Genomic DNA, 57,671 nt, shown 5'->3' on the forward strand with positions numbered 1-57,671 from the left:
GATTATAGGTGCTACTCCAGATAAGAATGCAGGTAGTAATTGGAACAATAACGGACCTAAAAATAATGTTTGGTTTAAATTTACAGCACCTGCAACTGGTGAAATTAATATCACTGTTGATAGAGGTGACTCTAAAGGAACCCAGCGACGTACTCAATCAGCGCTTTGGGAGACAGATGGCACTACAGAAATACAAAGTGAAAGATATGCATACGATGATGAAGACGTAACCATGGGTGCCGTAAACCTAACTCCAGGTATTATTTATTACATCTCTGTAGATACGCAGTCCTCAGGTTATTCTGGTACATTTACGTTATGCCTACAGGATACCGTAGACTATGATTTTTATGAAGGTGCTATTGATGTTACCAACATTATTAACAGTTGCTCTGCGGATGCTGCTTACACAATTATAGGTGCTACTCCAGATAAGAATGCAGGTAGTAATTGGAACAATAACGGACCTAAAAATAATGTTTGGTTTAAATTTACAGCACCTGCAACTGGTGAAATTAATATCACTGTTGATAGAGGTGACTCTAAAGGAACCCAGCGACGTACTCAATTGGCGCTTTGGGAGACAGATGGCACTACAGAAATACAAAGTGAAAGATATGCATACGATGATGAAGACGTAACCATGGGTGCCGTAAACCTAACTCCAGGTATTATTTATTACATGTCTGTAGATACGCAGTCCTCAGGCTATTCTGGTACATTTACCTTATGTCTTCAGGATACCGTAGACTATGATTTTTATGAAGGAGCTATCGACGTTACCAACATTATTAACAGTTGCTCTACGGATGCAATCTATACTACTATAGGTGCTACTCCGGATAAGGATGAAGGTAGTAATTGGAACAATAACGGACCTAAATATAACCGTTGGTTTAAATTTACAGCACCTGCAACAGGTGAAATCAATATCACTATTGATAGAGGTGACTCTAAAGGAACTCTGCGACGTACTCAATTGGCACTTTGGCTAGCGGATGGCATTACAGAAATACAAAGCGGAAGATATGCAGACGATGACGATGACGTAATTATTGGTGCAGTAAACCTAACTCCAGGTGAAATTTATTACATTTCTGTAGATACACAGTCCTCAGGTTATTCTGGTACATTTACGTTATGCCTACAAGATACTGCAGACTATGATTTTTATGAAGGCGCTATCGATGTTACCAACATTATTAACGGTTGCTCCTCTGATGCAATATACACAACTATAGGTGCTACTCCAGATAAGAACGAAGGTAGTAATTGGAACAATAACGAACCTAAATATAACCGTTGGTTCAAATTTATCGCTCCTCCAACTGGTGAAATTAATATCACTGTTGATAGAGGTGACTCTAAAGGCACACAACGACTTACACAATTAGCACTCTGGCAAGCAGATGGCATTACAGAAGTACATAGTGAAAGATATGCATTCTATGATGAAGACGTAATCTTAGGTGCCCCAAACCTAACACCTGGGAACACTTATTACATATCTGTAGACACTTACAGCTCAGGATACAAAGGTACATTTACTTTATGTTTAGAAGATACTGTGGATTATGATTTTTATGAAGGAGCTATCGATGTTACCAGCATTATTAACAGTTGCTCTACTGATGCAATATATACAACTATAGGTGCTACTCCAGATAAGAATGAAGGTAGTAATTGGAACAATAATGGACCTAAATATAACCGTTGGTTCAAATTTACCGCACCTGCAACTGGTGAAATTAATATCACTGTTGATAGAGGTGACGCTAAAGGAACACAACAACTTACACAATTAGCGCTCTGGCAAGCAGATGGCTTTACAGAAGTACAAAGTGAAAGGTATGTATTTAATGATGAAGACGTAACCATTGGAGCCGTAAACCTAACACATGGAAACACTTATTACATATCTGTGGATAGTTACAGCTCAGCCTACAATGGCACATTTACTTTATGTCTACAGGACACGGTAGACTATGATTTTTACGAAGGAGCTATCGATGTTACTAGCATCATTAACAGTTGCTCCGCTGATGCAATCTATACAACTTCAGGAGCCACTCCAGACAAAAATAAAGGTAGTAATTGGAACAATAACGGACCTAAATATAACCGTTGGTTCAAATTTACCGCACCTACAACTGGTGAAATCAATATCACTGTTGCTAGAGGTGGCTCTAAAGGAACACAACGATATACTCAATTAGCGCTCTGGCAGTCGGATGGCATTACAGAACTACATAGTGAAAGCTATGTCGTCAATGACGAAGACGTAATCTTAGGCTCCCCAAACCTAACACCAGGGAACACTTATTACATATCTGTAGATACCTACAACTCAAACTATAGAGGTACATTTACATTATGTATTGAAGATATTGTGGACTATGACTTTTACGAAGGAGCTATCGATGTTACTAACATTATAAACGGCTGTTCAGCTGATGCAATCTATACAACTACAGGAGCCACTCCAGACAAAAATAAAGGTAGCAATTGGAGCAATAACGGACCTAAATATAACCGTTGGTTCAAATTTACCGCACCTACAACTGGCGAAATCAATATCACCGTTGATAGAGGTGATTCTAAAGGAACACAGCGACTTACACAATTAGCGCTCTGGCAGGCAGATGGCATTACAGAAGTACAAAGTGAAAGATACGCGTTCAGTGACGAAGACGTAACCATTGGCGGCGTAAACTTAACGCCTGGAAATACTTATTACATATCTGTAGACACTCACGACGCATACTATAGAGGTACATTTACTTTATGTTTAGAAGATACTGTAGATTATGACTTTTATGAAGGAGCTATCGATGTTACCAACATTATAAACAACTGTTCTGCTGATGCAATTTATACAACTATAGGAGCTACACCAGACAGAATTAAAGGTAGTAACTGGAGCAATAACGGACCTATATATAACCGTTGGTTCAAATTTACCGCACCTGCAACTAGTGAAATCAATATCACTGTTGATAGAGGTGAATCCAAAGGAACACAGCAACTTACACAATTAGCGCTTTGGGAAGAAGATGGGGTGACAGAAGTACAAAGTGAAAGATATGCGTTCGGTGATGAAGATGTCACCATTGGCGCCGTAAACCTAACACCTGGGAACACTTATTACATATCTGTAGATACTCACGCCTCAAGCTTTTTAGGCACATTTACTTTATGTCTAGAAGATACTGTAGATTATGACTTTTACGAAGGAGCTATCGATGTTACCAACATTATAAACGACTGTTCCGCTGATGCAATCTATACAACTGTAGGAGCTACACCAGACAGAATTGAAGGTAGTAATTGGAGCAATAACGGACCTATATCTAACCGGTGGTTCAAATTTACCGCACCCGCAATAGGTAACATCAGTATCACTGTTGATATAGGAGATTCTAAAGGAACACAACGATACTCGCAATTAGCGCTCTGGCAAGCAGATGGAGTGACAGAAATACAAAGCAAACGTTATACTGCTGCTGCTGATCATCTTACCGTTGAAGCCGTAAACCTAACACCTGGGACTACTTATTACATTTCTGTTGATGCACTCAACTATCGTCAAGGTACATTTACTTTATGTATAGAAAATACTGTGGGTTATGACTTTTATGAAGGTGCTATCGATGTTACAAACATGATTAACAGTTGTTCTCCTGATGCAATTTACACAACTACAAATGCTACACCAGACAGAAATAAAGGTGACAACTGGAGCAATAACAGTCCTTATAACAACCGTTGGTTCAAATTTACCGCACCAGCAACAGGCGAAATCAATATCACTATTGATACAGAAAACTCTAAAGGAACACAACGCGCTACACAATTAGCACTCTGGCAAGGAGATGGTGTAACAGAAGTACAAAGTGATCGTTATACTCATTATTACGACGATGTTACAATTGGAGCTCTAAACCTAATCCCTGGAGCTACTTATTACATTTCTGTTGACTCAGGTGCCACATACCTTAGTGGTACGTTTACTTTATGCTTAGAAGATATTTATGGGCTTTCTAACTATGGTCCTGGTGGAGTAAGACAAGATTTAAGGTTATGGTTACGTGCAGACGTAGGCACACAAACAAATACCGACGGAGTTGCCATTAATTCATGGATAGACCAAGGTAAAGCATCAGATGCATCAAGCACTACTGGACAAAACCCTATTTATAAAAACAATAGTAATGACAACCTCAACTACAACCCTATTTTAGATTTTTCTGGAAACAAATCAATGCTCGGTAAATATTCAACTGGATTTTTTAGTCAAGATATGTTTGTAGTTGTAATTCCAAATGTTTCTGCTAGTAATACCACTCCTAAAATGACTGTTTTATCTGGAGAAACTTCATCTGAAAGTATTAATGACATATCTGGAATTGGATTTGGAAATTATACTGGAGCAATTTCTAATGAGATTTTAACCTACGCTCAAGGTGACGACAGTTCTTATAGAGTTTCTGAGGTGAGTGCTTCTAAAACATATTCTAATATTGGAATTATCAATGCTAGAAACAATAGTTTTGGTAATGGTATGGAGCTTTTCTATAATGCGCTTCAAATAGACAATGCTTCATCTGGAAATGGATTTAATAACATTATTGGTGGACAATATTGGTTAGGGAAAAACAAATCTGACACCTCAGGTAATTTTAACGGTAGAATTGCTGAAATTATCACCTACTCATCACTTCAAAGTGACTCAGAGCGCGCCAAAATAGAATCTTATTTAGCCCTAAAATATGGAATCACTTTAGGGGTTAATGGCACTAGTCAAAACTATGTAGATTCTAATAACAATATTATATGGAATATCTCTACCAATTCAGGCTATAATTTTGATATCGCTGGTATTGGTAAAGACGACGCACTTGCGAGTTCTCTACTAAATCAAAAACAATCTAAGAGTGTTAATCTGAACACAGATGTTACTATTGGATTAGGAACTATTGAATCTACTAATTCTGCAAATTCATCCGTATTCTCAGCTAATAGAAGTTTTTTAATTTGGGGAAATGACAACGGCGTTTTAAATAACCCTGGAGCATCTGCGGATCGGGTTATTGATCTCGGATCTGGAATCCAAACCAACTTACGTCTCACAGGCAAAAAATGGAAAATAGTAGAAACAGGAGGCGATGTTAGTGATGTACTTTTATCTATACCTTCTGCTTCACTTAGTAGTTTTTCATTGAACCCTGACGAAGAATATATGTTAGTCGTTTCTACAACTGAAGCTTTTGAAAATACAGATATCATTGATGTAATCCCTTTAAAAATATCAGGTCAAAATCTTCAAACTTGGTATGATTTCGATGGCACAAATTATTTCACCTTTGCTAAAAGTAATTTAATAGAAAACTCATTTCAAATCCAAAATGCTAATGGAGATTATTTAGTCAGTAATACTAAAATTAATTTAAATTCTTCTTTCACTATTTCTTCATGGATTCGTAATGGTAATACATCTGGAAATCGAAGCTTTGTAGCTAAAGGAACAGCCTACGACTTAAAATTAAATTCTTCCAATAGAATACAAGTGTCTTGGAACGACGCCATCAGAGTTACATCAAACACTCGTATAACAGACGGTAAATGGCATCATATTGCCGTGACGTTTAATGAAGGAAATGCTACTCTATTGATCGATGGCGTAATCGACAGAACAGTAAACTCTTTACCAATCCCAGTGGCAACAAATCATAAATTTTCTATAGGAGCCGTTTATTATAATAAGAATTCTATTTCAGATTATTTTGTTGGAGACATAGATGAAGTCCTTGTTTGGAACCGTGCATTAACGGTAAGCCAAATACGTTACATTATGAATCAGGAAATTGAACAATTTTCAGACAATACTGCGAACGGAAAAATTTTACCGCATTCAATTTCTAAAAACGAAATTCAAGCTATTCCCTGGAGCGAATTGAACGCTTATTTCGATTTAAACTCTATTTCAGGAGCTTCCTTTATTGGAAAATCAGATAATAAAAACCACTTAAGAATTAAATATAAAAACACCAATAAAACTACTTTAGCAATTCAAACAGCACCTTTACCATACCAAAGTGCTTCAAATAACCTTTGGTCAAATAATTCAACTTGGTCAAATGGTATGCTGCAAACGCCTCCTAATAGCTTATCAATAGTAGACAATACACCTATAGATTGGAATATTGTTGAAACTAACCATGACATTGATACAGGAGGAAATAAAACCGTATTAGGCTTAGTTGTTAACAGCGGACAACTTAATGCAACTATGGATTCTAAAATAGAAATCTCACATTATTTAAAATTAAATGGAAAAATAGATTTAATTGGAAAATCACAACTAGTACAAACTTTAGGAAGTGATATTGATGCTACAAGCAGTGGTTTACTAGAAAGAGATCAACAAGGAACGAAAAATTTATACAACTATAATTATTGGTCCTCACCAGTTGGAACCTCAAATACCACTACAAACAACAACACTTACACAGTTGAAACTGTTTTAAGAGATGGTACAGATCCTAATGACCCAAAAGCTATTAATTGGACAGGAGGTTACGATGGAGCTTCGGGCACACCAATCAGTTTGGCTCGTAATTGGATTTACAAATTCCAAAATCTAAACGATAACTATGCTAATTGGGAACAAATTCGTGAAACAGGAGATTTAAAGCCTGCCAATGGATTTACACTAAAAGGCAGTGGAACTATTAGTGCCGATCAAAATTATACGTTTATTGGAAAACCATTTAACGGCTCTATTGAAATCCCAATTGCAGCCAACTACCTCAACTTATCTGGTAACCCTTATGCTTCTGCATTAGATGCAAACACTTTTATTTCAGACAATTTAAGCTCTACAGATGGCACACTTTATTTCTGGGAACATTCACCAACAAATTCATCCCATAATACATCAGATTATGAAGGCGGATATTCAACTCGAAATTTAATAGGAGGAATAGGTCCTGTTATACCTAATGGTATTGACGAATTAGGGACAAGCTCTAGAATTCCTAACCGGTTTATCCCTGTTGGTCAAGGATTTTTTATTAATGGAAGCACAACTGGTGGCACTATAAATTTCAACAATAACCAGAGAGCTTTTATTAAAGAAGATAATTCTCAATCTGGCGCACTTTTTAGACAAAATGATATCGTTAATAATCAAGAAGATGAATTTATGGATGATAATTATGCTAAAATCAGATTAGGTTTTAACACCTCTAACAATTTTCACAGACAACTATTATTAGGGTTTATGAACGAGCACGCTACAAATGGAATCGATGTTGGATATGACGCTTTACTTTTCGATGACTTCTCTAATGATATGTATTTTACAATTGATGATTCTAAATTTGTAATTCAAGGAGATGGCTATTTCGATACAAACAGCATCTATCCTATTGGAGTGATTTCGGAAGAAGAAGGCATCGCAAAATTCACATTAGATGATACGGAATATTTTGACGAAAATCAACCTATTTATATTTATGATGATTTAACAGGATTATATCACGATATAAAAGAAACACCGTTAGAAATCATGCTTCCTGCAGGAACAATTGAAAACCGTTTCTCATTAAGATTTAGTGCTGAATCTCTAAGTATAGAAGATGCTGAGACAAATAACTCATTAACTATTTTCTTTAACAACAGCAATGATACTATAACACTAACAAATATTAAGCCTGAGACCACAGTAAAGTCTGTTTCATTAATTAATATTTTAGGACAATCCTTACATACTTGGGAGTTAAACAGCCATGAAAACGAAATTTCAATTCCGGTAAAACATGTGTCACTAGGAGTGTATATCGTTAAGATAGAAACTACAAATGCCACATTCAGTCAAAAAGTTATTATAAAATAAATGATTGTAACAAAAAATAGCTCTTTAGGTTACTAAAGAGCTATTAGAAAATTGAGATTACATAATATATTTAAACAATTAAAAGGTCGGTTTTTATAAAAACTGACCTTTATTTTCTTCTATTAATAAGCTTTATCATGCACATTGGCAATTGCTCTACCAGAAGGATCGTTCATGTTTTTAAATGCTTCGTCCCACTCTAAAGCCGTTGCAGTACTACAAGCTACACTTGCTTCTTGAGGCACACTTAATGCTGCGGCATCACTCGGGAAATGACCTTCGAAAATACTTCTATAATAATATTCTTCTTTGTTTAAAGGGGTGTTAATTGGAAAGCGGAATGACGCATTTTGTATTTGGTCATCTGTAACTTCGCTTGCTACGAGTTCTTTTAAGGTATCGATCCAACTGTAACCTACTCCATCCGAAAATTGTTCTTTTTGTCTCCATGCTACGCTTTCTGGAATCATGTTTTCAAATGCTTTACGAACCACCCATTTTTCCATGCGCTCTCCGTTAATCATTTTATCTTTTGGGTTGATACGCATGGCGACATCCATAAATTCTTTATCTAAGAATGGCACACGACCTTCAATCCCCCAAGCCGCTAAACTTTTGTTGGCCCTTAAGCAATCGTACATGTGTAACTTATCTAATTTACGAACCGTTTCTTCATGAAACTCTTGTGCACTTGGTGCTTTGTGAAAGTATAAATACCCACCAAATAACTCATCAGCACCCTCACCAGATAATACCATTTTAATTCCCATAGATTTAATAACTCTTGCCATTAAATACATTGGTGTTGACGAACGAATTGTCGTAATATCATAAGTCTCGATGTTGTAAATAACATCTTTAATAGCATCTAATCCTTCTTGGATTGTGAATTTTATTTCATGATGAACTGTACCAATATGGTCTGCTACTTTTTTAGCCGCAGCCAAATCTGGAGAACCTTCTAGTCCAACTGAAAACGAGTGTAATTGCGGATACCATGCTTTTTCTTTATCATCTGCTTCGATACGTCTTTCAGAGTATTTTTTAGCAATAGCAGAGGTTACTGATGAATCTAAACCTCCAGATAATAACACACCATAAGGCACATCACTCATTAACTGTCTGTGCACGGCATCTTCTAAAGCTTGTTTTACTTCTGCAATACTTGTTTCGTTATCTTTTACAGCATCGTACTCTGCCCAATCGCGTTTGTACCATTTTACAAATTCACCATCTTTACTAGACATATAATGCCCTGGAGGAAATAATTCAATTTTAGTACAAATACCTTCTAGTGCTTTTAATTCTGAAGCGACATAAAAAGTTCCGTTTTTATCCCATCCTATATATAAAGGAATAATCCCCATATGATCTCTAGCAATGAAATACTCATCTTTTTCAACATCGTAAATGGCGAATCCGAAAATACCGTTCATGTCATCTACAAAGTCTACACCTTTTTCTTGGTATAAAGCTAGGATCACTTCACAATCACTTTGTGTCTGAAAATCGTACTTACCTTCAAATTGTTTTCTTAAATCTCTATGGTTATAGATTTCACCGTTGGCTGCAAGAATTAGTTTTTTATTTGGACTTAATAAGGGTTGTTTTCCTGAAGCTGGATCAACAATCGCTAAACGCTCATGTGCCATAATTACCTTATCATCACTATAGATTCCGCTCCAGTCTGGTCCACGATGACGAATGGTTTTTGCCATCTCTAATACTTGAGGTCTTAAATCTTCAACTTTTTGTTTTATATCGAACGCACATACAATTCCGCACATAACTTTTATTTTTTTGAATTTGGCTTTAACTATTATCAGCCGTATATTATTAATTACAGGACAAATATGAACTTAAACTTTCATATTAAAAACATAAACAACAATAATAGTTTCAATTTGAAATATAAAACAACAAATACACACTAATAATAAACTAACACAACCTTAAATAAACAGATTACCTACTAATTTGTAAATTTTAGTATTTCCTTACGACAGAGTGCATATAATAAACTTTATTTTTAACCAAACAAAAACTTAATTCTATTCATGAAAACACAAAAATTACTTACTACTATTAGCTTATCATTTGTAATGCTTCTATCATTAAATGTTAATGCTCAAGAATTTAACAAAATGGACAACAGCACAATGGATCGTGCTTACTATCCTTCCAACGCACCAAAAAGAACATTTGAAAAAACTGACGAAGCTAAGAAACTAGCAGAACCACAAATTAGAGTGACTTACTCTAGACCAGCTAAAAAGGGCAGAGAAGTTTTTGGCAAACTTTTAAAATTCGGAAAAGCATGGCGCGTTGGAGCTAATGAGTCTACAGAAATACTATTTGTAAATGATGTAACTTTTGGCGGAAAAGACATTAAAGCAGGACGTTACAGTATTATCATTATTCCTACTGAGAACGAATGGACTCTAAAGTTAAACACTGAGCTTGACGGTTGGGGAAATTACGGCTATGATGAAACTAAAGATATCGCAAGCGTATCAGTGCCGGTAACAAAAAGTGATAAAGAAATTGAAAACTTATCTATAGCACTTTACAAAGCTTCTGAAAATACTGTGAACTTAAAAATAGGATGGGATACTACAATTGCTGAATTTCCAATTACCTTAAAATAAGCTATAAAATTTAACATCGGTTCCAGACATTTAATATAATATTAAGACCAATAGGTTTTATTTTTATTGAATTCACATTCACAAAAAAAATTAAAAAATAAATTATGAAAACATCAAGACTATTAACAACCATTTCTTTTGCATTTATGATGCTTATTTCTTTTAATGCTGAAGCTCAAAAATTTTCTAGCTTAGACAAAAGTCCTTTAGACGCTGCTTCATTTGGAAGAGGTAACGATCAATTGATAAAAGTGTATTATGGTAGACCACAACTTAAAGGTAGAACCGTAAAAGAATTAACTCAAAAAGATAAAGTATGGAGAACAGGTGCTAACGAAGCAACTGAACTTATTCTTTTTAAGGATATGGAACTTGGAGGAAAAACGGTTAAAGCTGGTACATATTCATTATTTACAATGACTGGAGATAAAGAATGGACAGTTATTATAAGTTCTGATGTAAATAATTGGGGATCTTCTGGATACAAAGACGATAACACTGTAGCAAGTATTACTGTTCCTGTAACAGAAGGTAAAGAATCTTTAGAAGCTTTTTCTATTGCTTTTGATAAAGCAGATAAAGGTGTTGTAATGCATATCGGTTGGGGAACAACTAGAGTTGCTGTACCTTTTACTATATAGCTGTTAGCTGTTAGCTGTTAGCTGTTAGCTGTTAGCTGTTAGCTGTTAGCTAAAAAACAAAAAAGTTCCGAGAAGTGTAAATCTTCTCGGAACTTTTTATTTTATCTGAATTCTTAATTTTAAAAGCAGGAAACCCAAAACTAAAAGACCAAAGGCTAAAAACTAAACTAAGGAATATTCAAATATTTATGTGTTTGTAATGATACTTTCCATCTCGGATTAGCCATCACATAATCAACGATTTTCGGAATTACTTTATCGCGCTTACTCCATTCGGGTTGCAAATACAAAATACAATTATCATTTACCTTCTCAGCTTGTTCTTCTGCAAACTTAAAGTCATCATTATTATAAATAATACATTTAAGTTCATGCGCTTTTTCGTAAACCTCTTCAGTAGGTAATTTCATTTTCTTTGGAGATAGACAAATCCAATCCCATTGTCCTGTCAATTTATAAGCACCAGACGTTTCAATATGTGTTTGTACACCTTTCGCTTTTAATTGTGCCGTTAAAGGCCCCATATCCCAAGTTAAAGGCTCTCCACCTGTAACAATGATAGTGTCGCTATATTTTACAGCATTTTCTACAATTTTTTCTGTTTCTGTCGGAGGATGCAATTCAGCCAACCAGCTTTCTTTAACATCACACCAATGGCAGCCTACGTCGCAACCACCAATTCTCACAAAATATGCAGCTGTTCCTTTATGAAAACCTTCACCTTGAATGGTGTAAAACTCTTCCATCAAAGGCAACAATAACCCTTTATCTATTAACTCTTGTCGTTCTCTTCTTGTCATAAGTGTGCAAAGATAGTTATTTAGTTTTCAGTCTCAGTCTCAGTTTACAGTAATTTTAGTGATTAGAAATTCACCTATTAAAACCTTTTTTAACTCACCAAGAGCAAAGACCCAACGTTCAAAACTTAAAATATAAAACTGACTACTGAAACGGTAACTACAGACTGTGACTAAAGATTACGACTGAATACTGTCAGTGCTAACTGAGACTAAAAACTATTTCATACTTGATTAAAATTACATTATTTTTATAGAAATTTTCTGATCAATGAATAAGACTGAAGCTTTCGTAAAAGAGATTAACGAAGGAAACACTTGTAAAGGCGACTTTATTACTTTGGGTTCTGCCATGTTAGATGGCAAAACCATTACCAATACGTTTGTAAATGTTCCATTAAAAACCATGAATAGACATGGCCTTATTGCTGGAGCAACAGGTACTGGAAAAACAAAAACATTACAAGTCTTAGCTGAAAATTTATCCGAAAAAGGTGTTCCTGTTTTACTCATGGACATTAAAGGAGATTTAAGTGGTTTAGCAAAACCAAGTCCTGGACATGCAAAAATTGATGAACGTCATGCACAAATTGGATTGCCTTTTGTACCTAAAGCATTTCCTGTAGAAGTAATGACTTTATCTGAACAAGATGGAGTACGTTTAAGAGCTACAATAAGTGAATTTGGTCCTGTTTTAATTTCGAGAATATTAGATGTTACAGAAACCCAAGCAGGAATCATATCTGTAATTTTTAAATACTGTGATGATAACCATTTACCATTATTAGATCTTAAAGATTTTAAGAAAATCCTACAATACGCCACTAATGAAGGTAAGGAAGAATTTGAAGACGCCTACGGCCGTATTTCAACCGCTTCAACAGGGGCTATTCTAAGAAAGCTCGTAGAAATCGAACAACAAGGTGGTGATGTTTTCTTTGGTGAAACCTCATTTGATACGCAAGATTTATTACGTATTGATGAAAATGGTCGTGGTTATATTAATATCATTAGACTGACAGATATTCAAGATAAGCCTAAATTATTCTCAACATTTATGTTGAGTTTATTGGCGGAGATCTACTCTACATTTCCTGAACAAGGAGATAGTGGCCGACCAGAACTTATTATGTTTATTGACGAGGCACATTTAATTTTTAATGAAGCTTCTAGTGCACTATTAAATCAGATTGAAAGTATTGTAAAACTCATTCGTAGTAAAGGAGTTGGACTTTATTTTGTAACTCAAAATCCAACGGATGTACCAGAAGCCGTTTTGGGGCAATTAGGTTTAAAAGTACAACATGCATTAAGAGCCTTTACGGCAAAAGACAGAAAAGCAATAAAATTAACGGCTCAGAATTATCCTGATACAGATTATTATGACACGGCCGAAGTATTAACGTCCTTGGGAATTGGAGAAGCCTTAGTTTCGGCATTAGATGAAAAAGGAAAACCGACTCCATTAGCAGCAACCATGTTGCGTGCTCCAATGAGCAGAATGGATATCTTGACTGAATCTGAATTAGGAGGTTTATTAGCCGAATCAAAATTAGCTAAAAAATACAATCAAGAAATTGATAGAGAAAGTGCTTACGAAATGCTGAATAAAAAGATTGAGCAAGCCGAAGCTGAAGAAGCCAAACTAAAAGCTTTAGAAGAAAAAGAAGCTTTAAAACGCGCTGAAAGCAAAAGGCGAACCAGTACAAGTAGAAGTCGTAGCAACGGAATGAATCCTATATTAAAAGTATTGACTAGTGCAACGGTAATCCGTGGAGTTTTAGGAATAATAAGTAAAATGATTAAAAAATAGATACTAACTTTAGAATGAAAAACACCCTATTTACAGCACTAACTTGTGCTATTTTATTATCTAGTTGTGCTAACGAAAAAGCACCAAACCCTTTTAAAATTACTAAAAATCATATCGGTTTATTAACAGACTCTACTCAGGTAAAAGAATTAGACGCCATTTTCGTTAATGATTCTGTTGTTCGGTACATTGCTGGAGATGAATTTATAGGCTCTGTTAATACCATTGAAATATTCGAAAAAAGCGGTAAAAAACTCTTAGATCTATCTCCTAGAGAAGCTTTAGATTCGACTTCGGTAATTTCTAGTGTTAACATCATTGATTCACGTTACAACACCGATAAAAACATATCTAATTTAAGTACTTATAAAGATATAAGTGAAGCTTATAAGATTTCAAAAGTTGACAACCTTATTAATGTTATTGTCGTTTCTGTAAATGAAATTAATGCCTCGTTTACGATTGATAAAAAAGAATTACCGGCAAGCATGCGTTTTGACATGGGTATGACCATTGACCCGATTCAAATCCCTGGAAAAGCGAAGATTAAATATTTTATGGTACATTGGTAGATTAGTTGATAAATATGCAGAAAAAACAAAAATATACAATCCAAAATAGCCCATTTGTAGTTCCTACCGAAGATGGTAAGATTATAAAAGAGCATTTTGGAAAGGCTACAGATGGTAACTCAGAAATAAGCATTGCCCATATGGTTGCGCCAGCTGGTTGGTCAGAACCTTTTCAGACGCCAGAATTTGATGAATATACGTTTATCATTAAAGGCAAAAAACAATTTATTATAGACGATGAAATTATCGTGCTAGAAGCAGGACAATCTATTAAAGTAGATAAAAATACGCGTTTACAATATTCTAATCCATTCACTGAACCTTGTGAATATTTAGCAGTTTGCTTACCTGCATTTTCAATTGAATCCGTAAATAGAGAAGACCAATAAATATGAGTAGTTTTGTTATTAGATCCATTGGTAGCGCCCTTAATGCAACCAGTTTAATTTCCTCTAGATATGCCGCTAAAAAAGCTATAAATCTTTTTGCTTCTCCGAGAAAAGGACGTTACAACGACGAGCAAAAACGTATTATTGATTCGGCTTTTTATGAAGAAATAAGTTATAATAATCTAGATATTGCAACCTATCGTTGGGTCGGAAAAGGCAAAACCGTTTTACTCGCTCATGGTTGGGAGAGTAATGCATCACGTTGGGAATATATATTAAAAGATTTAAGATCTCAAGATTACAACATTATAGCCTTAGATGCTCCTGCACATGGACGATCTGATGGCAAACAGTTTAATGCGATTTTATATTCTGAATTTATAAATATAGTTGCAAAAAAATTTCAACCAGACGTTTTAATTGGTCACTCCGTTGGAGGTATGTCTTGTGTTTTTTATATGCATAAATACCAATTACCATCTATTAAAAAGATGGTTCTATTAGGGGCGCCTGCACATTTTACAGGTGTTTTTGACCGATACAAATCTATGATGGGTTTTAATACTAAAATTTCAAATGGATTAGATAATATAATTATTGAACGGTTTGGGCAGCCAGTCGCTTACTTTTCTGCTGCAAACTTTACAGAATCCATTACCGCAAAAGGTTTAATTATTCACGATAAAAAAGACCGCATTATTCCTTATGAGGATGCTCAATTAATTGCGAATCGCTATAAAAATGCTGAATTTATTTCCACTACTGGCTTTGGGCATGGCTTAAAGGATGTGTCTTTAACACCTCAGATTATTGAATTCATTAATGATTAATCTTTATCGTATTTTTGCACCATGTCAGAAGATTTAAAACGCCTAAACAAATACCTCAGCGAAGCTGGTTATTGCTCTCGTAGAGCAGCAGATCGATTAATTGAAGCAGGACGAGTAACCATTAACGATGTTGTACCAGAAATGGGAACAAAAGTCGCATCTGAAGATGTGGTTAAAGTCGATGGTGAAATCATTGGAGAACGCAAACAAGACTTTGTGTATTTAGCTTTTAACAAACCAGTAGGTATTGTTTGCACTACAGATACACGCGTTGAAAAAGACAATATCATTGATTACATTAATTATCCTAAACGTATTTTCCCTGTTGGAAGATTAGACAAACCAAGTGAAGGTTTAATTCTACTCACAGACGATGGAGATATTGTCAATAAGATATTAAGAGCGAGCAATAATCACGAAAAAGAATACATCGTCACCGTAGACCAACCAATTTCTCAAACGTTTATTGAGCGTATGGCTGGCGGCATTTATTTAGAAGATTTAGACAAGCACACCAATAAGTGTGAGGTTAAGAAAATTGATAAATTCACCTTCAGTATCATATTAACTCAAGGTTTAAATAGACAAATCCGACGCATGTGTGAGTATTGTAATTATGAAGTACAAGCATTAAAACGAATTCGGATAATGAATGTAAAACTTGATGTGTCTTCTGGTCAATATAGAGAATTAACAAAAGAAGAATTCCAAAGCTTAAACGAACTAATAGCTGATTCTACAAAAACTTACGAAGCAAACAAAGCGAACACCACAAGACATAACAGACGTTAATTATGGCTTTAGCACCTTTTCATCTCGCGATTCCTGTTCATAATTTAGAACTATGTAGAAATTTCTACACTAATGTATTACAACTTGAAGAAGGACGAAGTAGTGACCATTGGGTTGATTACAACTTTTTTGGACACCAATTGGTGATTCATTTTAAAGCAAAACAAACCGAAGAAGACGTCACTAATGAAGTAGATGGTAAAGCTGTACCGGTTCCGCATTTTGGTGTGGTTTTAGAATGGGAAGCATTTAAAGAGTTTGCCGAATTATTAAAGTCGAAAGACATAACGTTTATCATTGAACCTTATATAAGATTTGAAGGATTAGTAGGAGAACAAGTGACAATGTTTTTTAAAGACCCATCGGGAAATGCTTTAGAATTTAAAGCGTTTAAAGATATGAATCAGTTATTTGCTAAGTGATTTCATTCTTTTATTTAAAAGAAGGAACGGCAAGTAAATCATCAAAAATAAAGGTATAATTATCAACTGCCCCACCATAATATAATAAGGCCATTCTCCAAAATAATCTAATAATGAAGCTGATTTTGGCTTTTCATTTAAGTAGAAATAATTGGCGTCCAATACATAGTTTAACCCTACCATAAGCACCACATAAACCTGAAGTGCTAAGAAAGATTTAAAAACACTTCTTAAGGTTGGTTTCATCTTAAAGACAAAAATGAAATAAAATATTATAGATAGTAAGCCTAAATGTACGGTCCAGTATCTAAAATAATCAAAACTAGGGAATCCATTTGCAATATCCGGAGTAATAACACCTTGTAATGTACCTCCAATAATCCAAAACACTAAAATCTCAAACATCCAATATTTACGATAATAGGTGAAAACCGGAATCAATAAGGCCAATAAACTACAGAGATAAAGCGGTAAATCGGTTTTAAAATTATAATTATCGAAAAGCATTCGATATACATGAAACCCAATAAGTGTTAGAGACACAAACCATCCAAAATAATGAATCGCTTTTTGTTTTTGTTTTAAGCTGAAGGACTTATTAGCATATCTAATTACAAAAACAGCCCCAATAACTCCACATAAAATCGGAATTATATGTTGAAAACTACCTATCGTGACTTTTGAAAGAACGATAAATAGCGCCAATAAACCCATCTAAAATTATCTGTGATTCTTTCTGTGCTGTTCTCTTGCCAATAACGTATTCTTTAATAGCATTGCAATAGTCATTGGTCCTACTCCACCAGGAACTGGTGTAATAAAACTCGCTTTTTTGCTCACGTTTTCAAAATCTACATCACCAGTAATATAATACCCTTTTTCAGAATCATCAGCTACTCTTGTGATTCCTACATCAATAATTACCACATCGTCTTTTACCATTTCAGCCTTTAAAAATTTAGGCACTCCTAATGCTGAAATAATAACATCTGCTTGCGATGTAATCTGTGTAATATTTTTGGTATGACTATGCGTTAAGGTTACTGTTGAGTTTCCAGGAAAACCTTTTCGTCCCATTAAAATACTCATCGGGCGACCAACAATATGAGATCGACCAATTACTACGGTATGCTTTCCTTTGGTTTCAACTTGGTAACGTTCTAGTAATTCTAAAATCCCAAAAGGTGTTGCCGGAATAAAAGTAGACATATCTAAAGCCATTTTCCCAAAATTCATCGGGTGAAAACCATCGACATCTTTATCTGGGTTTACAGCCATCAATACTTTCTGTGTATTAATCTGTGGCGGTAATGGTAATTGAATTATAAAGCCATCAATATCAGCGTTATTATTAAGCTCTTCTATTTTGTCTAGCAACTCCACTTCGCTAGTTGTATTAGACATACGTACCATTGTAGATTCAAAACCAACACGTTCACATGCCCTAACTTTACTACCAACATAGGTTAAACTCGCTCCATCATTACCTACAATTACAGCTGCCAAATGCGGAACTTTTTCATCATTAGCTTTCATCTTATCGACTTCCGCTTTGATTTCGTTTTTAATGTCGTTACTTACTTTTTTTCCGTCTAAAATTGTCATGCTTTTGGTTATTGTTTTCTTGCAAAGACGCTATGGCGCGAAGCTTTAATTAATTAATTTATTATTTTTTAAAAGTCAACTGAAGACTGCGTTTTGTGACGGCCTACTGAAGACTAAATACTGTAAACTTTATTTAGGCATATTCTGCATCATCTGCATCATACGCTTTCCGCCTCCACCTTGCATCATTTTCATCATCTTACTCATCTGCGTAAATTGCTTTAAGAGTTGATTTACTTCTTGTACAGATGTACCAGAACCTTTACCAATTCGCTTTTTACGACTTGCATTTATAACAGATGGATTAGAACGTTCTTCTGGTGTCATAGAATGAATAATCGCTTCAATACCTTTAAAAGCATCGTCGTCAATATCAATATCTTTCATCATTTTTCCTGCACCAGGAATCATGCCTACTAAATCCTTCATGTTACCCATTTTCTTGATTTGCTGAATCTGTTTTAAGAAATCATCAAACCCAAACTGGTTTTTAGCAATCTTCTTCTGTAATTTTCGTGCTTCTTCTTCATCAAACTGCTCTTGTGCACGTTCAACTAAAGAAACGACATCTCCCATTCCTAAAATACGATCTGCCATACGCGATGGATAGAAGACATCAATTGCTTCCATCTTCTCACCCGTACCAATAAATTTAATTGGTTTGTTAACTACGGATTTAATCGAAATTGCTGCTCCACCTCGTGTATCACCATCTAATTTGGTAAGGATAACACCATCAAAATTTAATATATCATTGAAGGCTTTTGCTGTATTCACCGCATCTTGGCCTGTCATAGAATCGACAACAAACAAGGTTTCTTGTGGCTGAATGGCTTTATGAATATCCGAAATCTCGTTCATCATAGCTTCATCGACAGCTAAACGACCAGCGGTATCAATAATCACCACATTATGACCATTTGCTTTGGCATGCGCAATACCTGCTTTAGAAATCGCCACAGGATCGGTATTCCCTCTATCACTAAAAACCTCAACACCTATCTGATCTCCTACAACATGTAACTGATCTATTGCAGCCGGACGATAAACATCACAAGCGACTAATAAAGGTTTCTTAGTTTTTTTGTTTTTTAAATAATTAGCCAGCTTACCAGAAAAAGTTGTTTTACCAGACCCCTGTAAACCAGACATTAAAATCACACTAGGATTACCAGAAAGATTAATACCTTCGGCATCGCCCCCCATTAATTCAGTTAATTCGTCTTTAACGAGTTTAACCATTAACTGACCCGGCTGTAATGTTGTTAATACATCTTGACCAAGTGCTTTTTCTTTTACACGAACTGTAAATTCCTTTGCAATTTTAAAGTTAACATCGGCATCTAAAAGCGCACGTCTTACTTCCTTAAGTGTCTCAGCAACATTTACTTCTGTAATGCTACCATGACCTTTTAATACGTGTAACGCTTTATCTAACTTATCACTTAAATTATTGAACATGTTTCTAGTCTTCAGTTTGCAGCCTGCAAGTAAGCAGTCTGTATTATTTAATAAGATGCAAATTTAAGAATTTATGAGGGAATTATGAATGGGAATTGATAAAATGATTTTTAGATAAAAAACGAAGACTAATCACTACAAACTAATTGATAACAGAAAGAGCCACTCATGGCGAATGACCCTTTTCAATCAACTTAACTTACTAAAATTAACAACTTCTAGTTTCTTTATTCACAAGTTCTGTTTAGAACAATTTCTATACTGCTATCATTAACATTATGCAACACTAATTGGTTTTCTGTACATTCTACAATTAACCAACTTCCGTTTATGGCTTGAATATTTGGCCCAGCTACATTTGAAAAATTTATAATAACACCTTCGTTCGATTGCGATGTTGACCACGTCGCATCTATTACCAATGTATCTGTATATATCACTACAATTTGATTTGAAGTCTCAAAATCAAAATTATATGCTATTAAATTATCACTACCGTTGTAGCTAACAACATTCCAAGTACAGTCTATTAAAAGGCTACTCACATCTGATTCTGAACACGTCTCATTACAATCTATTATGGATAATTGAATTGTAAATATTTCGAATTGATTATTAATTTCAGCCCTTACATATATTATTTGTTCTACAACTAAATTGGTGTAAACTTCTGGAGATATAATTTGATTTATACCTGCTTCAGCATCAGCTTGTATTTCATAATACGTCACAGCATCGGCACTTGGCGTACAATTGGCGAATGCTGTAGTTAAATTAAACTGATACGGACCATCATAACCATTATCACAAATTTCTAATTGTGCGTTAAAGCTTTGAAAACATTCAAATAAATTACAATTCTCTGTATTTAAATAGACATTAAAAATTTCAAAATCACCATTATCCGCTTCAATTCTCAAATAGACTTGGGCTGTTAAGGTTTCAAAAGCTTCTGTATTTACAATAGCATTTGTATTTGTTTGAGCATCACTAAATGTTGCATGAAATGAAGGCATAAAATTCCCTGTACAAACTACCAATCCTATTGTATTTGCACTTAGATTATATACCGGAACATTATTAGGACCTTCACAGGTTACAATCTCAAAATCACCAAAACAGCTGAAAAGACCACCATTACAGTTTTGTTCTAAAACTAAAGTTTCATTTTCTTTCTGTAATACAATTCTACCCGTATCACATTCTACAATTGTCCAATCGCCTTCTAACGTATCTTGAAACGCTGTTAATTCTGAAAATGTGATTATAACTTCGTTGCCTGCAAGAGATAAATTCCAACCACCTCCTATTGCAGAAGCTGCCAATCCTTCCGAAATTTGCAAATCTCCATTAGAATTGAAAATCATTGTATCGTTTTCAAAATTACCTGTACCATTGCTAAAATCCCAAGGGCATTCTTGCAAAATAGCACTGATATCTGTAAGAGAACAATTTAAATCATCTTCACATACTTTATTAATCACCATAGTCTGTTCACCTTTTGTAAACCGTATGGTAGCATCATCACATTCTATAATTTTCCAGTCTCCTCCTAAATCTTCAAAATCTGTTTCTAAAAAAAGGTATGTTTCACCTGCCGTTGAAATTATAGACCAATTACTAACAACATTAAAAGTGCCACCATCCTGATAAATATCGAATGTGCCATTTGAATAAAAAACGAAATCGATTCCCGCAAATTCAGGAAAACTTGAATATGTCGTAATTTCCCATTGACATTCTATTAAATTTGATTCTAAAGATTCTACTGTACAATTAGAAGCATCACAATCATTACCAGCAGCTTCAATCGCTTCTGCTAATTCTTGATTTGTATTAACTTCAATCGTTTCACCATTGGTATAGTTTAAGGTAACCGGAAAATTCAAACTAACTATAACGGCATTATCATCATCTTCTAAACCATTCAGAAAACCATATAAAGTTTCATCATCTTCAATTATTACGGTATCAATTAGGTTGAATTCTGAATTAAAAACAGAAAAAGAAATAGGGTATACAAAATCGACACAATTAATAACATCTGTTTCATTAGCTACGCATTCGTTTATAAAACTTTCAAGTTCATCTTCATTTTCAATCACCACGTGGCTATAATCATTAAAAATGATCGTAATCGGAAATATAAAATCTAAATTAGCATCATTTGATGCATCCCTCAATAAACTTTCGAGTTGTTCTAAATCAGATAAGGTTTCAATAATTAGTGTTATATCTGTAATTACAATGGTAACTGGCAATTCTACAGAAAAGCAACTTACATTATCTAAAATATTATCAGCAGCACCAAAGTTCGCAGTCGTTCTGCTCATTAGGCTAACTAAAGTAGAATTTGGAACAATGGCTTCTTGATCGTTTGGAATGTTTATTTCAGTAATCTCTTCTTGACAAGAAGTAAAGCACAAAAGGGCAAAAAGGAAAGATAAAAATAGGTGTTTAGACTTGGTTTTCATTTGGTGATGCTTTACTATTTATTATAAAACAGTTAGCACTCTATATTTCCTACCTCTATTATTTAAAATATTATTTATAATTTGTGGGCCTGATAAAACTATGAGTAAATCCTTACAAGATAACATCTGTGAATCACAGTTATTTGAGCGCTTATATAAAAAGCACTCCAAAAATCTGCATGATTTTTTATACTATAAGTTTGGAGACCACTTAAACCCGGAAGATAAAGTTCAGGAAGCTTTTATAAAACTATGGCAAAATTGCGGCAAAGTTGCTCCAAATAAAGCTAAAAGCTATTTATTTACTACTGCCAATAATTTAATGCTGAATGCTTTTGCGCATCAAAAAGTCGTCTTAAAGTATAACAATAAACCTCAAAAAACGAGCACTAACGAGACACCTGAGTTCCTCTTGCAAGAAAAAGAATACCATCAAAAATTACAAACGGCATTAAGTAAATTAACAGAAGCTCAGCGTGTTGCGTTTTTAATGAATAGAGTTGAAGGCAAACGGTTTAAAGAAATTGCAGAACTATTAGATATCTCAGTAAAAGGAGTAGAAAAACGCATTTACGGCGCTTTAAAGAAATTAAGAGAAGATATTGATGAACTTTAGAACTTAAATAAGTAGGGATTTTAAAAAGTAAGTTGTTATATACCTGAAATCACATTATGAAAAGAGAAGAACTCATAAAAAAATGGTTAGATCATAATCTAAATACTGAAGAGCAGAATGCTTTTGAGCAGCTAGAGGATTATAACGAACTTATTAAAATGAACGAGGCTTTAAAGCACTTTAAAGCTCCTGATTTCTCTATTGACCGAACTTACGAAACTCTAAAAACGAATCTCGAAGTTAAGAAATCGAATTTAAACCACTGGTTAAAACCTTTCCTTAAAATCGCTGCAATTTTAGCCATCGGATTCAGTATTTATTATTATACCACAACGCTAGACACCCACGTTAATACAGTAATAGCAGAACAAACCACTGTGCAACTACCAGATCACTCTACGGTGGCTTTGAATTCAAATTCAACACTAACTTTTAACAAGAAAGATTGGAGCGACAATAGAGAATTAAAATTACATGGTGAAGCATTTTTTAAAGTTGCAAAGGGAAAGAAATTTGACGTCATTACTACAGATGGAATTGTTAGTGTTCTAGGGACTCAATTTAATATAAAACAACGCGAATCTTATTTTGAAGTTACGTGTTACGAAGGTTTGGTTGCCGTAACTCATAATCACAACACCACAACATTAAAACCTGGAGATACTTTTAAAATCATTGATGGGAAACTACTTGCTAATGAAAAAGAAAACGCTATGCAACCACAATGGTTGCGTGGTGAAAGTAGCTTTAAAAGTGTTCCTTTAAAATATGTGATTGCAGAGTTTAAAAACCAATACAAGCAAAACATAATTACAGAGAATATTGATCTTTCGCGTTTGTTCACAGGAAGTTTTACACATAATAATTTAGATTTAGCATTGAAGTCTGTCACAATACCATTAAATTTAAGCTACAGCCAATCTGGAGAATCTATTTTACTAAAGCGTGAATAAAAAATTACTTTGTTTAATTTTCTACTGTTTATCGATTGCCTTTTGTAACCTTACTTTCTGTCAGGAACAACAAGACGAAAAATCGCTTGTCCAAATTCTTCTAGACATAGAGAAGCAGCACGACGTTAAATTTTCTTTTGAAACCAAAACGGTTGAAACTATTTTAATTAGTCCATTATCTAATGACCTGTCAATAGAACAGATATTAGATCACTTAAATCGTGTTACCAATCTTAATTTTGAAATGCTGAATGATAGGTTTATCGTTATTACCGTAAAGACAGCACTAGATATCCTAAACAAAGTACAACAGCTAAAAGAAGTTGTAATCATAAATTATCTTACCAAAGGGATTTCAAAAACAAATGATGGAAGTGTAAAAGCGAACACAAAAGCCTTTGATATTCTTCCGGGATTGATTGAACCAGATGTCCTTCAGATTGTACAAAACTTACCAGGCATTATGAGTGTAGACGAACGCATTTCTAATATCAATGTTAGAGGTGGCACCAATGACCAAAATTTAATTCTGTACGAAGGGATACGCATGTACCAATCCGGACATTTTTTCGGGTTAATATCGGCCTTCAATCCGTATTTATCAGAGAACATTACTATTTCTAAGAATGGCACTAGTGCTAAATTTGGCAACGCCGTATCGAGTACCATCGCTATAAAAAACTCGGATAATTTAGATAATAAAACGAGTGCAGGAATTGGTGGAGATATGTTGAGCGTAGATGGTTATGCAAAAATACCACTATCAAACAAAACGGAGCTGCAACTGTCTGCAAGACGTTCTTATACAGATCTTTTGGTTTCCAAAACTTATGATTCTTATTTTGACCGCATTTTTAAAGACTCAGAATTAAATACGTCTTCAAATATAAATATGCTTTTAGCACAAGATGAACGTTTTTTATTCTACGATTTCAATGCTAAATTTTTATACGATATTGATAACACCTCAAAATTGCGCATTAATATAATGAGCATGTCTAATGACCTAGATTACAATCAAGTATTCACATCAGCTGATAATGATTTTCAGGAGACAAAAAGCAAGTTAAATCAAACGAGTTATGGAGCAAGTGCAACCTATTCAAAACTAATAAATAGTGATGTCAATCTCTCGGCACAAGTTTATTATTCAAACTATGATTTAGATGCTAAAAATAATAATGTTACTAAAAACCAATTATTAACTCAGGAGAATAAAGTTGAAGATTTCGGCTTTAGATTAGACCTTTCAAAAACAGTTAGCGAAGACATTAACTTTAATAGTGGCTATCAGTTTAATGATGTTGCAGTCACTAATTTTGAAGATGTCACCAATCCAAATTACACCAGTTTAGTAAAGGAAATTATTAGAACTCATGCGTTATTTGGAGAAATAGAATGGTACTCTCCGTCGCGTGAGACTTCTATTAGGCTAGGTTCTAGAATTAGTTACTTTGGTAAATTGTCTGAATTTTTAATTGAACCTCGATTTTCAATAAATTATAAATTTCTAGACTATTTTAGATTAGAAGTTTTAGGAGAATTGAAGAGTCAATCTATAACCCAAATAATTGATTTACAACAAGATTTTTTTGGGATAGAAAAACGACGATGGCAATTGGCTAATGGTAACGATGTTCCGTTAATAACTAGTGAACAGGCCTCGGTTGGTGTAAGTTATAATCAAAACAATTTATTGGTTTCTATAGAAGGTTACTACAAAGGAGTCAATAATATTACTGCACGCAGCCAAGGGTTTCAGAATCAATTTCAGTTTACTAACGATACGGGACATTATACTGTAAAAGGCATAGATTTCCTTATTAATAAACGTTTTAAAGACTTTAGCACATGGCTAAGTTATACGTATAGTAAAAACGATTACAATTTTAGCGAGATTAATAGTAGTACATCATTCCCTAATACTATTGATTTAAGACATGTGGTTAATTCTTCACTTACTTATAACGGCGAAAAACTTAAGATTGGTATAGGGTTTAATTGGCATTCGGGCAGACCTTTTACCGCTCCTCTAGCCCTTCAAGTTGACAGTAATTCTACTATAGAATACAACACACCTAATAGCTCTCGATTGGATGATTATTTTAGAACCGACATTTCAGCTATATATAAATTGAAACTATCAAAAGGTGTTAATGCAGAGGTCGGTGCTTCCATTTGGAACATTTTTAATCAAACCAACATAATTAATCGGTTTTACACATTTAATTCTGCTAACGCTATAGTAGAGATAAACAACAAATCCTTAAAACTCACACCTAACTTAAGTTTTAGGATCAACTTTTAAGTGCAAACCGCTATTAAAATTGGATTTTTAAAAAAAACCTGATATAGAATCAGACTTAATTTATATAATCCTTTTATTTAATATTGGTATTTTTCTTCCTTTCTCGATCTTTTTCCTTTTCAATATTCTTTCTAATTTTATCAATGGCTGATTCTATGGACTTATCTGGCTCAATGAGATTATATTCACCCCAAAAATTTGGATCTGAAAATCCTGAAATAGCATCAGTAATAATTACAGAAGGACGTAGTTTATCTTTATTTTTAATTTTTTCACCTGTACTATTCACCTCCCAATCTGTTACTGCCATTTCACTAGATAATGTGTAAACTTTATTGAAGAGTTGGCGTTTTTTATTCACCTTAAACGTTAAGCTTAAATTAGAATAACTGTAATACCAGTTATTATCTTTTTGTTTATAATCTACTTTGTAAATCGCCTCTAAAGGATAAACCTCAACATCCCTAGGTTTACTTTTAACCAAAAGATTTTTAGTTTTATCCCTATTACTCAAATCTAAAAAGTAATTCGCACTAACTAAGGCTAACGACTCTACATCAATAAAAAGTTTGCCACTATAATTTACAGTAAGTTGTTTATTCTTAGGACTGAAATCAACAACAAAAACAGCTCTGTTATTTATAGTTGAAGGTTTATCAAAAGTAAAATCATACCCATTAATACTTTCCTCTGTAAAAAGATATTCAGTATATTTCATAATATCTAAATACATCGTAGAAAACGGACCACCTTGCAACTTTACAGACACCGTATCTAAGCGTGTGTAATCTGTACTTTTCCTAGCTTTTCCAAGTTGAATATCATCACGTTGTGGTGTCCAATTTGGTTGTTTTAAAATATTAACAACAGCCTCCGTTAAGGACACATTTCTATTTCTGCGTTTAATAGTTTCTCTATAAAAAGCAGTCATAAAAACAGACTCTTCATCTTTATTTTCACTTTTTCCGAAAAACACTTTTCTAATTAAATTTGATGCATTTTTATATGCCGCGATGTTTACAGCAGATAACTCGGTAATTACCTCATACAACTCAATCGTTTGATTATCGTCAGATAATTCAGATAATAGTACAACATAAGTCGTATAACCTAAAAAAGAAACGGCAACTTTGGAATCTAAATAATTATTTGGAACTTTTAACGAGAATTCACCTTCAGAATTTGTAATCGTACTAATGTTTGTATTGTTAATACTAAGATTAGCAGCCTCTATCGTTTTGTTAGTTCTACCATCGACAACCTTACCGTGATACTCCTTAAACTCCGTTTGAGCACTTAAAGAAAAGAGTACAAATAAGACTAATAAAAGTGTACTAGCGCAACGTTTTAAAGTATAAGATTTTTCCATGACAGTAAGATTTAATGAACATTATAACCTTACCTAAGATACAAAAAAGCACAGAATACACTTCTATTCAACCTGTTAATTTCTTAATATTGAACATCACCCTACCTATTCAATTCTTAAAATTGAATGCAAAACGGATTAAAAAAGTACTACTGTTAATTTTAGAAATTATTATTTTACATACGCTCAGGAACCTCAATCCCTAAGACCTTAAAAGCATTTTTAATAGTTTGACTTACTGTTTTAGATAATGCTACTCTAAAATTCTTTTCTAAATCAGAGTCTGCTCCAAGAATCGATACATTCTGGTAAAACGAATTAAAATCCTTTACCAAATCATAAGTATAATTGGCAATCAATGCAGGACTATGCTGTTCTGCTGCATTTTGTATGATGACTGGAAATTGTTCTAATTGTTTAATAAGTTGTTTCTCTTTCTCATGAAGTGTTATGTGGTCGCTTAGCGAAGTCGAAGCGCCAATATCATCCACATTAGCCTTTCTTAAAATAGACTGAATTCTAGCATAAGTATATTGAATAAACGCCCCTGTATTCCCTTGAAAATCGATAGACTCTTTAGGATCGAATAAAATTCGCTTTTTAGGATCTACTTTTAAGATGTAATATTTTAAAGCCCCTAAACCTATAGTTTTGTAGAGGGTCTGCTTTTCTTCTTCTGAGTACTCTTCTAGCTTTCCTAATTCTTTAGAAATATCTTCAGCAGTATCTGCCATTTCCTGGATTAAATCATCAGCATCTACAACGGTTCCTTCTCTACTCTTCATTTTTCCGCTTGGTAAATCTACCATACCATAACTTAAATGGAATAGATTTTTAGCCCAATCGAAACCTAATTTTTTCAAAATTAAGAATAACACTTTAAAATGATAATCTTGCTCGTTACCAACCGTATAAACCATACCACCAACATCAGGATAATCTTTAATTCGCTGAATGGCTGTACCAATATCTTGCGTCATGTAAACGGCTGTGCCATCTGCTCTAAGCACAATTTTTCTATCTAAACCATCTTCGGTTAAATCGCACCAAACAGAACCATCAGCATCTTGTTCAAAAACACCCGTTTTTAAACCTTCAGCAACAAATTCTTTTCCTAATAAATACGTATTGCTTTCGTAGTAATAGGTATCAAAATCGACACCAATATTTTTGTAAGTAACATCGAAACCATCATAAACCCACTGATTCATTTTTTTCCACAGTGCAACAACGTCTTCATCTCCTGCTTCCCATTTTAGTAGCATTTGCTGTGCTTCTACTAATAAAGGTGCATTCTTTTTAGCATCTTCTTCAGATTGACCTTGAGCCATTAATTCTGAAATTTCAGATTTATATTCTTTGTCAAACTTTACATAGTAATTTCCAACAAGTTTATCTCCTTTTAAATCTTCTGTTGGGGTTTCATTCTGACCAAATTTCTGATAAGCCAACATACTCTTACAAATATGAATACCTCTATCGTTAATGATTTGAGTTTTATAAACTTTTTTTCCTGAAGCTTTTAAAATTTCAGCAACACTATACCCTAAGAGTACATTTCTTACATGTCCTAAATGCAAAGGTTTGTTTGTGTTTGGTGACGAATATTCTACCATAACAGCTTTATCATCCTTTTGATCCACAAAACCATAAGCATCATTTCCTTTTATAGATGTGAAGAAATCTAAGTAATATGAATCACTAATTTCTATATTTAAAAAGCCTTTAACAACATTAAAACCTTTGACTAATTCTACATTGTCTAATAAATATTGACCAACTTGTTCGCCTATAACAACAGGATTTCCTTTTACGACACGTAACATTGGAAAAACAACAACCGTAACATCTCCTGCAAACTCTTTGCGAGTCGCTTGAAATTCTACTGATTCTAATTCCGCTTGAAACAACGCTTTTATCGCTGCTTTTACATGTAATTCTAAAGTCTCTTGAAGGGTCATAATTCTGCTTTATTTTGGTGTTTTAAAACGTTCGCAAAGATAGAAGTTTTATTGTTTTAATGGGTTTCTATGCAAACATAATTACTTAACGTTATAGGGTTTTTATAAAGTTTAGAATTGATAGAAGTCTAATATCTATGACTAAAATGAAATTCTTAAACTACGCACTTTCCATTTTTATTGTTATTTTTCATCATGTTCTAATAATAACAACTCCATTACTGACAATGACACGTCTGAGAATTAACTATTCTAAAAAAACATAGATTTATCATTTCAAAGTGAATTAGAGAACTAAACGGTAGGTCATAAAGATGTAAATGGAAATTCGGTAGAACTTTTAGATTTTGTAAAACCTAAAGGAACAAACCTTATAAGATTAAATTAAATCAGTCTAGAATTTGCTCCAACACCTCAAGGCCAGAAAGCATATATGAATGATTAATTGCGACTATAAAAGCTATTCTAAATGAAAAACGAAGAGGTTTTTACTATTGAGCTACAAATTGGGTCGCATTTAATAGTAATGAAAATACATCGACAAATGGCACGTTTTGGGAATACTAATATGTGTTTAATTTTGACTTAAAAGTCTTACCTATTTTAGGCACACACAACCACAAACAACTGAAAAATAGCACTATAGCCAAAACTTGCATTTCATCGACAAAACAGTATTACCACCTTTAAATTTACCTTTGGTCGATATGCCATATTTTAAAAATATTATATTTGTCTGTTCAACTAATAAATTGGTATTAAATCCTAATTATTAGCATATTTGCGTTCATAATAGCACTTTTGGAGGGCTATTAATCAATGTCCCAAACATTAATGAGGTTTAATAATCAAACATTAACAACGTTGTTTTTGTTTTGTGTTAACTTACTTTTTTCGTCCCTCCCTAAAAGTTTTTCAAACCAAAACAGCGCAATTCGTTTTAACGCTATTTTAAGATGAGACAGTTACTTATACTAGCTGTGTATCTTATATCGATATCCGTTTTTTCTCAAAGCGAAAAAATAGATAAACTTACGGTACAAATAGCTTATTTAAACGCAGACTCTACAAAAGTGGATATGTCTTTGGTGCTTATTAATGAGCTCTTCAAACAAAAGGACTACAGTAAGGCATTGCTTTACATTAATGAAACCTCAAAACTTTCTGACGACCTTAAATACATAAAAGGACAGGCGGAAAGCAGCTACATCAGAGCATTAATCTTTACAGAACGTAACGATTATTTTAATGCAATTGATAACTACAAAAGATCTAGAAATTTATACTTACAAATAAAAGATACACTTGGTGTAGCCAAAGTGAGCAACAGCATAGGTCTTGTTGAAATAAAAAGAGGAAATTATAAAGTTGGTTTACAAAATTCATTATCTGCAATAGATATTTTTGAAAAACAGTATCTAAAAGATGAATTAAGCGCTGCTTATAATAATCTTGCTGAGGCTTATTATAAAACCAATCAAATTGATAAGGCTATAGAATATAATTTTAAAGCTTTAGAAGTCCGAAAGGAAATTAATGATAAGGATGGTATTAAAATATCTACTAAAAATATTGCCGGACTTTATTCTATATTAAAAGAGCATCGCAAAGCGATTGAATATTACGAAAAAGCATTAGATATTCTTAATCCTAAAACAGATCAAGATCTTAGAGGCGAAATACTTCCTAAATTAGGTAGCGAATACTTACGTTTTAAAGAATATGACAAAGCTTCTGAGTACTTACTAGAAGGTTTAAAATACAATAGACAACAAGATAACAAAGAAGGACTTTTAAGAGCCTTGAATGCTATTGGACATTTAAATCTTCAAAACAAAAAGCTAAAATTAGCTGAAAGACAATTAAACGAAGCTTATGAAATTGCACAGAAAACAGATGATAAAACCGAACTTTTAGAAAACTACAAACTTCATATTGCTTTAGATTCTACACGTGGTTATTATCAAAATGCGTTTTTCTGGCAAAATAAATTTTACAATTTAAAAGACTCGCTTTCTAAAATTAATAGACCTGTTTTCCCTACAGAATTAGAACATTTAGATTTAATTAATGACAACTCAAACCGTAAGGATCTTACAGATAATACGGAGAGTAAAGCTACAGAAGTATCAACCTCGTTGAGTAATCCTTACATTCTATATGGAGTCTTAGCCGCGTTTATAGTATTGTTAGGCCTTCTAATTTATAGTCTTTTAAAAACTAAAACTCATAAAGACGCATTAGAAAAACAAAAAGACATATTAGCCGAAGAACAAATAAGAACAGAAGCTATTTTAGAACAAACACATCACTTAGAAGAGGTTAACCAAGTTAAGGATAAACTTTTTTCTATTGTGTCTCACGACTTAAAAGATTCAATCTCTTCTATTAAAGCGTTCTTAGATTTATTAAACGAAGACAGCATTTCTAAGGATGAATTTTATGAGTTGATTCCAGAATTAAGCGAAAATGCTAATAATGCATCGTCACTTTTATTTAATTTATTAAACTGGTCTAAATCGCAAATGCAGAATTTAGAACCAAAACCTGAGTTGTTTAATATTCAAGAAGTGTTTCAAACTAAAATTGCTTTAGTTGAACAAAAAGTTGAAGACAAACGCATTGTTTTAATTGATGAGTCTCAGGATGATTTTATTTATGCCGATCGTAGTATGGTAGAAATTGTGATTCAGAACTTAATTACAAACGCTGTTAAATTTAGCAGAACAGGTGATGTTATTACTATTTCTAACATAGAGGCTAACGGAAAATCTTTAATTTGTATTGAAGACACTGGTGTTGGTATTTCTAAAGATAACATTGATAAGTTATTTGCAGCACATAAAAACTTTACGACTGCTGGCACTAAAAATGAAAAAGGAACAGGTTTAGGCTTATCTATAGCTAAGGATTTAGTAGAATTAAACAACGGCAGAATCTGGGTAGAAAGCACAGAACATGTTGGAAGTAAATTCTTTGTTGAATTACCTAAGGCTTAGCTCTAAGTGTTTAATATTCTGAGTCTATGTCACAAATGAACAAGCTAGAACTCAAATAAAAATCGATACAGCTTAAGCTTTCGGTAAAAATACTTCAGCAATCATACAACGCGCACTTCCACCACCACAAGTTTCTATAGTCTCTAAAGAACTCGAAATAATAGGACAATGCTTTTCTATCGTTGTGACTTGATTTGGTGTTAAAACCTTATAGGCAGCTTCACTCATAATTAAATAAACCTGACCATCATTACCCTGTAATTGCAACATGTTTCCTGCGAAATGATGCATCTGTTTTTCTGTAATTGAAATGATTTCTTTACCATCATTTCTAAGATGCTTTACAACACTTTTACGTTCTTTCTTATCATCAATACTATCTAAGCAAATCACAGCAAAATCCTCAGCGATACACATCATTACATTAGTATGATATATCGGTAAGCGTTTATCTTCTACCGTTTGATATGCTGTAAAAATCACAGGACTATATTCAAAATCCTCACAAAACTCTATAAATAAATCTTCATCTGCTCTTGGAGATAAAGCACAATAGGCCTTTCTATTAACACGATCTAAAATAACGCTTCCAGTTCCTTCTAAAAAGACACCTTCATGTTCGGCTGACGTATAATCAACGATATTTTCAATTTTAAAACCTTCGTCTTCTAATCTAATAAAAATTTCATCTCTGCGTTCCCGTCTTCTATTCTCTGCAAACATCGGATATTTTGCAATGTCTCCATTAGCATGAAAACTTACCCAATTGTTAGGGAAAATAGAATCTGGTGTATCATTTACTTTATCATCGTCTTCAACAATAACATTAATACCTACAGCTTTTAATTTTTGCACAAAAGCATCAAATTCCTCTTGAGCTTTTGCATTAATCTCGGCATTTTTTAAATCTAAATCTTCCTGAAAATAATTATTGACAGCGGTTTGCTCGTTCATCCTAAAGTTTACAGGACGAATCATTAAGGCGGTATTTGTAGTTTGTTGCATTTATTTGCTTATAGAATGGTAATGAAATGCAAAGTTATTATTTTTTTATGTCAAAGTAGCTATAAAATCAGGCCTGATTTTCTAACCATCCTAAGGCCTCTTTGCGACTCTTAAACATCTTTATATTCCAACCGTTATTGCGATTCATATTTATTAAAACATCGGTAGCTAATTTAGATACATAAGCATGAGTTACAACAGCCATAGCTTTCACGATATCTTTATTTACAATAGACTTTTGAGCTTCAAAAGTATACGTGTAAGAATACTTTTTATTAATTAATAAGAAAAACGGGACCTCTAATTTTTCGATAAGAAAAGCGTGATATTCTTTTACCATTTTCATATCCAACACTACACCATCATCGATAATAACTTCAACAAGATTAGCTTTAAGTATGATTATAATACCAAAGCTAAGTTTATATGATTTCATGTTAATAAATATAAGTAATTTTAGCTAAATTTCTAGACCATGAAAAAACTATTAGTATTAGCCTTATTGCTAGTTGCTTGTAATAACAAAACAGAAAAACAAGATTCGGAAAATAAAACTGCAGAAATAGATTTCACAACGGTTTTCGAAAAAAGTGAAGGTTTTGAAACCGCAACTTATCAAGAAACCATAAAATACTATGAAGACTTAGCTAACGGTTACACTGAAATTTCGATCCAAGAAATTGGCGAAACAGACTCAGGAAAACCACTACATATAGTAACGTTAAACATGAAAGGTTCTGGAGATAACTTTGAATCGCTGAGACAAAACAATAGAATTCTATTAGTTAATAATGGTATTCACCCTGGAGAATCTGATGGTATTGACGCAACTATGATGTTGTTTAGAGATGTTGTTCAAGGTAAAATAGAGGCTCCTAAAAATACGATTGTAGTTACCATTCCAATATATAATGTGGGTGGCAGTTTAAATAGAAATTCAACAACACGCACCAATCAAAACGGCCCGAAAGCTTATGGGTTTAGGGGCAATGCAAGAAACTATGATTTAAACCGAGATTTTATAAAAGCCGATACTAAAAATGCCAAAGCTTTTACCAAAATATTTCATTTAGTACAGCCAGATGTTTTTATTGATAACCATGTTAGTAATGGAGCCGATTATCAGTATGCATTAACCCATTTATTTACTCAACACAATAAATTAGGAGGTGAACTTGGTGAATTTATGCATTCTGAAATGATGCCCACCTTAGAGCAAAAACTAGAAGCAAAATCTTGGGACATCACTCCTTATGTTAACGTATTTAACCGCACACCAGATTCTGGATTTACACAATTTTTAGACACTCCAAGATATTCTACAGGGTATACAACATTATTTAACACCCTAGGAATGATGATAGAAACACACATGCTAAAACCATACAAACAACGCGTAGAAGGTACTTACGAATTAATGAAAAGCATGATTGAAATCACAGAAGAACAAGGAGATAAAATTGCAAAACTCAAGAAAGAACAAACCAAGCTATGGGCAGCAGGTGATCGCTATCCGTTAACTTGGACTGTAGACACAAGCCTTACCTCTACTCTAAAATTTAAAGGTTATGAAGGAGAAATGATTCCTAGTGAATTTACTGGTGCAAAACGTTTAAAATACGATCGATCAAAACCATTTACAAAAGACGTTACATATCAAAATTATTTTAAAGCAACAGATTCTGTCATAATCCCAAAAGCTTATATTATTCCACAAGGCTGGCACAGTGTCATTGACTTATTAAAACTGAACAACGTCGCATTCACACAATTTAAAAATGACACCACATTAACCGTTGAATCCTATAAAATTGGAAGCTACGAAACTCGCACATCTCCATACGAAGGTCATTATGCACATTACAAAACAAGTGTTAACACCTCTAGTGATAAAGTAACTTTTAGAAAAGGTGATTATCTAATTTCTACGAATCAAGATGCCATTCGTTATCTATTAGAAACGCTAGAACCTTCTGCTCCAGATTCATTTTTTAACTGGAATTTCTTCGATACCATTTTACAACAAAAAGAAGGATTTTCACCTTATGTTTGGGAAGATAAAGCGGAACAACTTTTAAAGAGCAACCCAAAACTTGAAATAGAATACAATATAAAAATCAGTTATGACGAAGATTTTGCTAATAGTTGGTATGCCCAATTAGATTGGCTGTATAAGCAGAGTAAGAACTATGAAAAAGCGCATTTACAGTATCCTGTTTACCGTGTAAAATAGATTTTAATTCGCTAGGTTTTATGGAATAAATTAACCTAACATAAACCTAAAAACACTTGTCTAAAACGGATTGACATATTAAAACAATAGTCCTTAGGAAAGCATTAAATGACCTTAAAAAAAAGCTGATATTTTTTTTTACACCTGTAAAACCAATCAAAAAATAATATACATTTGTTCAAAATTATAATAGCGTAACGCGCTCTAAATGAACAAATACATTGTTGTTAATCAACCTGAAAAATGGAACTTTTCAATTGATAATATAACCGTAATTTCCTCTCAAGATTATCTTACAAATCCTAAGTATTCCTTATTAAAAAATGCACGAATTTTTAATTTATGCAAGGACTACTCGTACCAATCCAAAGGCTATTACGTATCACTTTTGGCAGAAGCCAGAGGTCACTTACCGATTCCAACTACAAAAAACATTGTAGACCTTAAAGCTTTAAAATTGGTCAGAATCGTTTCTTATGAGTTTGATGATGTTATTCAACAAAGTTTAAAAAATATAAAGTCGCAAGATTTTACGTTGAGTATCTATTTTGGGCAAAACGTAGCACAGAAATACAAAAACTTAAGTGCCTTGTTTTACAAGCATTTTCAAGTTCCATTTTTACGTGTAAACTTTAATCATACTACCAAGTGGAATATTCAGAGTATAAAGGCGATTTCTGAAGCCGAAATTCCAGTAGAACACATGTCTAGCGTCCGCGAATTTGCGAACCAGTATTTTGCAAAAAAGCGTTACGATACCGCAAAAGTTACGAATTACGATTTCGATTTAGCCATATTAGTTAACCCAAGCGATCCAGCACCTCCAAGTAATGCTAAAGCCTTAAAAAAGTTTATAGAAATCGCGGAGAAGATGAATATCTATGCCGAAATTATTGAGCCTAAAGACTTGTCTCGCTTATCATCTTTTGACGCGTTATTTTTAAGACAAAGCACCGAAGTCAATAATGAAGCTTACACCTTTGCTCGAAAAGCACAGCAAGAAGGTATTGCAATAATTGATTATCCGGATGCTATTTTAAAATGTTGCAATAAAGTGTATATGGCAGAAGCCATGAATAATGCTAATATCAGCACACCAAAAACAGTTATAGTACATAGTAATAACCGAAATTCGGTCTTAGAACAAACAGGATTACCTTGTGTTTTAAAAGCACCTGACTCTACGTTTTCTTTTGGAGTAAAAAAAGCAAAAACGAAAGACGAATACAATGCTTTAGTTACCGAAATGTTAAAGGAATCTGATTTGATTATTGCGCAAGAATTTTGTCCATCAGATTACGATTGGCGCATAGGCATTATCGATAATAAACCATTTTATGCCTGTAAATATTATATGGCAAAAGGCCATTGGCAGATCTATAACTGGAAAGCAACGGACAAAAATGACCAAGATGGAGATGCCGACTGTTTACCTATAGAAGACGTGCCAAAAAACGTGATTGATATTGCCTTAAAATCCGCAAAACTAATGGGATTAGGACTTTACGGTATTGACATTAAAGTTGTAGACGGCAAACTGATGGTTATAGAAATTAATGATAACCCAAATATAGATTTTGGAGTAGAAGACGCACATTATGGTGATTTGGTTTACACTGAAATTCTTTTAGCCTTAAAAAAACGATTAGAGTAGCACACTGAATGATCCATGTTATGAGTTTCGATTAATCCGAAAAACGATTAATAACCAATGACATGTGACTATTAAAACACAATATTAAATACATGAAAAAAAAATATCATTTATTCGAAGTTTACGGTATTGAACTCGAATATATGCTTGTTAAAAATGACAGTTTTAAAGTAGCACCACAAGTAGATGAACTTTTAACCCTAAAAGCAGGAGAATTAAAAGCAGACATTGAAAATGGCGACATTGCATGGAGTAACGAATTGGTGGCTCATGTCATTGAACTAAAAACAAACGGACCTACAAAAAGCACGGATGATTTAGCAGAGAAATTCCACAAGAATATTCTAGAAATCGATGCACTTTTAAATCCGCTGAACTTACAACTTTTAGGTTCTGCTTCACATCCATTAATGAATCCAAACACCGACACACAACTTTGGAAACATAGCTATAGTGAAGTCTATGCACTTTACAATACTATTTTTAATTGTAAAGGTCATGGTTGGAGTAATGTACAAAGTACACATATTAATTTACCGTTTTATGATGATAAAGAGTTTGAAAAACTACACGCAGCCATTAGAATAATCTTACCATTATTACCGGGGCTTTGTGCTAGCTCGCCAATACTAGAAGGCAACATTACAGGTTTTAAGGACACGCGACTAGAATTTTATAAAACCAATCAGAAGGAAATTCCGGAGTTGACAGGCATGGTCATTCCTGAACGTGTATTTTCAAAATTAGATTATCATGCTACCATTTTTGAACCGATAAAACGTGCGATACGCCCTTATGATAAAAACAAGATTCTAGACCAGCACTTTTTAAACTCTCGTGGAGCTATTGCTCGTTTTGACCGCAATGCTATTGAAATTCGTTTAATGGATATTCAAGAATGTCCTAAGGCAGATATTGCTATTTGTGCTTTGGTTATTGAAGTTTTAAAAGCTTTAATCAATAAGAAATTCGGTTCTTTAAAAGATCAAAAAAATTGGACTAAGGACCAGTTGTTTCCTTTTTTAAACGATGCTATAAAACAAGGCGAAGAATCTTTAATTGAAGATGAAGATTATTTAAAATTATTCAATTTGAAGTCATCTACATCCGTAAAAGACGTCTGGAACCATTTGTACCAAACCGTAAAACCGAAAGTACATAAATCACATCACCAAGCCATTGAATTGATTTTGGAACAAGGCACATTAGCAACACGATTATTAAAAGCTGTTGGGAATGATACTTCTGAAGCCCATATTATTTCGGTTTATCGTGATATGCAAATGTGTTTAAAAACGAATGAACTATTTCAGCCGTGAAACATCCATAACTAGGCTTTGACACACAAGAGTATAATTAAAAGTATGAACCATGTGACCTAAAACCGACACGAATAAACATATGAAACTGATTTTGACATGCGAACATGCAGGACATGAAATTCCTGATACGTACAAAAAACACTTCAACAATAAAGCAGTTTTAAAAACCCATCGTGGCTATGATTTGGGAGCATTAGATCTGTTTCAACATTTAAAACCGCTGTCTGACGCATCGTATTTTAGTACTACGAGTCGTTTGTTGGTAGAGTTGAATCGGTCATTATTTAGTAAACAGCTTTTTTCAGAGTTTAGTAACGGCTTATCTAAAAATGAGAAGTCAGAAATTCTTGAAACATATTATTTTCCTCATAGAACGGAAATTGAATATAAAATAGCAGAATACGTAAAAAACAAACAGCACGTTCTACATCTCTCTATCCATAGCTTCACCCCAAATCTAAATGGAGAGGAACGTAAAGGCGACATTGGATTACTTTATGATTCACGTCGTAAAAAGGAACAAGAATTTTGTAAAGAGTTTAAAAGTGTACTTCTAAAACAAGCCTCAAATTTAAACGTTAGATTTAATTATCCATATCTCGGAAAAGCAGATGGTTTCACTACATTTTTAAGAAAGCAATTTCCAACTAATTATTTAGGCATTGAGATTGAGGTCAATCAGAAGTTTGTTAAGAAAAACACCATGAGTTTAAAGTTGAAGCAAACCCTTTTTAACACCATAAATAACTTAAAATCAACACAGAGCATTTTTTAGACACTTGAGCTTTTAAAATTAAAAGTTTAAATTCGTCTTAAACTTGATAATAATAAATTATGTCTATCGCCGAGCTTATTAGCAATGTATTCTTACCATTATCTTTAGCTATTATTATGCTAGGAATGGGAATGACTTTAACGCCAATAGATTTTACCAGGCTTGCTAAATATCCCAAAGCCGTTTTAATTGGTCTTACTAATCAACTCGTGCTACTGCCTCTTATTGGTTTTTCATTAGCGATTGCGTTTAATTTAAGTCCAATAATGGCCGTTGGATTAATAATATTGGCAACCTGTCCTGGTGGCCCAACAAGTAATCTAATCACACAAGTCTGCAAAGGCAATATTGCGTTATCCGTTACTTTAACTGCCATTACTAGCTTTATAAGTATTATAACCATTCCTTTTATTTTATCCTTTGCTTTAGACTATTTTGGCACGGACGAAGCCACTACAATTAAATTACCCGTTTTTGATACCATTCTTCAAATAATGGGCATAACTGTTATTCCTATTTCTATAGGTATGCTTATTCGAAAGTTCAAGATTAAATTTGCTTTACGAATGGAAAAACCTATGCGTATGGCGTCTACCGTAATTTTCACTTTAGTCTTTATAGCTGTAATTCTAGCAAATTTCGATATCTTAAGTACTGCAATGAGAGAAGTTGGCCTAGTTACATTACTATTAAATATTATAACAATGGGATTAGGCTATTTAACCGCTAGATTGTTTAAATTGAAATTAAAGGATGTCATTTCAATTACAGTTGAGAGTGGCATACAAAACGGAACATTAGCGTTTGTAATTGCAACTTCAATATTGCATAATGTAGAAATGGGTATTCCTACTGGTGCTTATGCAATTTGGATGTTTATTACTGGTGGCATTTTAATGTGGCAACTTGGAAAAAGGCCCGAAGCTACTTCGGAATAAAAAAGATTTATAAAACGGTTAGACATATTTAAACCAAAATCCGAATATTAGCATAGCTATTCTCCAAAGCTCTTTGAGAAGCTTTATCATCTAACCATTCAACTTTAGTGATGCCTTCATTTTCTTGTGGAAATAACTCTCCTTCAAAATCGGTTGTCATTTCAAACCAATACGTCACTTTAATTTTGTGTTTACCGTTTCGTTTAAAAATATGATAGGTTGTTGGTAGCGGTTTGGTAATTTTCAAACCTTCAACACCGGTCTCCTCTTCTACTTCGCGAATGGCAGTTTCTTCAATCGATTCGTTACGTTCAGCTTTTCCTTTTGGCAAATCCCATTTATCATTTCTAAAAATAAAAAGAATTTCATTTTTAGAGTTATAAGCCTTTCCACCACCTGCAACTACATTGGGTAACAGCTTCAAGAACTTTTTGAGTAACTTATCTTCATTTTTATGAATTAAGTGTACCGCTTTCAAATCCGTATTATTCAAGGTTTTTATTACCTTACCAATATTTACAGACTTTAAAAGAAAGGATTTAAAATCAGTTTCTTTTGTTACTTCAGTAGTTAAAATTATAGGTTTATCACCTACATAAATAGTGTACATCGCTTGCGTTTGTTTCAACTTTCCTTTTGTAAATTTATTATTTTTTATGAGAAACCATTTGAAATGAAATTTATTTTCGTTTAAAATTTTCTAACCTCGAAAAATCATTATTTTTGTAACATGATTTTTAACAAAGATACTGCCAAAAAAACAGCAGAAGTTTTACTGCAAATTAATGCTATAAAATTACAACCCAACGATCCTTTTACTTGGGCTTCTGGCTGGAAATCTCCTATTTATTGCGATAACAGAATTGTGCTATCGTATCCAACTATTAGAAACTACATTAGAGCCACAATTGCTCAAAACATAGAAGACCTTTATGGTAAACCAGACGTTATCGCTGGTGTTGCAACAGGTGCTATTGGTATTGGTGCTTTAGTCGCAGAATACTTAAACCTACCTTTTGTTTACGTAAGACCAGAAGCAAAAAAACATGGTCGCCAAAACCAAGTTGAGGGCTTTTTAGAAAAAGGGCAAACCGTTGTTGTGGTTGAAGATTTAATTAGCACAGGGATGAGCAGTCTTAATGCTGTACAAGCTTTAAAAGAAGCCGAAGTGAATGTAAAAGGCATGGTCGCTATTTTCTCTTATGGATTTGATGTCGCTAAAAAGAATTTTGAAGATGCTAATGTTGAACTGCACACGCTCGGTAACTACGAAAACTTATTAGAACAAGCTGTTGAAACCTTCTATATCACCAAAGACCAACAAGACATTTTAGCACAATGGAATGCCAATCCTAGTGAATGGAACGCTAATTGATATAGCATATAGTGAAATTGTTGAGTCATTTAGCAAAAAAACCTAAAACCTAACAACAAGCAAAAAATAACATAATACACTACCAATGAAATTAGAATCCCCAAAAGTAACCTTAGATAAATCTGCAGAAGAAACTTTTAATTTTCTATCTGACGTTAAAAATTTTGAAAACTTAATGCCTGAAAACATTAGCAAGTTTGAAGTTTTAGAAAATGACAAATTTCTATTCGCATTGAAAGGAATGCCAGAGATTATATTAAAGAAAAAAGAAGTTATTCCTCACAGTAAAATAGTTCTAGGTGCTGCAGGCGGAAAATTAGACTTCGCTTTAGTTACCAATATCACAGAAGTTGAGCCAAACAAAACTGAAGTTAAATTAAATTTCGAAGGAGAATTTAACGCTATGATGGGAATGATGATAAAAGGCCCTATCAGTAAATTTATTGAGACTTTAGTAACCAATATGAAGACCGCAGTGTAATTGCAACAAAGAAATTAATACATTAACTTAATCTCTTTAAGATCGAAGGTTTTTATAACACCATCTTCTGTCCAAACTTGTAATTGGCCGTTTTCAGTTACACCCTGTATAATACCAGAAAAGCTATCATTTTTAGACGTTCTAAAAGTTGATGGCTTATTTTTTCTAAAAAGGAGACTTTCATATTCCGTCTTAATTTCAAGAAATTGTTTAGATTCAAGTAAATCAAAATGGATTTTTAATTGCTTTAATACTTCAGAAAGCACTTCGTCTTTATTATAAATCACTCCCGAAACTAGACTCATCGAAGAGGCTTGAGGTAAATTATTGTAGAATTTCTGATTTACATTGAGCCCAAATCCAATTATGGAGCCTTGCAGATTATTATTTTTTATGACATTTTCAATTAAAATGCCACATAATTTAGTGTCTGCTGACAAAATGTCGTTAGGCCATTTAATACGTAATTGCGGTATTTTAAAGGTTCTTAAAGCTTTAATAAGCGCTAAAGAAACAGCCATACTTATATAAAACTGTTCTGTAATACTAAAATACGGCAGTCTTTTAAACACACTCGCTGTAAGGTTCTTACCACTTTCTGCTTTCCATTTTGCACCCATTTGGCCTCTACCTTTTGTCTGTAATTCTGCAACCACAACGGTATAATCGATAGGTAAAGCCACAGTAGACAAATCTTTTAGATATGTGTTTGTAGAGTCAATGGCATTAAGTTTGATTATGTACATTTAATAGGCAATTTTATTTTATAGTTTTCTTATGACATTAAGCGCATACAAGAACTAAAAAAATAATAACTTTGCACAAAATTAATACAATTTAATGAAGAAAGATAAAATCCCTACAGACCAACTTATTACATCAATTATTGGAGGTATTGAAGATGTTAAAGGAAAAGAGATAACACTATTAGATTTACGAGACATAGAAAATACGGTTTGTGATTATTTTATTATCTGCGAAGGTACTTCAAACACACAAGTAAACGCAATCGTCGGTTCCATACAAAAGCAAGTTAGCAAAACACTTAAAGACAAACCATGGCACATTGAAGGCACAGAAAATGCTGAATGGGTTCTAATGGATTATGTTAATGTTGTGGTACATGTATTTCAAAAACATATAAGAGAATACTACGATATTGAAGAGCTTTGGGGAGATGCAAAAATAACCCAAATAGAAACTAGTTACTAAAACGAGAAACGCTACGAATGGCTAAAGACAATAAAAATTTAAACAAGAAACCGAAACTAAACCCGTATTGGATTTACGGAATTATCATTGTTGTATTCCTATCTATTCAGATTTTTTCTGGCGGATTTGGGGAATCTACAGGTACACAAACAACTCCGGCACAATTCTTAACTTATTTAAGTCAAGGTGAAGTTGATAAAATTGAAATTGTAAACAAAAGAGAAGCTAGAGTTTTCTTAACAAAAGAAGCCAAAGAGCAATCTCCGCATAAAAAAACGAATTCTAATTCTATATTTCCATCTGTAACTCCTGTTCCAAATTATAAGTTTGAATTTGGTGACCTTCAGAATTTCGAAAAAGAAGTTAATGAAGTTATTAAAGACAATAATCTCAACACAGAGTTAGTTTATGAAACGGAACATAATGTTTGGGGCGATTTCCTATTAACCTTATTACCGTTTGTTCTGATCATTGGAGTGTGGATTTTTATAATGCGTCGTATGTCTGGTGGCGGAGGCGGAGGAGCTGGTGGACAGATTTTCAATATCGGAAAATCTAAAGCGAAACTCTTTGATGAAAAAATAGATACAAAAACATCATTTAAAGATGTTGCAGGTTTAGAAGGTGCAAAAGAAGAAGTACAAGAAATTGTAGATTTCTTAAAATTCCCTGAAAAATATACCGCTTTAGGTGGTAAAATTCCAAAAGGAGCGTTATTAGTAGGACCTCCAGGAACTGGTAAAACATTATTAGCAAAAGCCGTTGCAGGTGAAGCAAAAGTGCCTTTCTTTTCGTTATCAGGATCTGATTTTGTGGAAATGTTTGTTGGTGTTGGTGCGTCTAGAGTAAGAGATTTATTTAAGCAAGCTAAAGAAAAATCACCTTCAATTATCTTTATTGATGAGATTGACGCTATTGGTAGAGCTAGAGGAAAAAATAACATGTCTGGTTCTAACGACGAACGTGAAAACACCTTAAATCAACTTTTAACAGAAATGGATGGTTTTGGTACTAATACAAACGTTATTGTATTAGCTGCAACAAACCGTGCAGATGTTTTAGATAGTGCATTAATGAGAGCTGGTCGTTTTGACCGCCAGATTTATGTAGATCTTCCAGATGTTAGAGAGCGTAAAGAAATTTTTGAAGTGCATTTACGTCCACTTAAAAAAGAAGAAACTTTAGATATTGATTTCTTAGCCAAACAAACACCTGGTTTCTCTGGTGCAGATATCGCTAACGTTTGTAACGAAGCAGCATTAATTGCAGCAAGAAAAGGAAAGAAAGCAGTAAACAAACAAGATTTCTTAGATGCTGTCGATAGAATTATTGGTGGGTTAGAGAAGAAAAACAAAATTATAACCCCTGCAGAAAAGAGAGCTGTTGCTTTTCATGAAGCTGGTCACGCTACTGTAAGTTGGATGTTAGAGCATGCTGCTCCATTAGTAAAAGTAACTATTGTTCCTAGAGGACGTTCTTTAGGTGCGGCTTGGTATTTACCAGAAGAGCGTTTAATTGTACACCCAGAACAAATGTTAGATGAAATGTGTGCTGCATTAGGTGGTAGAGCTGCTGAAAAAGTAATCTTTGATAAAATTTCTACAGGTGCTTTAAGTGACTTAGAAAAAGTAACGAAACAAGCCAGAGCTATGGTAACTGTTTACGGACTTAGTGACAAAGTAGGTAACTTAACTTATTATGATTCTTCTGGACAATCAGAGTACGGTTTTACAAAGCCATACAGTGAAAAAACAGCAGAACTTATAGATCAGGAGATTTCTGATATTATTGAAGAGCAATATCAACGCGCTATAAAATTATTAGAAAACAATAAGGATAAGCTAACAGAGTTGGCAGAAGTCTTATTAGACAAAGAAGTTATTTTTAAGGATAACCTTGAAAAAATCTTTGGAAAACGTGCTTTTGAAAATCCTGCTACCATAGAGGAGGAAATGAAAGAAGCAATTGATGATGTTAAAGAAGAAATTAAGAAAGAGGAAGAATAAAAACCTCCACATCTTACAATCATATAAAAAACTTAAATTAACCCCTTGTTAATTTAAGTTTTTTTATATTTGAGAATTACACCTATATAAGGATTAATCGCAATTATTGAATGAGCTTATTTCGTAAATTCTTCGGAAAAAAATCTGATCAAACTGAAGAAAACATACCAAATCATGAACGTGGCAAATATATGCCAGAAGTAAAGTTACCTGTAGATGAACGTTTTACAATTAACTTCAAACGCAATGGTGGTAAGTTTTTATATTGTGAAAATCTTGAAGAGGTAAAGGAAAGTTTTAATTCTATCTTAGAGGAGAATAATTGGCATAATGATAAAGTTTTTCTAATAGATCAACGTCTAACAGAATTATTTAAAGATTTTAACCTTAATAGTAGTACAAAACTCTCAGAAAGTGCTTATTTTTTATCTACTTGTGAGTATTTAATTTCTGACGATGGCTCATTATTGATTTCTTCAAATCAAATTGCTGAAAAAAAATTAATAGAATTACCAGATCATTTTATAATCTATGCTACAACTAGTCAGTTTGTAGAAACAATTGGAGAAGGTTTAAAAGGTATTAAGGCTAAAAGTAAAACCAAAATACCAACAAACATCACTACAATAAAGCATTTTAAAACAGCTGACGATAAAGACTTTCTAACTTACGGAAGTAGTTCAAAAAACCTATACCTACTTTTATTAGAAGACTTATAATGAAAGAACTAGCCATAAGAGCCATTTCTGGTGCTATATATGTTTTACTTCTAATAGGTTCACTTTACTCACAAATAGCTTCTGTTATTTTAATTGGAGTGTTTGGTATCATCTGTTTAACAGAATTAAGCCGCCTTATAAAGCTTAAATCTTTTATGCAATATCTCGTATTTCTTATTTTATATGGAGGCTTTTGGTATTTAAGTGTCAATAAGTCAACAAATTTAATGAGCGATGAAGCCATTCAAATTCTATTAGTAATTACCATATTTGTCAACCTTATTTTAATCAAGGATTTATTTGCCTCAAAACGGATTCCTCTTTTTGAATCTAAGCGTTATATTGTAGCTGCATTTTATTTGGCTAGTGGTTTTGTGTTTATGTTACTCATTGCCAACTACCACAATGAATTTACACCACTTTTATTACTAGGCGGATTTATACTCATATGGGTTAATGATAGTGCAGCATACATTGTTGGAAAGAATTTTGGTAAACAGAAATTATTCCCGAGTATATCACCGAAAAAAACAGTTGAAGGTTTCTTAGGTGGTTTATTTTTTGCCTGTATTTCTAGTTATTTTATTGCTTCTTACTCAGAAACGCTTACGTTTACACCATGGTTAATATTAGCCATTATCGTTAGTGTTTTTGGTACATTTGGTGATTTAATAGAATCTAAATTTAAACGGCAAGCTGGTGTTAAAGATAGCGGAGTAATAATGCCAGGACATGGAGGGCTTTTAGATCGACTAGATAGTATTATCTTTGCGGCACCATTTATATATTTATTTTTAAGAATTATACACTTTTAAGCAATTAAAACTATGTTTCACAAAGAAGGCCATAAAATTATATTTATTACACTAGTAATAGTTGTCGGTTCATTTTTTTTAATTGATGAATTCATTATTAATGAATGGTTAAGAAAAGGATTGATGCTAGCCATTTTAGTATTCTTTATTCTTATTTTACAGTTCTTTAGAAACCCTAAGCGCAACACGCATTCTAACGAAAAACAAGCTTTATCTCCTGTAGATGGTAAAGTGGTGGTTATCGAAGAAGTTGAAGAAAATGAGGTTTTTAAAGATAAGCGTATTCAAGTTTCAGTATTTATGTCTCCTATCAATGTACATGTTACACGTTACCCAATTTCTGGAAATGTGACTTTTAGCAAGTATCATCCAGGGAAGTTCTTAGTGGCTTGGCATCCAAAAGCAAGTGAAGAGAATGAGCGTACTACTGTAGTCGTTGAAAATGACCATTTTGGTAAAGTTTTATACAGACAAATTGCCGGTGCATTAGCGAAACGTATTGTTAACTATGCTAAGGTTGATACTAAAATAGAACAAGGAACTGATTCTGGATTTATAAAATTTGGCTCGCGTGTTGATTTATTCTTACCTTTAGATGCTGATATTAAAGTAGAACTTAATCAAAAAGTTCGCGGTGGTGAAAGTATCATTGCAGAAATGAAATAAATGACTTCCAAAGAATTAGACATAGAATTTAAAGATGCTGTAGATCGTGTAAACGACCATACAGAACCGTTTCCCGCGGATTTTTTACTTCGCCTCTACGCTTATTTTAAAAAAGCAACCAATAATTATGATCGACCAAGCAGTCGTAAACCCATAATTAATGCGTTTAAGGCAAATGCTTTATTTCAAATAAAAGATATTTCTAAAGATGAAGCGAAACAAGAGTATATCAATCTTGTTACCAACTATTTTTTATATCGTAAGTAACGAATATAAAAGACTTAAACCGCTTTACTGTTAGACATGAGCGTTTTATGATTTAAGTTTTTATTTTAATAAAAACAGCGCCCAAGCGAAAAAACACTCAATTTTACTCAATCAAAGTTAGCTACTCAAAACTATAAATAGTAATACGTATTACGTCTTTTACTGTCTTACGTCTTTGTTCTTTCTTCTTAACTCTTGATTCTTGATTCTTGATTCTTGATTCAAAAAACACAACAAAATCAATCCCTCACCAACGGCAGTGTAGAACACCTTAGTAAACCTTCTTGTTTCGCAATCTCTGTATAAGGAACTTCTTCTACGGTAAAACCATTTTCTCGTAGCCAAGTATTTAGTCTGGTAAAGTTTTTTTCCGAAATAATAACATCTTCAGAAATTGAAAATATATTACTATTCATACTATACATTTCCTCTTTTGTGATTTCGAAGACATTCTCTTTCCCGAAGAAATTCAGCAACCATTCATATTCCCTTTCAATTAAGAATCCATTTTTATGAAGTATCGCTTTATCTTTTCCTATGGGTTGAAAACAACAATCTAAATGAAGCGCATTTTCTTTAGGATCTGTATTTGACTTACGAAGTTCAAATGCTTTCACTGTTTTATGCGGAAACAATTCCTGTATAGCAATTACAGCATCCATATTAGTCCTCGCAGTAATATAGTCTGAATAGTCTTCACCTGAATAGGTTCCTATAAACACAAAATCATTCCATGGCATTACATCACCACCTTCAACATGGCACTCTTCTGGAAGAATGATAATGTTCTCTTCCCCTATTTCTTCAATTACATGATGGATTGCTTCGTACTCTCTCTCGCGATCTGGTAATATATTAGCTTTTATCAATTTATCTTCGATTACGAAAGCTATATCTCTAGAAAAGATTTGGTTGTAGTCCTTGATGACCTCAGGTCTATAAACTTTAATATCATATTTTTCAAACACTTTAGCAACCGCATCCATTTCTTTATGCATATCACTTTCTTTAGGATACGTGCCTGCCTTAATGTGCAGAATAGATTTGGGGTCGTAAGCTTCTTCAATAGATGGAATAGAACCAATACTTTCGGCTGTACCTAAAATAACAGATCTAAGGCGTGAAGTTTCGTTTTGTATATTAAGTTTCATATGTTACTTTTTATGCTTTTCAATGGTCATTTATTACAGTCTGATTATAACATTATTAGTATAACTCGACTGCTTTTTTATGACTATTCCAAATGACTAAAAACAGAAAAAGCTCCATAAATATCTATGAAGCTTTTATTTATTAATTCAAAGAATTATCTTTTATCAATAGACTTAAAGTCTCTATGAGTTTCTCCTATGTATAATTGTCTCGGACGACCAATAGGCTCGTTACGCATACGCATTTCTTTCCACTGAGCAATCCAACCTGGTAAACGCCCCATAGCAAACATTACAGTAAACATTTCTACCGGAATTCCCATAGCTCTATAAATAATACCAGAGTAGAAATCTACATTTGGATATAGTTTTCTATCCACAAAGTACGGATCTTCTAAGGCTTCTTTTGCTAAGCCTTTTGCGATATCTAAGATAGGATCATCAATTCCTAAATCTGCTAAAACTTCATCCGCTGCTTGCTTAATAATAAGTGCTCTAGGATCAAAGTTTTTATAGACTCTGTGACCAAAGCCCATTAAACGGAAAGGATCATTTTTGTCTTTAGCTTTAGCCATATACTTTTTAGTATCTCCACCATCAGCTCTAATAGCTTCAAGCATTTCTAAAACCGCTTGGTTAGCACCACCATGAAGTGGTCCCCAAAGCGCAGAAATACCAGAGGCAAGTGATACAAATAAACCTGCATGAGAAGAACCTGCTATTCTTACTGTGGATGTAGAACAATTCTGTTCGTGATCTGCATGTAAAATTAAGAGTTTATCTAAAGCATTTACTAAAATTGGATTTTGTTCGTAATCGCCACTTGGGCTCTTAAACATCATTTTTAATAAATTCTCTACGTAACCTAATTTATTATCTCCGTAATCTAATGGAAGACCATTCTTTTTACGCAATGTCCAAGCCACTAAAACAGGGAATTTAGCTAAAATTCTAACAATAGCTTTATACATTTCTTCTTCAGAACTAACATCTACTGTAGATGGATAGAATGCAGTAAGCGCACTAGTTAATGAAGATAACACTCCCATTGGGTGTGCTGATTTTGGAAATGCATCTAAAATCTTTTTGATATCATCATCAACAACTGAATGTGCTTTAATATCAGTATCAAATTTTGTTAATTCTTCTTTGGTTGGTAATTCACCGAAAATAAGAAGAAAAACGACTTCTAAAAAACTAGCTTCTTCAGCTAATTCTTCAATAGAATACCCTCTATATCTTAAAATTCCTTTTTCACCATCTAGAAATGTAATAGCACTTTCACAACTTCCTGTATTTTTATAGCCTGGATCTAAGGTAATAACACCACCTGTTGAACCTCTTAAACTTTTTATATCAATAGCGACTTCTTTCTCTGTTCCAGTTATAATAGGGAACTCATACTTTTCGCCATTAATTTCTAATGTAGCTTTATCTGACATATTTTCTTTTCGGATTTTAATAAATTATAAGGATTGTAAATTTACAAAATATCAAACGATTTCTAAAGCAGATTTATAATGGTTTTAACAATTTCAAGCTGTTCTATTAAATTACTATGATTATAGCGAATTGAAATGCACAAAATGGTATTATTTTTGACCTTTATTTTGAATATGAAACATTTTATCCTTCCTCTTTTTTTCTTATTATTTAGTGTTAATTCTATGTATTCGCAAATTGTGAATGTAGAATCCTTAAGACGTGTTTCTGATACTTCGAAATGGTCTGGTGCTGCAAGTTTAGATATTGGACTTATTAAGAACACACAGTCTATTTTTAAAGTCACCAACAATTTGAGGCTTCAATATAATACCGGAAGAAACCTTTATCTTTTTATTAATGATTTAAAGCTTGAGCAAATTGAAGACAATTCTTTTGTGAACAAAGGCATTCAGCATATCAGATATAATAGGAAAATTACAGAACGTTTAAAGCTTGAAATCTTTGCGCAAAGTCAGTACGATGCTATTTCCGATATAAAGTTTAGAGGATTATTAGGTGTTGGACCACGATTTAAACTCTCTAAAAATGACAATTACAGGTTTTATTTAGGAACACTATTAATGTTTGAACACGAAGAATCCTCGGATCAAAGTATTGAGATTCTAAGAGATTTTAGAGGTAGTATCTATTTTTCTAGTAGCTTATATCCTCTAGAAAATATATCTATAGTGAGCACTACATATTACCAGCCACTATTGAAACAGTTCTCAGATTTTAGGATTTCGAATCAAACGTCTCTAGGTATTAAAGTCTTAAAGAATTTACTTTTTAAAACCTCATTCACCTATAATTTTGATGCTAGTCCTATTCTTGGTATTCCTAAAACGCAATATGAGTTGACTAATGGGATTGTTTATACATTTGATTGAAATAAGATATAAGAGCGCTACGCTTTTAGAAACAAGAACATAGACTCCATTGTAACTAACTAATGAAATAAATGGACATAGTAGAAAACTAATACATTTTACCTAATAATAATAATAATAATAATAATAAAGGTGTAACGGTTTAATGGTTTAATGGTTTAATGGTTTAATGGTTTAATGGTTTAATGGTTTAATGGTTTAATGGTTTAAAATGGTTATTCTACTTATCTCGCTTTATTAGTGCACAAAACTTATTGTAATTTTATTAAATCTGGGGCATAAAAAAACCATCTAAAATTTAATCTTTTAGATGGTTTTGCATTTATAGTATATGTAACTGTTAGTTTCTTTGAGTACAATAGATAAAATAGTAATACCGAATCTAATGCATTTCGACTGCGCTCAATGTGACAATCTTTTACAAAAAACTATTTTAATTAAGCTTTCACTTTAAAAGCATTCGCTCCAGGAAAATAAGCAACACTTCCTAATTCTTCTTCAATACGTAATAATTGATTGTATTTTGCCATACGATCACTACGAGACGCAGAACCTGTTTTAATTTGTCCACAGTTTAATGCTACGGCTAAATCTGCAATAGTATTATCTTCTGTTTCACCAGATCTATGAGACATTACAGATGTATAACCTGCGTTATGTGCCATGTTTACAGCTGCAATAGTTTCAGTTAACGTACCAATTTGGTTTACTTTAATTAAAATAGAGTTAGCAATCCCATTTTCTATACCGCGAGATAAACGCTCTACGTTAGTTACGTATAAATCGTCACCAACTAATTGTACCTTATCTCCAATTCTTTCAGTAAGGTATTTCCATCCATCCCAATCGTTTTCATCCATACCATCCTCAATTGAAATGATAGGATATTTTTCAGAAAGTTCAGCTAAATAATCAGCCTGCTCTTTACTTGTTCTAATCACTCCAGAATCACCTTCAAATTTCTTATAATCGTATTTTCCATCTACAAAAAATTCAGCTGCAGCACAATCTAGTGCCAACATGATGTCTTCTCCGAAGGTATAACCTGCTTTTTCTACCGCTAATTTAATTGTGTCTAAAGCATCTTCAGTTCCGCCAGCTAAGTTAGGTGCAAAACCACCTTCATCACCAACTGCCGTACTTAAACCTCTATCGTGTAATACTTTTTTAAGATTATGGAAAATCTCAGTTCCCATTTGCATGGCATGTGTAAAGTTTTTAGCTTTTACAGGCATTACCATAAATTCTTGAAATGCAATAGGTGCATCACTATGAGAACCACCATTAATGATATTCATCATTGGTAATGGTAATGTATTTGCAGAAACTCCACCAACATATCTGTATAATGGCATACCCAATTCGTTAGCAGCCGCTTTAGCAACCGCTAGAGACACTCCTAAAATTGCATTAGCACCTAATTTTGATTTGTTTGGAGTACCATCTAATTCAATCATCATTTGATCGATAGCATTTTGTTCGAAAACAGAAACACCTAATAATTCTTGAGCAATTGTAGAATTCACATTTTCAACGGCTTTTAAAACTCCCTTACCCATGTAAGTATCTCCACCATCTCTTAACTCAACAGCTTCATGCTCACCAGTAGATGCACCAGATGGTACAGCTGCTCTTCCCATGATACCATTTTCTGTAGTAACGTCAACTTCTACTGTAGGATTTCCTCTGGAATCTAAAATTTGTCTTGCGTGTACATTAATTATAATGCTCATTATATATTTTTTTTAGTTAACAATTTTAAACCTTAAAGTTGCATGTGAGCCCTTTAGGTTACCCAAATTTACGAAAATCTACAGCTTAAAACAGAACAAAAATCATATTTATGATTAATACTAACGATAATGATTTCGTAACTAAAAAAACGCAATAAAAAGGGTGTTTTATTGCGTTTTTGGTAAAGTAATAAAATATTTAAAATGAAATATTATTCTATTTCGTTTCGAAATGAGCGATTACTCTTTTAATGAAGTCTTTAAATTTAGTGTCGAAATTTGTGATACAAATTCCCCTTGAGAATCATAACCTTCAATATAAAAATTAATAATATCACTTTTTGTGTCAGGAAATTTTAATATCTGAGATTTATCACCTCCGACAAAAACATCTGGAAACCAAGCTATAACGCCATAGTATTTAAAAATATCTGAGCGATAACTTTTATATTTTGGTGCATAAAAACTCTTGGATTCGGTAAAGCCGTTATTCGCTAATCTTGTAAAAGCAAATTCATCATTTTTTTTTGTAATGCCTTCAAAGGAAGTTCTACGAGTATATAATCTAATAACTCCGTTTGCTCCTATCATTCCTGTTCCAAAACCCGTTTTATCAACATTTATTCCTTCAAAATCTGCTGTTGACATATTGAGCAATAAATCAAAGTCCGTCAATTGTACATCGTCTAAAAAAACCGCTGGAGATCTACTAGCTTTAAAAGTAATAGGCTTAAGATTAATAATATCAACTCCACCTGTCTGTGACGCTCGCGATACCTGGTAACCCTGAGTATGTATGTAGTCTAAAATTTTAGGAAAGCTTCTAACAAAACTTTCCGTTACTTGAATAAAATTATCTTTCCCTGATAACAAATTCATTTTTATACCAAAAGAATTAAGTTTTTTCTCAGGCGCTTTAGACTTAGGCTCCAGCAGAACTTCATCTAATTCTATCATATCATTATAGAAGAAACTTTCGAAAGAGCTTTTACTTATAAATTCCGATTTTTTAAATATTGAATTATTATATTTTAAATCTTCATTTGAAATATAATCGTTGAAAGCATTCAATTTCGCATTAAGATAAATTTTCGGTTTAATCAATTTTCCTTCTTTATCCACATAAGAAACTCTTATAGCTTCATCTTTTATCACGAAAAAATTATCTACTCTAAAATTATTATTTTCTTTTACATTTACTGTAGTCCAATTATATCCAATAAGCTTGGGTTCTTGAATTCGTATTTTAGTTATTTCTTCTGAAGAATGTATTTTCCCCTCTAAAACCACACCGTTTTCAAATTCATATAAGGCCTTGGGCGCATTATTAAAAATAGAATGCCAATTGTATCTGCTCCAACCTTGAGTTAACAGTAATAAATCTAACTCAAACTCTTTTTTCATCGTGATATCTGTAAAATAATAACTAGCCTTCTCTACATAGCCTTTTACATACGGTTTTAGTCTATTTGCAGATATAATATTATGATCAGGATCATAACCCACAGTGCTTTCAGGTAAAACTGAAATACTTAAATCGGTATATTCTTTAAATTCCCCTGATGTTTTGTTTAATGCTGTGGATATTGAAACAGCTACAGAGTCTTCAGCTAAATTGAGAGCACTTATTAAAATCTCATTACCATCGTCAATACTCTTATTAATATAAATTAAACGCTCTAATAATGGTGTGTTATTTTCATCAAAAACAGTAAACGTATTAACCCCTTTAAATAAATCGGATTTGGAATACTCAAAAACCTGAGTTATTTTATCCTGAAATGAAAATGGTAAAGATTTTAATTCACCATTTTTATGTAACAACAATCTATAAGTTTTGTCCTTAATAGATTTCAGCGTTTCCTTATTGGTACTTACCGTAACATAAACCTTTTCTGGATGTTGACTATTTACTTTAATTGCAATTCCTGTAGGCTCTATGTTAGTAATATCTTGAGTGATTTCCCTACTATTACTTGTTGTTATTTTTGCTACATATTGCTTTCCTTTTTGAGGATTAAATAAAAAACTACCAATTCCAAAAGTATTACTCTTAAAGGAGGTAATCTCCACATCGGAATCGTCATAAATAGTTCCTATAACTTTAACACCTTGACCTTTATTATCAATAATTTTAAAACCTACGTTATTATTAACATCAGTAATTAAGTGACCTCCTTCGGGTAAAAACTGCATATCATATTCCGTATTTATAACGTCTGGTTTATGCTCTTGTAAGTCGTTACTTATGACTCTTATTTTTTGAATGAAGGCATCATTTTCTTCAAAATTCTTCATCCAATTCGTAGAGGCTTTTATATAATATTCACCTGTTTTAAATGTGGAATCAATTTGAATATTACCTTTTCCTGATCCACCATAGCAGAACCACAAATAATTTTTTATGAGTACCCCGTTTTCATCATAAATGCCAACGTTTACATTGGTTGTTTTTTTAGACCGTAAACTGTTGTGTCTGTCAAAAACATAGGATTTAAACCACACACTTTCGCCAACAATAAACGATGTTTTATTAAGATGTACAAAAATGGATTCTCTTGGCAATTCAAAATACGACTCGTACTTTTCAAATAGTTGATTATCCGCAGAGTTCGTTGGACTTTGCGCGATGATTAGTGTGCCAAAAAACAGAAGAAACGTCGTATAAAATTTAGCCATAAGTTTGAGTATCAGTATTAAATATAGCGTTTTTAAAAATTATAATCATCATAAAAACTGATATTTAACATTTTAAATCTACTTCTAAATAAGATATTTATTTCTAGATATAAGAATAAACGAAATACTTTTTACTGTTAGTATGTAGTAACTAAAAAACGCAATAAAAATCAAATTTTATTGCGTTGTCTATTTTAGAAAATGAAATTGTTTTAATTATTTTTAATATTCTCTATAAACTGGTCAAACAAATACAAGGAGTCATTTGGTCCAGGACTTGCTTCAGGATGATACTGAACTGAAAAACAGTTTTTGTCTTTTAGTTTGATACCCGCAACCGTATGATCATTCAAATGCACATGTGTTATTTCCACATTAGCATTAGCTTCAGTTTCTTCTCTATTGATAGCAAATCCGTGATTTTGAGAGGTGATTTCACCTTTACCTGTGACTAAATTTTTTACAGGGTGATTGATACCTCTGTGACCATTGTGCATTTTATAAGTTGAAATGCCATTGGCCAAAGCAATGACTTGATGTCCTAGGCAAATTCCGAATAAGGGTTTGTTATTTGCAATAATCTCTTTAGCCAAATTGATAGCATCAGATAACGGTTCTGGATCACCAGGTCCGTTAGATAAGAAATAGCCATCTGGATTAAAAGCTTCTAAGTCTTCAAATTTTGCATTATATGGAAACACTTTTATGTAAGCATCTCGCTTAGCCAGGTTTCTAAGAATATTCTTTTTAATACCGATATCTAAAGCTGCAATCTTATATGTTGCGTTTTCATCACCAACGAAGTAAGGTTCTTTAGTTGACACCTTTGATGCCAATTCTAAACCTTTCATTGAAGGGAATTCTGCTAATTGCTTTTTAAGAGCTTCTATATTATCGACCTCAGTAGTAATTACAGCATTCATGGCACCATTATCTCTAATGTAGCTTACTAATGCTCTTGTATCTACATCTGCAATGGCTAAGGTATTATGCTTTTCAAAAAATTCTTCTAAGGACGCATCTGCTGCTGGTCTTGAATAATTAAAACTAAAATTCTTACAAATTAATCCTGCTATTTTAACATCATCAGACTCAACTTCTTCGGCTTTTGTACCGTAATTACCAATGTGTGCATTGGTGGTTACCATAAGTTGACCGTAATAAGAAGGATCCGTAAATATTTCTTGATAACCGGTTGTACCAGTATTAAAACAAACTTCACCAAAAGCAGAACCTTCTTTTCCTATGGACTTACCATGAAAAATTGTTCCGTCTGCTAAAAGAATAAGGGCTTTTTTTCTTTGTTTGTATTTCATTGTTGTTGCGTTGAGTCGTTTATTGCTATTAAATCGATGTTTATACTCGTTTTATTGTAGGTTATTTAGACCTGTGGTTTGCGTTAGTGATTGAACGGTTTGTTTGAGCTCCTCGCAGAGAGCGAGTAGTGAAAGCGCGACCGGATAAGTTTTCTTAAAAACTTGTTGGGTAACGCCCAAATCATTCTTCTATACTTTGCAAAAATCCAAAAAAAAAGGATAAACTGAAACAGTCTATCCTTTTTATTTATTAATGCTTATTAACACTCGATAATCGAGATTTGTATAATACGAAAGCTAGTGTAAATTTTTTATTCACATTGAATTGAAAATCTTCTTGAACCTTCGTTAGCATATTTACTATTCTTCTTCTTCGTTTGAAGCTTTAGATTCAGTAGCTGG

45 protein-coding genes (1 of these 45 only partly in view) are annotated in these 57,671 nt (G+C 33.2%); 27 read left to right on the forward strand and 18 right to left on the reverse strand.

The features are described 5' to 3' along the window. Positions 1-7,897 (forward strand): LamG-like jellyroll fold domain-containing protein (locus DFQ09_RS12700; protein ID WP_115810941.1); only part of this gene is annotated, 7,897 nt, incomplete at its 5' end. 122 nt (positions 7,898-8,019) lie between these two features. Here DFQ09_RS12700 and asnB read toward each other — a convergent pair. Further along, positions 8,020-9,684, reverse strand: a complete 1,665-nt coding sequence (asnB, locus tag DFQ09_RS12705) for an asparagine synthase B (RefSeq protein ID WP_115810943.1) — start codon at positions 9,682-9,684, stop codon at positions 8,020-8,022. Positions 9,685-9,954: 270 nt separating this feature from the next. On the opposite strand from asnB, the gene DFQ09_RS12710 reads away from it, so the two are divergent. Both DFQ09_RS12710 and DFQ09_RS12715 read left to right on the forward strand, forming a co-directional pair. Continuing rightward, positions 9,955-10,545 carry a DUF2911 domain-containing protein gene (locus tag DFQ09_RS12710; RefSeq protein WP_115810945.1) on the forward strand — a complete coding sequence of 197 codons (591 nt, stop codon included), beginning with the start codon at positions 9,955-9,957 and terminating at the stop codon, positions 10,543-10,545. Positions 10,546-10,649: 104 nt separating this feature from the next. Further along, the gene (locus DFQ09_RS12715; protein WP_115810947.1) at positions 10,650-11,186 is read left to right on the forward strand and encodes a DUF2911 domain-containing protein; all 537 of its coding nucleotides are present in this window, start codon (positions 10,650-10,652) and stop codon (positions 11,184-11,186) included. Positions 11,187-11,353: 167 nt separating this feature from the next. Here DFQ09_RS12715 and DFQ09_RS12720 read toward each other — a convergent pair whose 3' ends face one another. Further along, positions 11,354-11,986, reverse strand: a complete 633-nt coding sequence (locus DFQ09_RS12720) for a 7-carboxy-7-deazaguanine synthase QueE (RefSeq protein ID WP_115810949.1) — start codon at positions 11,984-11,986, stop codon at positions 11,354-11,356. A gap of 268 nt (positions 11,987-12,254) precedes the next feature. Between DFQ09_RS12720 and DFQ09_RS12725 the strand changes: the two genes are divergently transcribed. From DFQ09_RS12725 to DFQ09_RS12750, 6 genes are read left to right on the forward strand one after another with little or no spacing between them, the layout of a single operon-like run. Then, a complete protein-coding gene (locus tag DFQ09_RS12725; RefSeq protein ID WP_115810951.1) occupies positions 12,255-13,796 on the forward strand; it encodes a helicase HerA-like domain-containing protein in 1,542 nt (513 codons plus the stop codon). Between the two features lie 14 nt (positions 13,797-13,810). Next, entirely contained in the window at positions 13,811-14,368 is a 558-nt protein-coding gene (locus DFQ09_RS12730) for a hypothetical protein (protein WP_115810953.1), read from the forward strand. A gap of 14 nt (positions 14,369-14,382) precedes the next feature. Continuing rightward, the gene (locus DFQ09_RS12735; protein ID WP_115810955.1) at positions 14,383-14,757 is read left to right on the forward strand and encodes a cupin domain-containing protein; all 375 of its coding nucleotides are present in this window, start codon (positions 14,383-14,385) and stop codon (positions 14,755-14,757) included. A gap of 2 nt (positions 14,758-14,759) precedes the next feature. Continuing rightward, a complete protein-coding gene (locus tag DFQ09_RS12740) occupies positions 14,760-15,587 on the forward strand; it encodes an alpha/beta fold hydrolase (protein WP_115810957.1) in 828 nt (275 codons plus the stop codon). A gap of 21 nt (positions 15,588-15,608) precedes the next feature. Further along, the gene (locus DFQ09_RS12745; protein WP_115810959.1) at positions 15,609-16,379 is read left to right on the forward strand and encodes a pseudouridine synthase; all 771 of its coding nucleotides are present in this window, start codon (positions 15,609-15,611) and stop codon (positions 16,377-16,379) included. Between the two features lie 2 nt (positions 16,380-16,381). Then, positions 16,382-16,801, forward strand: a complete 420-nt coding sequence (locus tag DFQ09_RS12750) for a VOC family protein (RefSeq protein WP_394347273.1) — start codon at positions 16,382-16,384, stop codon at positions 16,799-16,801. Here the strand turns inward: DFQ09_RS12750 and DFQ09_RS12755 are convergent. From DFQ09_RS12755 to DFQ09_RS12770, 4 genes are all read right to left on the reverse strand, one after another. Further along, a complete protein-coding gene (locus DFQ09_RS12755; protein WP_115810963.1) occupies positions 16,787-17,515 on the reverse strand; it encodes a YwaF family protein in 729 nt (242 codons plus the stop codon). The two genes, DFQ09_RS12750 and DFQ09_RS12755, sit on opposite strands and share 15 nt — an antisense overlap. A 6-nt stretch (positions 17,516-17,521) precedes the next feature. Further along, positions 17,522-18,406, reverse strand: coding sequence for a bifunctional 5,10-methylenetetrahydrofolate dehydrogenase/5,10-methenyltetrahydrofolate cyclohydrolase (locus tag DFQ09_RS12760; protein ID WP_115810965.1), 885 nt, complete (start codon positions 18,404-18,406; stop codon positions 17,522-17,524). A 129-nt stretch (positions 18,407-18,535) separates the two neighbouring features. Beyond that, on the reverse strand, positions 18,536-19,867 hold the full coding sequence (gene ffh, locus DFQ09_RS12765; RefSeq protein WP_115810967.1) for a signal recognition particle protein: 1,332 nt from the start codon (positions 19,865-19,867) through the stop codon (positions 18,536-18,538). Positions 19,868-20,094: 227 nt separating this feature from the next. Continuing rightward, on the reverse strand, positions 20,095-22,341 hold the full coding sequence (locus DFQ09_RS12770) for a hypothetical protein (RefSeq protein ID WP_115810969.1): 2,247 nt from the start codon (positions 22,339-22,341) through the stop codon (positions 20,095-20,097). 100 nt (positions 22,342-22,441) lie between these two features. Between DFQ09_RS12770 and DFQ09_RS12775 the strand changes: the two genes are divergently transcribed. Genes DFQ09_RS12775 through DFQ09_RS12785 form a run of 3 tightly spaced genes read left to right on the forward strand, consistent with a single transcriptional unit; the run spans position 22,442 to position 26,218 of the window. Next, entirely contained in the window at positions 22,442-22,957 is a 516-nt protein-coding gene (locus DFQ09_RS12775) for an RNA polymerase sigma factor (RefSeq protein ID WP_115810971.1), read from the forward strand. A 56-nt stretch (positions 22,958-23,013) separates the two neighbouring features. After that, on the forward strand, positions 23,014-23,910 hold the full coding sequence (locus DFQ09_RS12780) for a FecR family protein (protein WP_181897180.1): 897 nt from the start codon (positions 23,014-23,016) through the stop codon (positions 23,908-23,910). Continuing rightward, positions 23,903-26,218, forward strand: coding sequence for a TonB-dependent receptor plug domain-containing protein (locus DFQ09_RS12785; RefSeq protein ID WP_115810975.1), 2,316 nt, complete (start codon positions 23,903-23,905; stop codon positions 26,216-26,218). Before DFQ09_RS12780 ends, DFQ09_RS12785 begins: the two co-directional genes overlap by 8 nt. Before the next feature lie 73 nt (positions 26,219-26,291). On the opposite strand, the gene DFQ09_RS12790 is transcribed toward DFQ09_RS12785, so the two are convergent. Together DFQ09_RS12790 and argS are read right to left on the reverse strand one after the other, a co-directional pair. Then, positions 26,292-27,587 carry a carboxypeptidase-like regulatory domain-containing protein gene (locus tag DFQ09_RS12790; RefSeq protein ID WP_115810977.1) on the reverse strand — a complete coding sequence of 432 codons (1,296 nt, stop codon included), beginning with the start codon at positions 27,585-27,587 and terminating at the stop codon, positions 26,292-26,294. A 176-nt stretch (positions 27,588-27,763) separates the two neighbouring features. Beyond that, on the reverse strand, positions 27,764-29,548 hold the full coding sequence (argS, locus tag DFQ09_RS12795; protein WP_115810979.1) for an arginine--tRNA ligase: 1,785 nt from the start codon (positions 29,546-29,548) through the stop codon (positions 27,764-27,766). A 956-nt stretch (positions 29,549-30,504) separates the two neighbouring features. Between argS and DFQ09_RS12800 the strand changes: the two genes are divergently transcribed. Then, positions 30,505-32,547 (forward strand): tetratricopeptide repeat-containing sensor histidine kinase, encoded by a 2,043-nt coding sequence (locus DFQ09_RS12800; protein ID WP_115810981.1) that lies wholly within the window; start codon positions 30,505-30,507, stop codon positions 32,545-32,547. Between the two features lie 72 nt (positions 32,548-32,619). On the opposite strand, the gene ctlX is transcribed toward DFQ09_RS12800, so the two are convergent. Both ctlX and DFQ09_RS12810 read right to left on the reverse strand, forming a co-directional pair. Beyond that, positions 32,620-33,552, reverse strand: coding sequence for a citrulline utilization hydrolase CtlX (gene ctlX, locus DFQ09_RS12805; protein WP_115810983.1), 933 nt, complete (start codon positions 33,550-33,552; stop codon positions 32,620-32,622). 67 nt (positions 33,553-33,619) lie between these two features. Further along, positions 33,620-33,988, reverse strand: coding sequence for a DUF7793 family protein (locus DFQ09_RS12810; protein WP_115810985.1), 369 nt, complete (start codon positions 33,986-33,988; stop codon positions 33,620-33,622). Positions 33,989-34,027: 39 nt separating this feature from the next. Between DFQ09_RS12810 and DFQ09_RS12815 the strand changes: the two genes are divergently transcribed. From DFQ09_RS12815 to DFQ09_RS12835, 5 genes are all read left to right on the forward strand, one after another. Next, positions 34,028-35,785 carry a M14 family metallopeptidase gene (locus DFQ09_RS12815; RefSeq protein WP_115810987.1) on the forward strand — a complete coding sequence of 586 codons (1,758 nt, stop codon included), beginning with the start codon at positions 34,028-34,030 and terminating at the stop codon, positions 35,783-35,785. A gap of 208 nt (positions 35,786-35,993) precedes the next feature. Continuing rightward, the gene (locus tag DFQ09_RS12820) at positions 35,994-37,439 is read left to right on the forward strand and encodes a RimK family protein (protein ID WP_115810989.1); all 1,446 of its coding nucleotides are present in this window, start codon (positions 35,994-35,996) and stop codon (positions 37,437-37,439) included. Positions 37,440-37,531: 92 nt separating this feature from the next. Next, complete coding sequence (locus DFQ09_RS12825) at positions 37,532-38,758, forward strand: glutamate-cysteine ligase family protein (RefSeq protein ID WP_115810991.1); 1,227 nt, start codon at positions 37,532-37,534, stop codon at positions 38,756-38,758. Positions 38,759-38,840: 82 nt separating this feature from the next. Next, positions 38,841-39,536, forward strand: a complete 696-nt coding sequence (locus tag DFQ09_RS12830; protein ID WP_115810993.1) for an N-formylglutamate amidohydrolase — start codon at positions 38,841-38,843, stop codon at positions 39,534-39,536. Between the two features lie 59 nt (positions 39,537-39,595). Beyond that, the gene (locus tag DFQ09_RS12835; protein ID WP_115810995.1) at positions 39,596-40,474 is read left to right on the forward strand and encodes a bile acid:sodium symporter family protein; all 879 of its coding nucleotides are present in this window, start codon (positions 39,596-39,598) and stop codon (positions 40,472-40,474) included. Between the two features lie 28 nt (positions 40,475-40,502). On the opposite strand, the gene DFQ09_RS12840 is transcribed toward DFQ09_RS12835, so the two are convergent. Beyond that, positions 40,503-41,084: an NUDIX hydrolase gene (locus DFQ09_RS12840; protein WP_115810997.1), complete on the reverse strand. Its 582-nt coding sequence runs from the start codon at positions 41,082-41,084 to the stop codon at positions 40,503-40,505. A gap of 120 nt (positions 41,085-41,204) precedes the next feature. Between DFQ09_RS12840 and pyrE the strand changes: the two genes are divergently transcribed. Next, positions 41,205-41,849 (forward strand): orotate phosphoribosyltransferase, encoded by a 645-nt coding sequence (pyrE, locus tag DFQ09_RS12845; protein WP_115810999.1) that lies wholly within the window; start codon positions 41,205-41,207, stop codon positions 41,847-41,849. A gap of 85 nt (positions 41,850-41,934) precedes the next feature. After that, a complete protein-coding gene (locus tag DFQ09_RS12850) occupies positions 41,935-42,330 on the forward strand; it encodes an SRPBCC family protein (RefSeq protein ID WP_115811001.1) in 396 nt (131 codons plus the stop codon). A gap of 14 nt (positions 42,331-42,344) precedes the next feature. Here the strand turns inward: DFQ09_RS12850 and DFQ09_RS12855 are convergent, their stop codons facing one another. Beyond that, on the reverse strand, positions 42,345-43,076 hold the full coding sequence (locus tag DFQ09_RS12855) for a biotin--[acetyl-CoA-carboxylase] ligase (protein WP_115811003.1): 732 nt from the start codon (positions 43,074-43,076) through the stop codon (positions 42,345-42,347). A gap of 94 nt (positions 43,077-43,170) precedes the next feature. On the opposite strand from DFQ09_RS12855, the gene rsfS reads away from it, so the two are divergent. From rsfS to DFQ09_RS12885, 6 genes are all read left to right on the forward strand, one after another. Next, entirely contained in the window at positions 43,171-43,542 is a 372-nt protein-coding gene (rsfS, locus tag DFQ09_RS12860) for a ribosome silencing factor (protein ID WP_115811005.1), read from the forward strand. A 17-nt stretch (positions 43,543-43,559) separates the two neighbouring features. Then, positions 43,560-45,548, forward strand: a complete 1,989-nt coding sequence (ftsH, locus tag DFQ09_RS12865; RefSeq protein ID WP_115811007.1) for an ATP-dependent zinc metalloprotease FtsH — start codon at positions 43,560-43,562, stop codon at positions 45,546-45,548. 110 nt (positions 45,549-45,658) lie between these two features. Continuing rightward, on the forward strand, positions 45,659-46,267 hold the full coding sequence (locus DFQ09_RS12870) for an LUD domain-containing protein (RefSeq protein ID WP_115811009.1): 609 nt from the start codon (positions 45,659-45,661) through the stop codon (positions 46,265-46,267). After that, entirely contained in the window at positions 46,267-47,082 is an 816-nt protein-coding gene (locus DFQ09_RS12875; RefSeq protein WP_115811011.1) for a phosphatidate cytidylyltransferase, read from the forward strand. The genes DFQ09_RS12870 and DFQ09_RS12875 overlap by 1 nt, the downstream gene beginning before the upstream one ends. A gap of 12 nt (positions 47,083-47,094) precedes the next feature. After that, entirely contained in the window at positions 47,095-47,748 is a 654-nt protein-coding gene (locus DFQ09_RS12880) for a phosphatidylserine decarboxylase family protein (RefSeq protein ID WP_115811013.1), read from the forward strand. After that, positions 47,749-48,015 (forward strand): acyl-CoA-binding protein, encoded by a 267-nt coding sequence (locus DFQ09_RS12885; RefSeq protein ID WP_115811015.1) that lies wholly within the window; start codon positions 47,749-47,751, stop codon positions 48,013-48,015. 239 nt (positions 48,016-48,254) lie between these two features. Here DFQ09_RS12885 and DFQ09_RS12890 read toward each other — a convergent pair whose 3' ends face one another. Further along, complete coding sequence (locus tag DFQ09_RS12890) at positions 48,255-49,166, reverse strand: dimethylarginine dimethylaminohydrolase family protein (RefSeq protein WP_115811017.1); 912 nt, start codon at positions 49,164-49,166, stop codon at positions 48,255-48,257. A gap of 155 nt (positions 49,167-49,321) precedes the next feature. Next, entirely contained in the window at positions 49,322-50,608 is a 1,287-nt protein-coding gene (locus DFQ09_RS12895) for a citrate synthase (RefSeq protein WP_115811019.1), read from the reverse strand. Positions 50,609-50,782: 174 nt separating this feature from the next. Here DFQ09_RS12895 and DFQ09_RS12900 point away from each other — a divergent pair, with 174 nt between their 5' ends. Then, positions 50,783-51,541 carry a DUF481 domain-containing protein gene (locus DFQ09_RS12900; protein WP_181897181.1) on the forward strand — a complete coding sequence of 253 codons (759 nt, stop codon included), beginning with the start codon at positions 50,783-50,785 and terminating at the stop codon, positions 51,539-51,541. 437 nt (positions 51,542-51,978) lie between these two features. Here the strand turns inward: DFQ09_RS12900 and eno are convergent, their stop codons facing one another. The 4 genes from eno to rplQ form a co-directional block, all read right to left on the reverse strand. Then, positions 51,979-53,274, reverse strand: coding sequence for a phosphopyruvate hydratase (gene eno / locus DFQ09_RS12905; RefSeq protein ID WP_115811023.1), 1,296 nt, complete (start codon positions 53,272-53,274; stop codon positions 51,979-51,981). Between the two features lie 240 nt (positions 53,275-53,514). After that, on the reverse strand, positions 53,515-55,953 hold the full coding sequence (locus DFQ09_RS12910) for a hypothetical protein (RefSeq protein ID WP_115811025.1): 2,439 nt from the start codon (positions 55,951-55,953) through the stop codon (positions 53,515-53,517). 212 nt (positions 55,954-56,165) lie between these two features. After that, positions 56,166-57,269, reverse strand: a complete 1,104-nt coding sequence (carA, locus tag DFQ09_RS12915; RefSeq protein WP_115811027.1) for a glutamine-hydrolyzing carbamoyl-phosphate synthase small subunit — start codon at positions 57,267-57,269, stop codon at positions 56,166-56,168. A gap of 360 nt (positions 57,270-57,629) precedes the next feature. Then, positions 57,630-57,671, reverse strand: the 3' portion of a protein-coding gene (gene rplQ / locus DFQ09_RS12920; protein WP_020897631.1) for a 50S ribosomal protein L17. It continues 435 nt past the right edge of the window; 42 of the gene's 477 nt are visible here — the last part of the coding sequence; its start codon lies beyond the right edge, outside the window; its stop codon occupies positions 57,630-57,632.

The organism is Winogradskyella pacifica, assembly GCF_003386275.1.
Classification (GTDB): Bacteria; Bacteroidota; Bacteroidia; order Flavobacteriales; family Flavobacteriaceae; genus Winogradskyella; species Winogradskyella pacifica.

Coding starts and splice junctions, on each gene's coding strand:
- asnB (WP_115810943.1), bottom strand. CDS start 9,684: ATGTGCGGAATTGTATGTGCGTTCGATATAAAACAAAAAGTTGAAGAT.
- DFQ09_RS12710 (WP_115810945.1), top strand. CDS start 9,955: ATGAAAACACAAAAATTACTTACTACTATTAGCTTATCATTTGTAATG.
- DFQ09_RS12715 (WP_115810947.1), top strand. CDS start 10,650: ATGAAAACATCAAGACTATTAACAACCATTTCTTTTGCATTTATGATG.
- DFQ09_RS12720 (WP_115810949.1), bottom strand. CDS start 11,986: ATGACAAGAAGAGAACGACAAGAGTTAATAGATAAAGGGTTATTGTTG.
- DFQ09_RS12725 (WP_115810951.1), top strand. CDS start 12,255: ATGAATAAGACTGAAGCTTTCGTAAAAGAGATTAACGAAGGAAACACT.
- DFQ09_RS12730 (WP_115810953.1), top strand. CDS start 13,811: ATGAAAAACACCCTATTTACAGCACTAACTTGTGCTATTTTATTATCT.
- DFQ09_RS12735 (WP_115810955.1), top strand. CDS start 14,383: ATGCAGAAAAAACAAAAATATACAATCCAAAATAGCCCATTTGTAGTT.
- DFQ09_RS12740 (WP_115810957.1), top strand. CDS start 14,760: ATGAGTAGTTTTGTTATTAGATCCATTGGTAGCGCCCTTAATGCAACC.
- DFQ09_RS12745 (WP_115810959.1), top strand. CDS start 15,609: ATGTCAGAAGATTTAAAACGCCTAAACAAATACCTCAGCGAAGCTGGT.
- DFQ09_RS12750 (WP_394347273.1), top strand. CDS start 16,382: ATGGCTTTAGCACCTTTTCATCTCGCGATTCCTGTTCATAATTTAGAA.
- DFQ09_RS12755 (WP_115810963.1), bottom strand. CDS start 17,515: ATGGGTTTATTGGCGCTATTTATCGTTCTTTCAAAAGTCACGATAGGT.
- DFQ09_RS12760 (WP_115810965.1), bottom strand. CDS start 18,406: ATGACAATTTTAGACGGAAAAAAAGTAAGTAACGACATTAAAAACGAA.
- ffh (WP_115810967.1), bottom strand. CDS start 19,867: ATGTTCAATAATTTAAGTGATAAGTTAGATAAAGCGTTACACGTATTA.
- DFQ09_RS12770 (WP_115810969.1), bottom strand. CDS start 22,341: ATGAAAACCAAGTCTAAACACCTATTTTTATCTTTCCTTTTTGCCCTT.
- DFQ09_RS12775 (WP_115810971.1), top strand. CDS start 22,442: ATGAGTAAATCCTTACAAGATAACATCTGTGAATCACAGTTATTTGAG.
- DFQ09_RS12780 (WP_181897180.1), top strand. CDS start 23,014: ATGAAAAGAGAAGAACTCATAAAAAAATGGTTAGATCATAATCTAAAT.
- DFQ09_RS12790 (WP_115810977.1), bottom strand. CDS start 27,587: ATGGAAAAATCTTATACTTTAAAACGTTGCGCTAGTACACTTTTATTA.
- argS (WP_115810979.1), bottom strand. CDS start 29,548: ATGACCCTTCAAGAGACTTTAGAATTACATGTAAAAGCAGCGATAAAA.
- DFQ09_RS12800 (WP_115810981.1), top strand. CDS start 30,505: ATGAGACAGTTACTTATACTAGCTGTGTATCTTATATCGATATCCGTT.
- ctlX (WP_115810983.1), bottom strand. CDS start 33,552: ATGCAACAAACTACAAATACCGCCTTAATGATTCGTCCTGTAAACTTT.
- DFQ09_RS12810 (WP_115810985.1), bottom strand. CDS start 33,988: ATGAAATCATATAAACTTAGCTTTGGTATTATAATCATACTTAAAGCT.
- DFQ09_RS12815 (WP_115810987.1), top strand. CDS start 34,028: ATGAAAAAACTATTAGTATTAGCCTTATTGCTAGTTGCTTGTAATAAC.
- DFQ09_RS12820 (WP_115810989.1), top strand. CDS start 35,994: ATGAACAAATACATTGTTGTTAATCAACCTGAAAAATGGAACTTTTCA.
- DFQ09_RS12825 (WP_115810991.1), top strand. CDS start 37,532: ATGAAAAAAAAATATCATTTATTCGAAGTTTACGGTATTGAACTCGAA.
- DFQ09_RS12830 (WP_115810993.1), top strand. CDS start 38,841: ATGAAACTGATTTTGACATGCGAACATGCAGGACATGAAATTCCTGAT.
- DFQ09_RS12835 (WP_115810995.1), top strand. CDS start 39,596: ATGTCTATCGCCGAGCTTATTAGCAATGTATTCTTACCATTATCTTTA.
- DFQ09_RS12840 (WP_115810997.1), bottom strand. CDS start 41,084: ATGTACACTATTTATGTAGGTGATAAACCTATAATTTTAACTACTGAA.
- pyrE (WP_115810999.1), top strand. CDS start 41,205: ATGATTTTTAACAAAGATACTGCCAAAAAAACAGCAGAAGTTTTACTG.
- DFQ09_RS12850 (WP_115811001.1), top strand. CDS start 41,935: ATGAAATTAGAATCCCCAAAAGTAACCTTAGATAAATCTGCAGAAGAA.
- DFQ09_RS12855 (WP_115811003.1), bottom strand. CDS start 43,076: ATGTACATAATCAAACTTAATGCCATTGACTCTACAAACACATATCTA.
- rsfS (WP_115811005.1), top strand. CDS start 43,171: ATGAAGAAAGATAAAATCCCTACAGACCAACTTATTACATCAATTATT.
- ftsH (WP_115811007.1), top strand. CDS start 43,560: ATGGCTAAAGACAATAAAAATTTAAACAAGAAACCGAAACTAAACCCG.
- DFQ09_RS12870 (WP_115811009.1), top strand. CDS start 45,659: ATGAGCTTATTTCGTAAATTCTTCGGAAAAAAATCTGATCAAACTGAA.
- DFQ09_RS12875 (WP_115811011.1), top strand. CDS start 46,267: ATGAAAGAACTAGCCATAAGAGCCATTTCTGGTGCTATATATGTTTTA.
- DFQ09_RS12880 (WP_115811013.1), top strand. CDS start 47,095: ATGTTTCACAAAGAAGGCCATAAAATTATATTTATTACACTAGTAATA.
- DFQ09_RS12885 (WP_115811015.1), top strand. CDS start 47,749: ATGACTTCCAAAGAATTAGACATAGAATTTAAAGATGCTGTAGATCGT.
- DFQ09_RS12890 (WP_115811017.1), bottom strand. CDS start 49,166: ATGAAACTTAATATACAAAACGAAACTTCACGCCTTAGATCTGTTATT.
- DFQ09_RS12895 (WP_115811019.1), bottom strand. CDS start 50,608: ATGTCAGATAAAGCTACATTAGAAATTAATGGCGAAAAGTATGAGTTC.
- DFQ09_RS12900 (WP_181897181.1), top strand. CDS start 50,783: ATGAAACATTTTATCCTTCCTCTTTTTTTCTTATTATTTAGTGTTAAT.
- eno (WP_115811023.1), bottom strand. CDS start 53,274: ATGAGCATTATAATTAATGTACACGCAAGACAAATTTTAGATTCCAGA.
- DFQ09_RS12910 (WP_115811025.1), bottom strand. CDS start 55,953: ATGGCTAAATTTTATACGACGTTTCTTCTGTTTTTTGGCACACTAATC.
- carA (WP_115811027.1), bottom strand. CDS start 57,269: ATGAAATACAAACAAAGAAAAAAAGCCCTTATTCTTTTAGCAGACGGA.